This window comes from Sphingomonas sp. SORGH_AS_0870 (genome assembly GCF_031453175.1).
Classification (GTDB): domain Bacteria; phylum Pseudomonadota; class Alphaproteobacteria; order Sphingomonadales; family Sphingomonadaceae; genus Sphingomonas.
Map to the genome: position 1 here is coordinate 2,448,667 of NZ_JAVIYW010000002.1, position 57,671 is coordinate 2,506,337.

Annotated in this window: 42 protein-coding genes and 1 pseudogene (2 of these 43 only partly in view); 21 read left to right on the plus strand and 22 right to left on the minus strand. The window is 65.1% G+C overall.

Annotated elements, in window-relative coordinates:
• Positions 1–1,117, minus strand: partial view of a TonB-dependent receptor gene (locus tag QE363_RS11455; protein ID WP_309695321.1) — the 5' end (the start) only. It extends 1,691 nt beyond the left edge of the window; the window shows 1,117 of its 2,808 coding nt (coding positions 1–1,117); it begins with the start codon at positions 1,115–1,117; the stop codon falls past the left edge of the window.
• Positions 1,118–1,516: 399 nt separating this feature from the next.
• Between QE363_RS11455 and QE363_RS11460 the strand changes: the two genes are divergently transcribed.
• Positions 1,517–4,156: a TonB-dependent receptor domain-containing protein gene (locus QE363_RS11460; RefSeq protein WP_309695323.1), complete on the plus strand. Its 2,640-nt coding sequence runs from the start codon at positions 1,517–1,519 to the stop codon at positions 4,154–4,156.
• Positions 4,156–5,235 carry a histidinol-phosphate transaminase gene (locus tag QE363_RS11465; protein WP_309695325.1) on the plus strand — a complete coding sequence of 360 codons (1,080 nt, stop codon included), beginning with the start codon at positions 4,156–4,158 and terminating at the stop codon, positions 5,233–5,235. The genes QE363_RS11460 and QE363_RS11465 overlap by 1 nt, the downstream gene beginning before the upstream one ends.
• Before the next feature lie 69 nt (positions 5,236–5,304).
• Here QE363_RS11465 and QE363_RS11470 read toward each other — a convergent pair whose 3' ends face one another.
• On the minus strand, positions 5,305–6,198 hold the full coding sequence (locus tag QE363_RS11470; RefSeq protein ID WP_309695326.1) for a LysR family transcriptional regulator: 894 nt from the start codon (positions 6,196–6,198) through the stop codon (positions 5,305–5,307).
• A gap of 93 nt (positions 6,199–6,291) precedes the next feature.
• Here QE363_RS11470 and QE363_RS11475 point away from each other — a divergent pair, with 93 nt between their 5' ends.
• Positions 6,292–7,296: a quinone oxidoreductase gene (locus QE363_RS11475; protein WP_309695328.1), complete on the plus strand. Its 1,005-nt coding sequence runs from the start codon at positions 6,292–6,294 to the stop codon at positions 7,294–7,296.
• On the opposite strand, the gene QE363_RS11480 is transcribed toward QE363_RS11475, so the two are convergent.
• The 9 genes and pseudogenes from QE363_RS11480 to QE363_RS11520 all read right to left on the minus strand — a co-directional run bounded on the left by QE363_RS11480 (position 7,196) and on the right by QE363_RS11520 (position 20,324).
• A complete protein-coding gene (locus QE363_RS11480; RefSeq protein WP_309695330.1) occupies positions 7,196–7,723 on the minus strand; it encodes a hypothetical protein in 528 nt (175 codons plus the stop codon). The two genes, QE363_RS11475 and QE363_RS11480, sit on opposite strands and share 101 nt — an antisense overlap.
• Positions 7,723–7,998 carry a hypothetical protein gene (locus QE363_RS19730; protein ID WP_405053179.1) on the minus strand — a complete coding sequence of 92 codons (276 nt, stop codon included), beginning with the start codon at positions 7,996–7,998 and terminating at the stop codon, positions 7,723–7,725. The genes QE363_RS11480 and QE363_RS19730 overlap by 1 nt, the downstream gene beginning before the upstream one ends.
• Positions 7,998–10,094, minus strand: a complete 2,097-nt coding sequence (locus QE363_RS11490; RefSeq protein WP_405053180.1) for a TonB-dependent receptor plug domain-containing protein — start codon at positions 10,092–10,094, stop codon at positions 7,998–8,000. Before QE363_RS11490 ends, QE363_RS19730 begins: the two co-directional genes overlap by 1 nt.
• A gap of 470 nt (positions 10,095–10,564) precedes the next feature.
• Positions 10,565–11,572, minus strand: a pseudogene (locus tag QE363_RS11495) (IS630 family transposase).
• A 180-nt stretch (positions 11,573–11,752) separates the two neighbouring features.
• Positions 11,753–13,750 (minus strand): acetyl/propionyl/methylcrotonyl-CoA carboxylase subunit alpha, encoded by a 1,998-nt coding sequence (locus QE363_RS11500; protein ID WP_309695332.1) that lies wholly within the window; start codon positions 13,748–13,750, stop codon positions 11,753–11,755.
• Positions 13,751–13,934: 184 nt separating this feature from the next.
• Positions 13,935–14,963, minus strand: coding sequence for a biotin synthase BioB (gene bioB / locus QE363_RS11505; protein WP_261269035.1), 1,029 nt, complete (start codon positions 14,961–14,963; stop codon positions 13,935–13,937).
• Between the two features lie 14 nt (positions 14,964–14,977).
• Positions 14,978–17,224 carry a methylmalonyl-CoA mutase gene (gene scpA, locus QE363_RS11510; RefSeq protein WP_309695335.1) on the minus strand — a complete coding sequence of 749 codons (2,247 nt, stop codon included), beginning with the start codon at positions 17,222–17,224 and terminating at the stop codon, positions 14,978–14,980.
• A 156-nt stretch (positions 17,225–17,380) separates the two neighbouring features.
• Positions 17,381–18,907, minus strand: a complete 1,527-nt coding sequence (locus QE363_RS11515) for an acyl-CoA carboxylase subunit beta (RefSeq protein WP_309695337.1) — start codon at positions 18,905–18,907, stop codon at positions 17,381–17,383.
• 1 nt (position 18,908) lies between these two features.
• Positions 18,909–20,324 carry an aldehyde dehydrogenase family protein gene (locus QE363_RS11520; protein ID WP_309695339.1) on the minus strand — a complete coding sequence of 472 codons (1,416 nt, stop codon included), beginning with the start codon at positions 20,322–20,324 and terminating at the stop codon, positions 18,909–18,911.
• Positions 20,325–20,531: 207 nt separating this feature from the next.
• On the opposite strand from QE363_RS11520, the gene QE363_RS11525 reads away from it, so the two are divergent.
• The 5 genes from QE363_RS11525 to QE363_RS11545 are packed head-to-tail and all read left to right on the plus strand — an operon-like array spanning position 20,532 to position 27,273.
• Entirely contained in the window at positions 20,532–22,820 is a 2,289-nt protein-coding gene (locus QE363_RS11525; RefSeq protein ID WP_309695341.1) for a TonB-dependent receptor, read from the plus strand.
• 1 nt (position 22,821) lies between these two features.
• Complete coding sequence (locus QE363_RS11530; protein ID WP_309695343.1) at positions 22,822–24,051, plus strand: cytochrome P450; 1,230 nt, start codon at positions 22,822–22,824, stop codon at positions 24,049–24,051.
• A 12-nt stretch (positions 24,052–24,063) separates the two neighbouring features.
• Complete coding sequence (locus QE363_RS11535; protein ID WP_309695345.1) at positions 24,064–24,924, plus strand: AraC family transcriptional regulator; 861 nt, start codon at positions 24,064–24,066, stop codon at positions 24,922–24,924.
• Positions 24,925–24,937: 13 nt separating this feature from the next.
• Positions 24,938–26,044, plus strand: coding sequence for an NAD(P)-dependent alcohol dehydrogenase (locus QE363_RS11540; RefSeq protein ID WP_309695347.1), 1,107 nt, complete (start codon positions 24,938–24,940; stop codon positions 26,042–26,044).
• A complete protein-coding gene (locus QE363_RS11545; RefSeq protein ID WP_309695348.1) occupies positions 26,041–27,273 on the plus strand; it encodes an FAD-dependent oxidoreductase in 1,233 nt (410 codons plus the stop codon). The genes QE363_RS11540 and QE363_RS11545 overlap by 4 nt, the downstream gene beginning before the upstream one ends.
• Here QE363_RS11545 and QE363_RS11550 read toward each other — a convergent pair.
• Positions 27,265–28,788 (minus strand): acyl-CoA synthetase, encoded by a 1,524-nt coding sequence (locus tag QE363_RS11550; protein ID WP_309695350.1) that lies wholly within the window; start codon positions 28,786–28,788, stop codon positions 27,265–27,267. The genes QE363_RS11545 and QE363_RS11550 overlap by 9 nt on opposite strands.
• Before the next feature lie 175 nt (positions 28,789–28,963).
• Between QE363_RS11550 and QE363_RS11555 the strand changes: the two genes are divergently transcribed.
• Genes QE363_RS11555 through QE363_RS11600 form a run of 10 tightly spaced genes read left to right on the plus strand, consistent with a single transcriptional unit; the run spans position 28,964 to position 38,325 of the window.
• Positions 28,964–30,106: an acyl-CoA dehydrogenase family protein gene (locus tag QE363_RS11555; RefSeq protein WP_309695352.1), complete on the plus strand. Its 1,143-nt coding sequence runs from the start codon at positions 28,964–28,966 to the stop codon at positions 30,104–30,106.
• Entirely contained in the window at positions 30,096–31,280 is a 1,185-nt protein-coding gene (locus QE363_RS11560; RefSeq protein WP_309698189.1) for an acetyl-CoA C-acyltransferase, read from the plus strand. The genes QE363_RS11555 and QE363_RS11560 overlap by 11 nt, the downstream gene beginning before the upstream one ends.
• A gap of 18 nt (positions 31,281–31,298) precedes the next feature.
• On the plus strand, positions 31,299–32,060 hold the full coding sequence (locus QE363_RS11565; RefSeq protein ID WP_309695354.1) for an SDR family NAD(P)-dependent oxidoreductase: 762 nt from the start codon (positions 31,299–31,301) through the stop codon (positions 32,058–32,060).
• On the plus strand, positions 32,057–33,235 hold the full coding sequence (locus QE363_RS11570) for an acyl-CoA dehydrogenase family protein (RefSeq protein ID WP_309695356.1): 1,179 nt from the start codon (positions 32,057–32,059) through the stop codon (positions 33,233–33,235). The genes QE363_RS11565 and QE363_RS11570 overlap by 4 nt, the downstream gene beginning before the upstream one ends.
• Positions 33,232–34,008, plus strand: coding sequence for an enoyl-CoA hydratase-related protein (locus QE363_RS11575; protein ID WP_309695358.1), 777 nt, complete (start codon positions 33,232–33,234; stop codon positions 34,006–34,008). The genes QE363_RS11570 and QE363_RS11575 overlap by 4 nt, the downstream gene beginning before the upstream one ends.
• 2 nt (positions 34,009–34,010) lie before the next feature.
• The gene (locus QE363_RS11580; protein WP_309695360.1) at positions 34,011–35,081 is read left to right on the plus strand and encodes a phosphotransferase family protein; all 1,071 of its coding nucleotides are present in this window, start codon (positions 34,011–34,013) and stop codon (positions 35,079–35,081) included.
• A complete protein-coding gene (locus QE363_RS11585; RefSeq protein WP_309695362.1) occupies positions 35,078–35,860 on the plus strand; it encodes an enoyl-CoA hydratase-related protein in 783 nt (260 codons plus the stop codon). Before QE363_RS11580 ends, QE363_RS11585 begins: the two co-directional genes overlap by 4 nt.
• A gap of 1 nt (position 35,861) precedes the next feature.
• On the plus strand, positions 35,862–37,022 hold the full coding sequence (locus QE363_RS11590; protein ID WP_309695365.1) for an acetyl-CoA C-acetyltransferase: 1,161 nt from the start codon (positions 35,862–35,864) through the stop codon (positions 37,020–37,022).
• On the plus strand, positions 37,022–38,011 hold the full coding sequence (locus QE363_RS11595) for a nitronate monooxygenase family protein (protein ID WP_309695367.1): 990 nt from the start codon (positions 37,022–37,024) through the stop codon (positions 38,009–38,011). Before QE363_RS11590 ends, QE363_RS11595 begins: the two co-directional genes overlap by 1 nt.
• The gene (locus tag QE363_RS11600; RefSeq protein WP_309695369.1) at positions 38,011–38,325 is read left to right on the plus strand and encodes a 2Fe-2S iron-sulfur cluster-binding protein; all 315 of its coding nucleotides are present in this window, start codon (positions 38,011–38,013) and stop codon (positions 38,323–38,325) included. The genes QE363_RS11595 and QE363_RS11600 overlap by 1 nt, the downstream gene beginning before the upstream one ends.
• A 206-nt stretch (positions 38,326–38,531) precedes the next feature.
• Here QE363_RS11600 and QE363_RS11605 read toward each other — a convergent pair whose 3' ends face one another.
• Complete coding sequence (locus tag QE363_RS11605) at positions 38,532–40,988, minus strand: TonB-dependent receptor (RefSeq protein ID WP_309695370.1); 2,457 nt, start codon at positions 40,986–40,988, stop codon at positions 38,532–38,534.
• 210 nt (positions 40,989–41,198) lie between these two features.
• On the opposite strand from QE363_RS11605, the gene QE363_RS11610 reads away from it, so the two are divergent.
• Positions 41,199–42,773: an alkaline phosphatase D family protein gene (locus tag QE363_RS11610; RefSeq protein ID WP_309695371.1), complete on the plus strand. Its 1,575-nt coding sequence runs from the start codon at positions 41,199–41,201 to the stop codon at positions 42,771–42,773.
• Between the two features lie 106 nt (positions 42,774–42,879).
• On the opposite strand, the gene QE363_RS11615 is transcribed toward QE363_RS11610, so the two are convergent.
• The 5 genes from QE363_RS11615 to QE363_RS11635 all read right to left on the minus strand — a co-directional run bounded on the left by QE363_RS11615 (position 42,880) and on the right by QE363_RS11635 (position 50,244).
• Complete coding sequence (locus QE363_RS11615) at positions 42,880–43,992, minus strand: S-(hydroxymethyl)glutathione dehydrogenase/class III alcohol dehydrogenase (protein WP_309695373.1); 1,113 nt, start codon at positions 43,990–43,992, stop codon at positions 42,880–42,882.
• A gap of 73 nt (positions 43,993–44,065) precedes the next feature.
• Positions 44,066–46,648 (minus strand): TonB-dependent receptor domain-containing protein, encoded by a 2,583-nt coding sequence (locus tag QE363_RS11620; protein WP_309695376.1) that lies wholly within the window; start codon positions 46,646–46,648, stop codon positions 44,066–44,068.
• A gap of 189 nt (positions 46,649–46,837) precedes the next feature.
• Complete coding sequence (locus tag QE363_RS11625; protein WP_309695378.1) at positions 46,838–48,496, minus strand: AMP-binding protein; 1,659 nt, start codon at positions 48,494–48,496, stop codon at positions 46,838–46,840.
• Between the two features lie 200 nt (positions 48,497–48,696).
• Positions 48,697–49,563, minus strand: a complete 867-nt coding sequence (locus QE363_RS11630) for a cupin domain-containing protein (protein ID WP_309695381.1) — start codon at positions 49,561–49,563, stop codon at positions 48,697–48,699.
• 174 nt (positions 49,564–49,737) lie between these two features.
• Positions 49,738–50,244: an antibiotic biosynthesis monooxygenase gene (locus tag QE363_RS11635; RefSeq protein ID WP_307098714.1), complete on the minus strand. Its 507-nt coding sequence runs from the start codon at positions 50,242–50,244 to the stop codon at positions 49,738–49,740.
• 179 nt (positions 50,245–50,423) lie between these two features.
• On the opposite strand from QE363_RS11635, the gene QE363_RS11640 reads away from it, so the two are divergent.
• Positions 50,424–51,917: a PLP-dependent aminotransferase family protein gene (locus tag QE363_RS11640; RefSeq protein ID WP_309695385.1), complete on the plus strand. Its 1,494-nt coding sequence runs from the start codon at positions 50,424–50,426 to the stop codon at positions 51,915–51,917.
• A 138-nt stretch (positions 51,918–52,055) separates the two neighbouring features.
• Positions 52,056–53,462 (plus strand): aldehyde dehydrogenase family protein, encoded by a 1,407-nt coding sequence (locus tag QE363_RS11645; RefSeq protein ID WP_309695386.1) that lies wholly within the window; start codon positions 52,056–52,058, stop codon positions 53,460–53,462.
• Positions 53,463–53,893: 431 nt separating this feature from the next.
• Here the strand turns inward: QE363_RS11645 and QE363_RS11650 are convergent, their stop codons facing one another.
• The 4 genes from QE363_RS11650 to QE363_RS11665 all read right to left on the minus strand — a co-directional run.
• Positions 53,894–54,616: an NTP transferase domain-containing protein gene (locus QE363_RS11650; protein WP_309695388.1), complete on the minus strand. Its 723-nt coding sequence runs from the start codon at positions 54,614–54,616 to the stop codon at positions 53,894–53,896.
• Entirely contained in the window at positions 54,613–55,710 is a 1,098-nt protein-coding gene (locus QE363_RS11655; protein WP_309695390.1) for an inositol-3-phosphate synthase, read from the minus strand. The genes QE363_RS11650 and QE363_RS11655 overlap by 4 nt, the downstream gene beginning before the upstream one ends.
• Positions 55,711–55,716: 6 nt before the next feature.
• Positions 55,717–56,565, minus strand: coding sequence for a CDP-alcohol phosphatidyltransferase family protein (locus QE363_RS11660; protein ID WP_309695392.1), 849 nt, complete (start codon positions 56,563–56,565; stop codon positions 55,717–55,719).
• A 199-nt stretch (positions 56,566–56,764) separates the two neighbouring features.
• Positions 56,765–57,671: the end of an FdhF/YdeP family oxidoreductase gene (locus tag QE363_RS11665; protein ID WP_309695394.1), read on the minus strand. The gene runs 1,424 nt beyond the window's last position; the window shows 907 of its 2,331 coding nt (coding positions 1,425–2,331); its start codon lies off the right edge, out of view; it ends in the stop codon at positions 56,765–56,767.

The following is a 57,671-nucleotide window of genomic DNA, read 5'->3' on the forward strand; positions in this document are numbered from 1 at the left end:
GCGCGTCCAGGTTATAGCGCGTCAGGTCCAGGGTCCTGCCGGTCCCGCTGCTCAGATTGACGGTGTAGTTGGTGTCGCGCATCCGTTGGTTGCGCCAGTTGAGCTGCGCCTGGGTCCAGATCGTGAAGTTATCGGCGACGCGATATTGCAACTGCCCGTCGAACGAGGTCCGGGCGTCGAATCGGTCCAGCACCCGGTATCGTGCGGAGTTGGGAGCCCAGTCGAAGAACTGGGTCTCGCACGCCAGCCGTGCGGCGGTGGCCTTGGCGGCGGATCCGCCCGTCGTGCCCGCGCAGCTTTCATAGGTCGAATAGGCTGCATAGTCCGGGTCGGCGACGGTCTTTTCACTCGACCGATCGAGATCGAAATACCGCCGCCAGTCGGTATTCGCGATGGAGTCGCCGCGCGTATCGACCTGACTGTGCGTCACGTTGAGCAACACGCCCAGTCGACCATCCAGCAGGTCGGCGCGGCCCGCGGTAAGATTGACGCGCGGGCGCCATTTCTGCGCCAGGTTCAGCCGCTGCGCTTCGCCCTTGATGCTGAAGATGGGCTTGAGCAGTTCGAGCGGACGACGGGTCTCGACGCGCACCGTCCCGCCGATACCCCCCTCGGTCAGATCGACCGTATAGCCCTTATAGACATCGATCGACTTGACCAGTTCGACCGCCAGTTCGCGAAAGTCGCCGCTCCGCTCGCCGCCGGCGCTCTGCTGGCTGACGCCGTTGATCTCGATGCGGTTCAGATCGGGCTCGACGCCGCGGATCGACACTTTGCTGCCCTCGCCGAAGTCGCGCTGCAACTGCACGCCGGTGATCCGGGCCAGCGCCTCGCCGACATTCTTGTCGGGAAAGCTGGCTATGTCGTCGGCGACGATCGAATCGACCACCGTATCCGCCTGCTTCTTGCGCGCAATCGCCGAACGTAGCGAGGCCCGCGTCCCGACGACCGTGATGTCGGCTGCGGTGGCCAGGGGATCGGTCGGAGAAATCTGATCATCGGCGGGGGCCGCCAAACGCCCTTTTTGCTGTGCGAGCCCCGGTTGCGCCATCGCGATCAGCGCCGCACCGGACATGGCGAATTGCACCGCTCGACGGCGGCCGATGACCAACGACATTATGATACCCCCTTATTCAGATGGGAGTTAGGTAGAAAAGCAGTCAGCGGTCCCGCGACAAAGTTTTTCCTGCGTCCGAGCAGCTAATAGTTGGGACGGGGGAGGGGGCATGGTCTGACACGGCACTCAGCCGAATGCGTGCAAGCCTCCGCTGAAGATCGGCTTCCATCCTCGTGCATGCCAGCCAAGTCCCGTTTGGGCGCGGATGCTCGCATGGGCTGGAAGCAGCCTGAGCGCCTGGCGGAATGGACATTCCAAGGCGGCGGCGCGGCAGGAGCGAAAGGTGGGCCTGAGCTTGCCTGTACACAATCATTTCTATCAAAAACCTATCGAACCGATAGGATATTATGTCGATGCAAATGCCAAAAGGCGTCGCAGGGTCGGCAAGGGGGTTGATGGATGAAGATCGTCGTGATGAGTCTGTTGGTCGGCGCATCGCCCATGGCGACCGCAGCGGCACAAGACGCGGCCCCTCGAGCGAGTATAGAAGAGTCGAAGACGGGCGACGAGATCGTGGTCACCGGGACGCGCACTGGCGAACGTACCGTCACGACTTCACCGGTGCCGATCGACGTACTGCGCGGCGACGAATTGCGCGCTTCGGGTTATCAGGAGACGAGCGAGCTGCTCCGCCAGCTTGCGCCGTCCTTCGCCTTCGCCAATCCGACGACGCCGGACGGCAACACCCACATCCACTCCGCTTCGCTACGCGGGCTGTCGCCGGATGAGACGCTGGTGCTGGTCAACGGCAAGCGCCTCCATGGCGCGGCCTGGGTGAACACCGGTGGCACGATCGGGAAGGGCGCGACGCCGACCGACCTCAACCAGATTCCGGCGGCAGGGATCGGCCGCATCGAAATCCTGCGCGACGGTGCCTCGGCGCAATATGGCTCCGACGCGATCGCAGGCGTCATCAACATCCTGCTTCGGACCGATACCGCGCTGCACGCCACGGCCAGCGCGGGCACGACCTATGACGGCGGTGGTGACACCTATGAGGTCTCGCTGGGCGGCGCGCTGAAGCTGGGGGAGGACGGCTTCGTCAACGTCACCGGCTATTATCGCGATCATCAGGCGGCGAACCGTGCGCAGCCGGACACGCGGCAATTCTATTTCGGCCTTTCACCCACAGGCGCGCCTCAGCCATTGTCGTCGCGCTATGGGGCGGGGATCGGGCTCAATCCGCCGGGTGGTGTGACGGGAACACGGCTCGACCCGCGCGAGGCCAGCGTCGACCGCAACGTCTGGCGCTTCGCCGATCAGGGCGACATCAAGGACGGCTCCGTCCTGGTCAATCTCAGCAAGCCGCTCGGCGCGGTAGAGCTCTATGGCTTTGGCGGCTATCGCTTGAGCAAGGCGAAGAGCAACGCCTCCTTCCGCCGCCCGGGACAGGACGAGAATGTCCGTGCGATCTACCCGAACGGCTTCCTGCCTTTCGTCGATACCGAAAGTACAGACTATACCGGCGCGCTCGGCCTGCGCGGCGATCTGGCCGGTTGGAAGTGGGACCTGTCCAGCGTCTATGGCGGCAACCGCATCGCATATCGGACCCGCAATACGCTCAACGCCACGCTGGGGACCGCCAGTCCGACGCGCTTCTACAACGGCCGCTACGGGAATTCGCAGTGGACGACCGACCTGACCCTGTCGAACAGTGTCGAGGCGGGGCTGGCCGCGCCGATCGACGTCGCGATCGGGGCCGAATATCGCCGTGACGGGTACAAGATCGGCGCCGGTGAACTGGCCAGCTATCAATATGGGCCCGCACGCGTACTCGACGGCCCCAATGCCGGCGCGATCCCGACGATCGGGTCGCAGGGTTTCGCAGGGATCCAGCCGAGCGACACGGTCGATGTCCACCGCGACGCGATCAGCGCCTTTGCGGAAGCCGGACTGGAACCGCTGCGCGGCTGGACGGTCGATCTCGCCGGACGCTATGAGCATTATTCCGACTTCGGCGACACCTGGAACGGGCAGGCGTCGACGCGCCTCGCGCTGCCGGCGGGGTTCGCCCTGCGCGGGTCGATCGGCACCGGCTTCCACGCGCCCAGCCTCGCCCAGCAATATTTCAGTTCGACCAGCAGCCGGACGATCGTCAACAACACGACCGGTTTCCCCGAATTCGTCCTCGTCCGCACCGCGCCGGTCGGCTCGGCCCTCGCCAAGGCCCTCGGCGCCCAGGCCTTGAAACCCGAGACGTCGACCAACTTCGGCGGTGGCCTGACGTACGCGGCTGGCCGTCTGACGGCGTCGGTCGACTATTATCATATCGACATCGACGACCGGATCATGCTGTCGTCCAACTATGTCGATGCGTCGGGCAGCCGCCGTCTGCGCGACTATCTCGCCGGTATCGGCATTCCGGGCGTGACCAGCGTCCGCTACTTCACCAACGCGGTCGACACCCGGACGCAAGGTGTCGACGTGACCGCAGCCTATGCGACCCCGCTGGGCGGATGGGGCGACCTGAAGCTGACGGCAGCGTATAATCATAACCGGACACGGCTACGCCGTATCGCGGCAACACCCCCGCAAATCACGGCGCTGGGTATCACCACGCCGCTGTTCGACGTCGTCGAACGGACGCGCGTCGAGCGTGGCCAGCCGCGCGACAAGGTGGCGCTGGGAACGACCCTCCGGACCGGTCCGATCACCTTCGATGTGCGCACCACCCGCTATGGCCGGGTCGAGCAAGTGGCGCTGACCAACCAGACGCCTGCCGCCGTCGCCCTGATCGCGCAAGGATCGACGCCTTATCGCACATTGCCGACCGAATCCGGGACGCGGGGCAATGTCGATGTGATCCAGCAGCTGGAGCCCAAATGGGTGACCGATTTCAGCTTCACCGGGCAGGTCAACCGCAACCTGGCGGTGACGGTGGGCGCCAACAATCTGTTCAACGTCTATCCGACCGAGAACATCCGGTCGACCGCAGCGCTGACCGGCGCCGATACGTTCGGCGTCTTTCCGTACAGCGAATTCTCACCCTTCGGGTTCAGCGGTGCCTTCTATTATGTTCGCGCCGGAGTGAGCTTCTGATGGCGGCGCTGCTCAACCGGCGCGAGTGGATCGCGATGGGAGCGGCGGTGGCCGCGACACCGGCGATCGGTACTGGTCATGCCGCACGGACCCGGCTGTCACTCAACGAGAATGCTTGGGGGCCGTCGCCAAACGTCGCGCCCGCCATCCGTGCGGCAGCGGTCGGCGTGGAGCGCTATGTCGAGCAGGACGAGGTGGACGCGCTCGCCCGGCAGATCGCCCGCCTCGAAGGCGTCGCGCCCGAGCAGGTCGTGATCGGCGAAGTGCTCGAAGCACTCGGGCTGTTCCTGGCGCGCAGGCGGGCAGGGGGCGGCGAGATCGTCTTCTCGGCGCCCGGCTATACGGCGCTGGTCGATGCGGCGGCCCCGCTTGGTGGTCGGGGCAGGCCGGTGCCGCTCAATGTGCGTTTGGAGAACGACCTGCCGGCACTGTCTCGCGCGGTCGGCGAGAACACGCTGGCCGTGTCGCTGGTGAACCCTCACAATCCTTCCGGCACGGTGAGCGAGGCGGGGGCGTGGCACAGCTTTCTTGCTGATGTGTCCCGCCGGACGCTGGCTGTGGTGGATGAGGCGTATCTCGAATATGATGACCTCGCCGGGCTGTCGGCAATCCGGCATGTGCGGGCGGGGCGCAACGTGCTCGTCTTCCGTACCCTCGCCAAGATCTATGGGCTGGCGGGGCTGTCGATCGGTTATGCCGTTTCGCAGGCACCACTGGCGACCGCCTTGCGTCAGGAGGGGATCGGCGCACCGCATTCCTTGTCTCGACCTGCGCTTGTGGCGGCCGGCGCGGCGCTGGCGGACCAAGGCCATGTCGCCATGGTGCGCGACCGGACGGCGGGGGAGCGGCGGCGGCTTCACACGGCGCTCGACGCGCTGTCGCTCCGCCACACCGATGCGCGCGGAAACTTCGTCTTCTTCCGCACGCCGGCTGCAGGCCGCCTTCGCGCTGCGGCCGCCACCGCAGGCATCGAGATTGCCAAGCCGTTCCCCCCGCTTGATGACTGGGTACGCGTGACGGTCGGACGACCGGTGGAGAACGACCGCTTTCTTGCCGTGCTGCGGCCGGTGGCCGGATGACCGGTGCACCGGCTTTGGCGGCGATCGCCGATGGCTTCCCGTCGCGGCTGGGAACCTCGCAGCATAACCCTATGCATCGTCGCTGAACGCCGAGACCGCCATGTCGACAAAGGCGCGCAGGCCTGCAGTCATGCGACGATCGGGCAGGCGGACGAGCGTCAGCGGACGAGGTTCGGGCGCGTAATCCGCCAGGACGTGGATCAGGCGCCCCGAAGTCAGATCACCGTCCAGCGTGACGCGGGATTGCAGGATGATGCCATAGCCCGCGACCGCCGCTTGCCGCAGGGCGGCTGCGTGATTGATGCGCAGGCGGGGCGGGGGCAGCGGTACGACATGCTCGCCATCGGGCCCGACCAGCGTCCAGCGGTCGTCCGCACCGAATTGCGCGAAGCCGATCAGCCGATGTTCGCGCAAGTCGTCGGGCGTCCCCGGATGACCGTGGCGTTCGAGATAGCCCGGCGCGGCGGCGAGCATCAGGCGATAAGGGGCAAGCGGATGGGCGACCAGCCAGTCGTCCTCCAGCGCGCCGATCCGAAAGGCCAGGTCGAAGCCTTCCTCGATCAGATCGACCTTGCGGTCACCCAGCACCAGGTCCGCCTGCATGTCCGGGAAGCGGTCGAGATAGGCGGCCAACAGGGGCGCGACCCGTTCGGTGCCGAAGGCGACCGGTGCGGCGATGCGAAGCCGACCGATCGGCGTCTGCGCTACCTCGGCACCCACCGCCTCGGCGATCGTGACATCCGCCAGCACGCGACGGCAGGATTCGGTGAATCGTCGACCGGCCTCGGTCGGCGACAACCGCCGGGTCGTCCGGTGCAGCAGGCGGGTGTCGAGCCGCGCTTCCAGTGCATTGACGTGCTTGGCCACCATCGTTGCCGAGATGTCGTGCGCCTTGGCCGCGGCGGTGAAGCTGCCGAGGTCGACCACCGATACGAAGATCGCCATGCTGGTCAATCGGTCCATTGCAAACCCCTGGTTCGAAGACGTCGCATCCTATGCGTCTGTTTCCATCACTGTCCAGCAGGCATCCTCCGGTCATTAGCAACCAGAAGAAGGATGATCGGCGATGGGTGTGTCGAGGATAGTGCGGTGAAGGCGTTGTTTTTCGATCGGTTCGGGGGCCCCGAGGTCCTGCGCTATGGCGATCTTCCGGACCAGGCACTGGACGCCGGTTCGGTGGTGGTGGAGACCAGCGCGGTCGGTCTGAACTTCGCCGACATCTACCGCCGCCAGGGCGTCTATGTGCTCGACGGCAAGGCGCCATGGATCGGCGGCTATGAGGGTGCCGGGCGCATCGTTGCGGTCGGGACCGGCGTCGACCGCTGGCGGATCGGGCAGCGGGTCGGGTTTCTCGACGTGCCGCGCGCTCATGCCGAGCGGGTCTGCGCGCCTGCCGATCGTCTGGTCGCGCTGCCGGACGATGTTGACGACCGCACGGCCGCCGCGCTGTTGCTGCAAGGCGTGACGGCGCAATATCTGGTCGAGGATAGCGGCAGGCTGGCGGCAGGCAACCGCGTGCTGGTCCAGGCCGCGTCGGGCGGCGTCGGGCGGCTGCTGACCCAGATGGCGGTGGCGCTGGGCGCGGAGGTCCATGCGCTGGCCTCGACCCCGTCCAAGCGCGAACAGGCGCGGTCGAACGGCGCGAATGCGGTCTATGGCTATGACGATTGGGTGGCGCAGGTGCGGCGGGCGACCGGGGACGGCGTCGATGTGGTCTATGATTCGATCGGCACGACACTCCACGACAGCCTCGCCGCCTTGCGTCCCGGTGGCCGCGTGGTGATCTTCGGCAAGGCGGGTGGTACGCCGCCCGCGATCGATCCGCTGTCGCTGATGGAGCATTCCAAGGGAGTCGTCGGCGGCGATCTCTGGACCTATCTGAACCGCGCGGAAAGCCGACAGAGCCGCGCCGACAGGCTGTTCGCGGCCTTGCGGGCCAGCACGATTATTGCGCCCGTCATCACCACCTTCCCGTTGAGCGAGGGGGCCGCTGCCCATCGACTGCTGGAGGATCGCAGCTTCGCGGGCAAGATCGTCCTGATCCCCGACGGTCCACGGTAACGGTGATCGTCGCCAAGCCCAAAGTGTCGGCCGAACTCTCGAAATAGAGGAGGTTCTTCACGCTCGACAACTCGCGCTCGACGAGTGAAAAGACGCTGTCGTTCAGCGTCTGCGGCGTGTCACCGGAACAATTGGCGAAGGTACGGGCCGCAGCGAGATCGGCAAGCATGCCGCGGCGCGCATAATAGCTGGTATCGCGGTTCACGCGCGCGACGGCCTCTTCGTAGGCGCTGCGAACGGGGCGGGGCATCGCACCCCAATTGCCGTTTTCGAGCTGGATGACGTCCCGTGGCACGTCATACTCCGCCGCAACGGTCGCCCAGAACGCCTCGTCGTCCGGGGCGGGATGCGCGGGCGCACCGGCGCGCGCAGGCAGGGGAAGGGTAGCGGCCATCCCGCCAGCCAGAAGCGCGCGCCGATCGATCATCAGAAGTTCAACCCGAGCCGGACATAATACCGGCCGCCGTCGGTGTCATAGGGTGAATTTCGCGAATAGATCAGGCCACGGTTCGCCTGATTGGTCGCTTCCGCCGGATAGGTATTGAAGACGTTTTCGGTGCCGCCACGGATCGAGATGTTCGGCGTCATGCGATAGGTGAGCGAGGCATCGAATAGCGCGAGGCCGCCGAAGCGCTGGAACAGCTCGCCGGTCGCATTGCCCGTCACGTCGGTCCAGGGCCCATAATAACGACCGCGCAGCATCACACCGACCGGACCGATATCGTAGCCGAGCGTGCCGGTCGCATTGTGCTGGGGCAGCCGTTCTTGGAAGATGCGGCGTTGCGTGTCGTTGGCGATCGCCGCGCTCGTTCCGCTACGGACGGTGGTGCGGTTGTAGTTATAGGCCAGCGTCGCGCTGACCCGACCGCCGCCCAGAGTACGAGCATAGCTGACGACGACATCGACACCCCGGGTCCGGGTGTTGAAGTCGTTGGTGAAATAGCTGATCGAGGTAAAGCGGTTGGGATTGGCGAAGCCTGCCGGGATGGGAATCGTCGCCGATTGGCTAAAGCGGTCGTCGACATCGATCTGGTAGAGATCGACCGTCGCGCCCAGCCCGATATGCGTCTGCGCGACGTTTCGGGCCGCAGCGGCTTGGCACCCAGCGCGACCGCGAGCGGGTCCGTGGGAGCCAGGCGCCCCTGGTTGAAGACCTGCAGCGTCCGGGTGTCCAGGCCTTGGCTCACCACCCGCGAGTTGAGCTGGGCCGGCGTCGGCGCCCGGAAGCCGGTGGAATAGGTGCCGCGCAGCGCAAGCCATTCGACCGGCTCGACCCGGCCGGAGAATTTATAGGTGAACTTGTCCCCGAAGCTCGAGAAACCCTCGTAGCGGCCCGCCGCACCGAGGGCGAGCATCGTAACCGGATGCCATGTGAGATCGACGTAGCCCGCGTTGCTCGTCTGCTTGAAGTTGCCCGCCTGTTGCGGCCCGAAGCCGGGAAATCCTTTGGCGTTCGGGGCAAGGCCGGTGGCCGCGCCAGCCCCGATCGCATAGGAAGCCGGATCGCCGACGCCGACCGCGTAGCGCTCGATCCGCCGTTCGCCGCCGAACGCGATGTTGAGCGGTTCGATACCACCGATGGGCAAACGATAGACGAAGTCGGCGTTGAGGTTCGTCTCACGCTGCGTCAGGCGACCGAGGTAGAAGCTGGTCGGGCTGGCTGGCCCCAGGGATGCGTTGAGCGTTTCGGCGATCATATAGTCGATGCGGCTGCGGCCGGCCGAGGCGCTAAGGTCGTAGCTCAGCGCGTCCGACAGATTGCCGCGCAGGCCGCTGACGAGTTGCAGGTCGGCGAACTGCGTGCCGAAGCGCGGCGTGAAGCCGGCCGGATAGATGCTGCGGAAGCTGAAACCGGGAAAGGCGCTGCTGGCGTTGTATACGCTCCCGGTATTGCTTGGGGTTCGCCAGTTGAAATCGGTGATCCCTTCGCCCTGCTGCACCGTGCCGAAGGCGTAGACGGTCGCGGCGTCGGCGAGGTCGTAATGCATGTCGACTGCGCCGCGGACGCGCTCCTCGTCGGGCTGTCCCCAGCGCTGCACCGGGTTCGGGACCGCGAGCGTCAGGTTCGCGGCCTGGAAGGCGGCGGCGTCGGGACGCTGACGGGTGCGCGAGGTAGCCTCTCCGTGCTCGAACTGACCGGTGAAGACGATCGCGCCCTTGTCTCCGAGCGCGACGCCACCGCGAGCGCCGGACTGGTAGTTGTTGCCGTCACCGGCATAATATTGGCTGAACTGGCCATATGCCTCCATTCCCGGCTGGTCGTCGAGAATGATGTTGATGACGCCGGCGATCGCGTCGGAGCCATATTGGGCCGACGCGCCGTCGCGAAGCACTTCGATGCGCTTGATCGCGAGGGTGGGGATGCTGGCGAGATCGGGCGCCTGCGCGCCGCGCGTTCCCAGTAGTGCCGAGCGATGATAGCGCTTGCCGTTGACGAGGACGAGCGTCTGATCGGCAGACAGGCCGCGCAGCGTCGCCGGGCGCACGAACGCCTGCCCATCGGCCGCGGGCAGACGCTGCACGTTGAACGACGGCAGCAATTGCGCCAGCACGCTGGTGAGATCGCTCGATACGCTGGACTGCACAAGTGCTTCCGACAGCACGTCGATCGGCGCCAGCGTATCGAATTGCGTGCGGCCACGCTCCCGCGTGCCGGTCACGACGACGTCTTCACCAGCAGCATCCGCCGCGGCCTGGCTGATCTCCGAACCGGCTTGGGATGCAGCGGTCTGCGCCGAAACGGCAGGCGCGAACAGAACGTGCAGTGCCGCAACGGCACTGGCGGTAGCGAATTTCATGATGACACATTCCCTGAAGGGCGGCTCTCTCGGCGCCCATGGGCTGCGCGCTAAAGCACCTTTGTTGCAGTGCCGTTGAGTTTCGAATGCACGGGCACGTCAGGCCGATGACGGTTTTGTGTCACGTCCAACCGGCAGCCTATAGGCTGTTATAGACTTGCAGAGGGACTGATCGATCCGTGATGGGATGCGCACGGGCCGCAAGCCCTATCCGTCTGACGTGAGCGACGAGGAATGATCGCTGATCGCATCCTATTTGCCACTACAACGCGACAATGGATGCGAACGCATCCATTGTCGTCGCCTCCAGCCCTAATCCTGTCCTGCCGGTACGCCGACCGAGCCAACGCTGAACATCAGCTTATGACGAGAGCCGCTGTGCGACATGGCGCATGCGAACAGCGGAAACCGCCATACCCATGTCTGTACAGCGACCCAAGCCTAGCCGGTTGCGCTAGAGCGGTTTTCGATCAGTCTGCATCGTATCCGGCTTTGGCGAAGTAGTTGGCACACTCCTGTGGCGAGTACAGGCCGAGGATGCGGCCGATGGCGTCCCACAGGCCGTTGGTAGTGCGCTCGGCGGCCTTTCGCAGGTGTGCCTTGAGCTTGGAGAATGCCTGCTCGATCGGGTTGAAATTGGGGCTGTAGAGCCTGCCCCGGCGGAGGCCGGGGGCGGAAGGAAGAGCAGCTTGGCGCCAGCCGCTTCGATGGCATCGCGCGCGGCGGGCGCCTTGTGGCTCGATAGGTTATCCATGATGACGATGTCGCCGGGCGAGAGGCCGGGCACCAGCACTTGGTGGATATAGGCAACGAACGCGTCGCGGTTGATCGGGCCGTCGAGCACCATCGGCGCCACCATGCCGGTGCGGCGCAGACTGGCGACGAGGGTGGTCTTCCAGTGTCCGTGGGGTACGCCCGAGCGCAGTCGCTCGCCGCGCCGGCAGCGACCGTGGCGACGCGCCATGTTGGTAGACGCCCCCTCGCTACCGATCATCCCCCGGATGATCGGCTTCACGCTCGGCTCTCGTCGATGAAGACCAGGCGTTCGGGATCGAGATCGAGCTGGCCATCGAACCACTCTTCCCGGCGCTTCAGGATGTCGGGGCGGTCCTGCTCGGTGCCGTGCGCTGTCTTTTTTTGCGCGTGATCCGGTGCCGGTCGAAGAACCGCCACAGCGTCCCGATCCCGACCGACGTGCCTCGCTCGGCGAGCAGCGCTTGCAACTCGACCAGCGTGATGTCGTCCTTCGCCTCGATCGCGGCGAGGATGAAGGCTGCGTGCCCATCGATCCTGGCCGCACGACGGTCGCCGCCTTGCGGCTTGGCTGCCGGCGTGCCGTGCTGAATGACCAGTTGCCGCCAGCGGATCGCGCTTGCCGCGCTGACACCGAACCGTGCTGCCGCAGCACGGCATGACATCCCGCCACCAATCGCGGCGACCACTCGCTCCCGAAGATCCTGGGACAGCACTCGCGGCATCTGTGCCTGCCTCCTGACCCGGCTCAGAGCCTGAATCAGAAAACCGCGCTCGTGTGAATCCTCAGCGATTCAAAAAGGCCGGAAACCGCTCTAATGCGTTTTCAATGGCTTAGGACAGATGTAAGTTTGTCATGCATCCCGTCTTCTTCGATTTCATTTTTTAGAAACTTGCCCAAACACTTATTGTAATTCGAGGATGACCGCATCCACGGCGAGGCTGTCGCCGGTCCTGGCGGTGATGGTCTTGACGGTGCCGGTCTTGGCGGCGCGCAGGATGTTTTCCATCTTCATCGCCTCGACGACCGCCAGCGGCTGCCCCGCCTCGACCTTGTCGCCCTCGGCCACGTCGAGGCGGACGAGCAGGCCCGGCATCGGCGCGATCAGGAACTTCGACAGGTCGGGCGGGACCTTCTCGATCAGGTGCCGGGCGTAAGGCGCCGCGCGGGCGGGCAGGACGCGGATAATGTGGCTGGCCCCGCGCGTGGTCAGGCGAAAGCCGGTGCGGGTCTTTGCGATGCGGACGTGGAGGGTTTCGCCCGCTTCGTCCTCGACCGCGATCATCCGGTCGCCCGGCGTATAGGCGATGGCGAGGTCCAGCTCCGCGCCGTCCACGCTGATCCCATCGGTCGCGACATGGACCGCATGGTCCTTGCCCCCGATCCGCACCGTCCAGTCGGCGGGCGGTTGCAGCCGGTGGCCGAGCTGGCCGTCGATCCGTCGCGCCCGGTCGGCCTCGGCGGTGGCGGCGAAGGCGGCGATGGCGGCGAGGGTGCGGATCAGCTCCACACTTGCGGGTGCGCCGTGGAAGCCCTCGGGATATTCCTCGGCGATGAAGCCGGTCGTGAGCGCGCCCGCGCGGAAACGCGGATGCTGCATCAGCGCGGAGACGAAGTCGATGTTCGTCCCCGGCCCGACGATCTCGAACGCGTCGAGCGCGGCGATCTGCGCATCGATCGCGGCCTCGCGGGTGGGGGCCCAGGTGACGAGCTTGGCGATCATCGGATCGTAGAACATGCTGACCTCGCCGCCCTCGGCGACGCCGTCATCGACGCGCACCCGGACGTCGTCATCGGCATGTTCGGCGGGCGGATTGTAGCGCACCAGCCGCCCGGTCGAGGGCAGGAAGCCGCGATACGGGTCCTCGGCATAGACGCGGTTCTCGATCGCCCAGCCGGTCAGCGTCACATCGTCCTGGCCGAACGCCAGCGGCTCGCCTGCCGCAACGCGGATCATCTGCTCGACCAGATCGAACCCGGTGATCTCCTCGGTGACAGGATGCTCGACCTGGAGCCGGGTGTTCATCTCGAGGAAGTAGAAGCTCTCGCCCGTCGGATCGGCGCCCGAGACGATCAGCTCGACGGTGCCTGCCGAATAATAGCCCACCGCCCGGGCCAGCGCGACTGCCTGCTCGCCCATGGCGCGGCGCATTGCGGGGGTGACGAAGGGCGAGGGCGCTTCCTCGACCACCTTCTGGTGGCGGCGCTGGACCGAGCATTCGCGCTCGCCGAGATAGACGATGTTGCCATGTTGGTCGCCCAGCACCTGAATCTCGATATGGCGGGGGGACTCGATGAACTTCTCGATGAAGACGCGGTCGTCGCCGAAGCTGGCCAGCCCCTCGCGCTTGGTCGCCTCGAAGCCTTCGCGCACGTCCGCCTCGGACCAGGCGAGCCGCATGCCCTTGCCGCCGCCACCGGCCGACGCCTTCATCATGACGGGGAAGCCGATGTCGGTTGCGATGCGCACGGCTTCCTCGGTATCGGCGATCTCGCCCAGATAGCCGGGGACGACATTGACGCCTGCCGCCTTGGCCAGCTTCTTCGACTCGATCTTGTCGCCCATCGCGGCAATGGCGTTCGGCGGCGGGCCGATGAAGGCGACGCCCGCCTCGGCACAGGCGCGCGCGAAGCTCTCGCGCTCGGACAGGAAGCCGTAACCGGGATGGATCGCATCCGCCCCCGTCGCCTTGGCGGCAGCGAAGATCAGTTCGGCCTTGAGATAGCTTTCGGCGGCGGGGGCGGGGCCGAGGCGCACCGCTTCATCGGCCAGCCGGACATGCGGGGCCCCCGCATCGGCATCCGAATAGACCGCGACCGTGGCGATGCCCATGGCCCTCGCGGTACGGATCACCCGGCACGCGATTTCCCCGCGATTGGCGATCAGGATTTTCTGGAACACGGGGTTACCTCTCCTTTTGTGTCGTTGGTCCGTGTCGCCTGTTCCCCGGCAAAGGCCGGGGTCCAGTTTCCAAGACGCTGATGGCGCGCCCGTGCCGCCTCGGGGGGAGGCCTCTGCCACGCGCCATCGATGGTTCACCGCCACTGGGTCCCGGCCTGCGCCGGGGAACAGGGCGGTGGAAGCCTCACTCCGCCGCTTCCAATTCCACCTTGCACTCCGCCGCCATGGGGGTGAGCCCCAGCCGGGCGAAGAGTGCGGCGTCCTTGTCGTCGCCCGCATTGCCCGCGGTCAGCAGCTTGTCGCCGGTGAAGATCGAATTGGCCCCCGCCAGGAAGCACAAGGCCTGGGTCGCATCCGACATGCTTTCGCGCCCCGCCGACAGGCGGACCATCGAATGCGGCATGGTGATGCGCGCGACCGCAACGGTGCGGACGAATTCGATATCGTCGATCTTGGCGAGCGGCGTGTCGGCCAGCATATCGCCCAGCACCGTGCCCTTGACCGGCACCAGCGCGTTCACCGGCACGCTGCCCGGATGCACCGGCAGGGTGGCGAGCGCATGGATGAAGCCGACCCGGTCGCCGCGCGTCTCGCCCATGCCGACGATGCCGCCGCAACACACGTTGATGCCGGCATCGCGGACATGCTCCAGCGTCTCCAACCGCTCGCCGAAGCTGCGCGTGGTGATGACGTCGCCGTAACGCTCGGGCGAGGTGTCGATATTGTGGTTGTAATAGTCCAGCCCCGCCTCGGCCAGCGTCTGCGCCTGCGCATCGGTGAGCATGCCCAGCGTCATGCAGGTTTCCATTCCCATGGCGCGCACGCCCTTCACCATCTCGACGATGGCGGGCATGTCGCGGTCCTTGGGATTGCGCCAGGCCGCGCCCATGCAGAAGCGCGTCGAGCCGTGATCCTTGGCCTGCGCCGCTGCCTGCAGCACGGCGCGCGGGTCCATCAGCTTGGTCGCCTTCAGCCCGGTATCGGCATGCGCCGACTGGCTGCAATAGCCGCAATCCTCGGGGCAGCCGCCGGTCTTGATCGACAGCAGCGTCGACAACTGAACCTGATCGGCGGCATGATGCGCGCGGTGCACCTCGGCGGCGCGGAACAGCAGCTCGGTGAAGGGCAGGTCGAACAGCGCGGCGATCTCGGCGCGGGTCCAGTCGGTGCGCGGGGTTGCCGTCTCGGCGCTCAGCGCGGTGGTCGTCGTCATCACGTGTCGTCCTGTCATTCGCCCGTTTCCGGCGGCATGTTATGGCCGAGCAGCCTCAGCACATCCTCGGCCGCCTTCACAAGATTGGTGCCGGGGCCGAATATCGCCTGCACCCCGGCATCGTAGAGCGCCTGATAATCCTGCGCGGGAATAACGCCACCCGCGATGACCTTGATATCGGCGCGGCCCGCGTCGCGGAGGTGGCCGATCAGTTCGGGGATCAGCGTCTTGTGCCCGGCCGCCAGGCTGGACGCGCCGACGACATCGACATCGCGGGTGAGCGCGACCTGCGCGGCTTCTTGCGGTGTCTGGAACAGCGCGCCGGGCACGACCTCGAAACCCAGGTCACCGAACATCGAGGAGACGAGGTTCGCGCCCCGGTCATGGCCGTCCTGGCCCATCTTGGCGACGAACAGCCGGGGCTTGCGGCCGAGGCGGCGCTCGACCGCCTCGACGCCCCGGATCAGGCGGGCCCAGCGTTCGTCCTCGGCGTAGGCGCCGCCATAGACGCCCGACACCGGGGTCGGCTGCGTGCCATAGCGGCCGAACGCATCCTCCAGCGCGGCGGAAATCTCGCCCAGCGTGGCGCGGGCGCGGGCGGCCTCGACAGCGAGCGCGAGGAGGTTCGACCCCATTCCTCTCCCGGCGGGGGAGGTGGCAGCGGCGCCAGCCGCTGACGGAGGGGTGTTCCCCCTCTCGAGCGTCGACACCCCTCCGTCATCGCTGCGCGATGCCACCTCCCCTTGCAGGGGAGGATTTTGGGCGGCGTTGCGCAGGGCATCGAGTGCCGCTTGGACCGCCGCCTCGTCGCGCGCGGCCTTCACCGCTGCGATCCGTGCCACCTGGGCCCCGCGCACCGCGTGATTGTCGATGTCGAGGATCTCGACCGGCGCCTCGTCGGCCAGCCGGTATGTGTTCACCCCGACGATCACATCCTCGCCCCGGTCGACCCTGGCGGCGCGGGCGGCGGACGCCTCCTCGATCATCGCCTTGGGCCAGCCCGCCGCGACCGCTTTCGCCATGCCGCCCTCGGCCTCGATCCGCTCGATGAGGTTCCACGCACCGTCGACCAGGCTCTGGGTCAGGCTCTCGACATAGTAACTGCCACCCAAGGGATCGACGACCTTCGTCATCCCCGTCTCTTCCTGCAACACGATCTGCGTGTTGCGCGCGATCCGGGCGGAGAAGTCGGTGGGCAGCGCGATCGCCTCGTCCAGCGCGTTGGTGTGGAGGCTCTGCGTTCCCCCCAGCATCGCCGCCATCGCCTCGATCGTGGTGCGGATGACGTTGTTATACGGGTCCTGCTCGGTCAGCGACACGCCCGACGTCTGGCAATGGGTGCGCAGCATCTTGGAGCGCTCGTCCCTCGCGCCCAGCTGCGTCATCGCCCGGTGCCACAGCACGCGCGCGGCGCGCAGCTTGGCGACCTCCATGAAGAAATTCATGCCGATCGCGAAGAAGAAGGACAGGCGCCCGGCGAACTTGTCGATATCGAGGCCGCTGGCCACGCCATATTTCACATATTCCATGCCGTCGGCGATGGTGAAGGCCAGCTCCTGGAGCTGCGTCGCCCCTGCCTCCTGCATGTGATAGCCCGAGATCGAGATGCTGTTGAACTTGGGCATCTCGGCGGACGTGTAGGCGAAGATGTCCGAGATGATCCGCATGCTCGGCTCAGGGGGGTAGATATAGGTGTTGCGGACCATGAACTCCTTGAGGATGTCGTTCTGGATGGTCCCTTCCAGCTTCGAGCGGTGAACCCCCTGTTCCTCGGCCGCAACGATGAAGAAGGCCAGCACCGGGATCACCGCGCCGTTCATCGTCATGCTGACCGACATGGCATCCAGGGGGATGCCGTCGAACAGGATCTTCATATCCTCGACCGTGTCGATCGCGACGCCTGCCTTGCCGACATCGCCGGTCACGCGGGGGTGATCGCTGTCATAGCCCCGGTGGGTGGCGAGATCGAACGCCACCGACAGCCCCTTCTGCCCCGCCGCCAGGTTGCGGCGATAGAAGGCGTTCGACTCCTCGGCGGTCGAGAAACCCGCATATTGCCGGATCGTCCAGGGGCGGCCCGCATACATGCTCGCCCGCACCCCACGCGTGAACGGCGCGAAGCCCGGCAGGCCGGGGTCGGCCTTCACGTCCTCGGCGGTATAGAGCGGCTTGACCGTGATCCCCTCCGGCGTCTGCCACTCGAGGTCGCGCCCCTTCACCTCGCGCGCGGCAAGGGCTTCCCAGTCTGATAGGGTGGTCATGCGCGCCTTCCGCCGGTTTGCAACTGGACAGCGCCAGCCCTCCCCCGGCCCCTCCCGCCTGCGGGAGGGGAGAGGCTGTGGGCGAGCGCTGACCCCAGGCACGCCCCTCCCGCAAGCGGGAGGGGATGGGGGAGGGCTCCCCCCCTCGCGACCATCTCAGAGCGGCAGATTGTCATGCTTCTTCCACGGGTTGGCCAGATCCTTGTTGCGCAGCTTGCGCAGGCCAAGCGCAATGCGGCGGCGAGTGGAATGCGGCTGGATGACCTCATCGACAAAGCCTTTGCTGGCCGCCACGAACGGATTGGCGAAGCGCGCCTCGTATTCCGCCGTGCGCTCGGCGATTTCCTCGGGCGTGCGCCCCCGGAAGATGATCTCGACCGCGCCCTTGGCCCCCATCACCGCGATCTCGGCGGTCGGCCAGGCATAGTTGAGGTCGCCGCGCAAATGCTTGGAGGCCATCACGTCATAGGCGCCGCCATAGGCTTTCCGTGTGATGACGGTGATCTTCGGGACGGTCGCCTCGGCATAGGCGAAGAGCAGCTTGGCGCCATGCTTGATGATGCCGTTATGCTCCTGCGCGGTGCCGGGCAGGAAGCCGGGCACGTCGACAAAGGTCACGATCGGAATCTCGAACGCATCACAGAAGCGCACGAAGCGCGCCGCCTTGCGGCTGGCATTGATGTCGAGCACCCCCGCCAGCACCATCGGCTGGTTGGCGACGAAGCCGACCGTGCGCCCCTCGATCCGGCCGAAGCCGGTGATGATGTTGGCGCCATGCGCGGGCTGCACCTCGAAGAAATCGCCTTCGTCCACGACCTTGGCGATCAGCTCGTGCATGTCATAGGGCTGGTTGGCGCTGGCGGGGATCAGCGTGTCGAGGCTTTCCTCGATGCGGTCCCACGCGTCCGCCGTCGGCCGCTCGGGCACGCCCTCGCGGTTGTTGGCGGGCAGGAAGTCGATGAAGTCGCGCGCCGCCAGCAGCGCCTCGATATCGTCCTCGAACGCGACGTCGGCGACGCCGGTCTTGGTCGTGTGCGTCACCGCACCGCCCAGCGCTTCCTGCGTCACCACCTCGTTGGTCACTGTCTTCACCACATCGGGGCCGGTGACGAACATGTAGCTCGAATCCTTCACCATGAAGATGAAGTCGGTCATCGCCGGCGAGTATACCGCGCCGCCCGCGCACGGGCCCATGATGAGCGAAAGCTGCGGCACCACGCCGCTGGCCAGCACATTGCGCTGGAACACCTCGGCATAGCCGCCCAGCGACGCCACACCCTCCTGGATGCGCGCACCGCCGCTATCGTTCAGGCCGATGACGGGCGCACCGACCTTCATTGCCATGTCCATGATCTTGCAGATCTTCTGGGCGTGGCGTTCGGACAGCGAGCCGCCGAAGACGGTGAAGTCCTGGCTGAAGACGAAGACCAGCCGCCCGTTGATCGTGCCGCTGCCGGTCACGACGCCGTCGCCGGGCACGATCTGTTCGGTCATGCCGAAATCGGTGCTGTTATGCTCGACGAACATGTCGAGCTCCTCGAAGCTGTCCTCGTCCAGCAGCACGTCGAGCCGCTCGCGCGCGGTCAGCTTGCCCTTGGCGTGCTGCGCGGCGACGCGCTTCTCGCCACCACCGGCCCGCGCGGCCGCGCGGCGGCGTTCCAGTTCGATCGACGGGGATCCCATCTCAGCGCCGCCGGGTGATCGTCTGGGCGTTGGTATACTCCATCAGGCCCTCGGCACCGCCTTCGACACCCAGCCCGGACTGCTTCATGCCACCAAAGGCTGCGAGGGGGGTGAGATGCTGGGTTTCGTTAATCCAGACGGTGCCGCTGGCGATCCGGGCGGCGAGCTCCATCGCCGCGTCGGGGTCGCCGGTCCAGATCGAGGCACCGAGGCCATATTCGCTGGCATTCACCCGCTCGATCACCTCGTCCACGTCATCGAAGCGGAGGAGGGGAAGGATGGGACCGAACTGCTCCTCCTGAACGATGCGGCTATCCTCGGGTGGGTTGTCGAGGATGGTGATGGGGACGAAATAGCCGGACGTGTCGGCCGCCTCGCCACCGAGCAGGAAGCGATAGCCCTTGTCGCGCGCGTCTCGGATCAGGTCCAGGACGCGCTTATATTGCAGGATGTTATTGATAGGTCCGAGCCGTACGCCCTGTTGCGCTCCGTCGCCGATCTGCACGGTCCGGGCATAGGCGACCAGCGCGTCTTTCAGGGTGTCATAGACGTCGCGGTGGACATACATGCGCTTCGTCGCGATGCAGATCTGGCCGTTGTTCGTGAACGCCGCCCAGAACAGCTGTTCCGCCAGTGCCTCGACATCCGCATCGGGCAACACGATCGCCGCGTCGTTGCCGCCCAGTTCCAAAGTCACCCGCTTCAGCGTGGCGGAAGCGCTCTGCATCACCCGCCGTCCGGTCGCGGTCGAGCCGGTGAAGCTGACCTTGTCAATGCCGGGATGCTCGGTCAGCCAGGGGCCGAGGCGGTCCCCGCCGGTCACGACGTTCAGCACGCCGGGGGGCAGAATGGTCGCCGCCAGCTCGCCGAATTTCAGCGTAGTCAAAGGGGTGAAGGGGGAGGGCTTCAAGACCATCGTGTTGCCCGCCAGCAGCGCAGGCCCCACCTTGAACATGGCCAGCACCATGGGGAAATTCCATGGCGCGATGGCGCCGACCACGCCGATCGGAACGCGGCGCGTTTCGCTGTAGCGGTCTGCGGAGTCCTCGTTGACCGTCACCGGCAGGTCGAGCGTGGCCGCGCCCTTCAGCCACAGCCCGGCGCCCATCACCTCATTAAAGGCATCGGCATGGGGCTTGCCCTGTTCGGCGGTGAGAAGGCGCTTGAAGTCCTCGGCATGGGCGATCACCGCGTCACCGAGCTTGTCGATCAGCGCGCGGCGCTCGGCGATGGGCGTGGCGGCCCAGCCGGGAAAGGCGGCACGGGCGGCGGCCACGGCGGAGTCGAGATGGTCACGGGTGGCGTCCGGGGCCTGGGCCAGCACCTGCTCGGTCGCGGGGTTGAGCACATCGAACAGACTATCCGAGAACACCGGCTTGCCGCCGATCGTCATGTGGAACGACGTATCGAAGTCCATCTCGCTCTCCATATCCGGCGGTGCCATCCATTGCGGCCCGCTCTGTCGTGAAACGGGCGCTATCAGATCGTGCGCAAGGAACGCATGGCCTCCGCAAGAAATGTCAAAAAGCGCGACAGGTCCATGCAAAGCCGCCCGACCGGACCTGATCTACACATAATCCAGCAAGAGGCCATCACAGAGTCTCTGCGGCAAAAGGAGAGGTCTATGAGGGCCAGGATCAGCGCGGCGCTGCTTGTCGGCGCGGCATGCGTGTTTCCGTTCGCGGCACAGGCGCAAAGCGCCGACGCGGGGCAGGGCACGCCCCCCACCACCGATGCAACGCCCCAGGCGGATGCCGCCGCGCCCATACAGGACGGCGTATCGTCGGGGGACATCATCGTGACCGCGCAACGGCGCGCCCAGTCAATACTCACCGTTCCAATCGCCATTTCCGCGATCGGCGGCGATGCGCTGGTGACGAAGGGCATTACCAATTCGGCCAATCTGGCGGTCGCGGTGCCCAACCTGCAGGTCAGCAGCCCTTACGGCCAGACCCAGCCGAATTTCTCGCTGCGTGGGATCAGCGTCGCGAACGAGTACAATTCCAACCAGGCGTCGCCGATCGGCGTCTATATCGATGACGTCTATCTCGCCAGTCGCACGGCGCATGGCATGGGTCTGTTCGATCTCGACCGGGTGGAGGTGCTTCGCGGGCCGCAGGGTACGCTTTTCGGCCGAAACACGACGGGCGGCGCGATCAACTTCATCACCAAAGGGCCCAGCCTGCACGGCAATGAAGGCTATGCCGAAGCGGGCTACGGCAATTTCAACACCTTCACCGCGCAAGCAGCGGTCGAGGCGACGATGGTCGAGGACCAGCTGGGGGTCCGCATCGCCGGAAACTATGCCAAGGGCGATGGGCAGATTCGCAATGTCTATCCTGGTGGCCGCGACGGCAATTCGCAGGATACGTTGCAGGGGCGGGTGTCGCTGCGGCTGCGGCCCGGCAATGGCCCGCTCGATATCAAGCTGAAAGTCTATGGCGGGCGTGACCAGGGCACGCAGGCGGCGATCCATGGCCTAGGCGCGTTTCGTACCGGCCTGGGCTTCTTCGAAACCAATGAGAATCGGATCGGGCTGAACCGGACCGAAGCCTATGGAGGGTCAGCGACGATCGCCTATGAAGTATCGCCGACCGTCGTTTTCACTTCGATCACCTCGCGCGATGGGGGCAAGCAGAATCTACAGCAAGCAGCGGACGGATCGCCGCTCGACATTCTCGACATCAACTGGCGGTCGAGCTTCCAGCAGTTCAGCGAGGAGGCGAGGTTCAATTATAACGGAACCCGGCTTAAACTGGTGGGCGGCGGCTTTTACGGCTGGGACGAGGTGATCACCGACAACCGGTTCAACATCGGCCAGGCGATCGCCCCGACGGTCAATGGCGGCTTCTTCCAGCATTACCGCCAGGTTCGCCGCTCCTATGCCGTCTTCGCCCAAGGCGACTACGACCTGACCGAGCGGCTGAGCCTGACGCTGGGTGCGCGCTACACCTGGGATCGCAGCCAGTATCGTGACGGCTATGCCTATCTGTTTGCAGGCGACATTGGCAGCCCGGAGACGCCACTGGCGACCACCGTGCCCTGTGCGGGGGCGCCCGGTACCTGCCCGTACAATCCCAATGCTCGCTTTGTGCTGGACGGCCGCAACAATGCGCTGACCGGGCGGGTGTCCCTGAACTACACCTTCAAGGGCGGTACGCTGGTCTATGCCAGCTATAATCGTGGCTATCGCTCGGGCGCGTTCAATGGCGGGGGTTACACCTCGTCGGCCGGGATCAACTATATCGCGCCGGAGCGGGTCAACGCCTATGAAGTCGGCCTGAAGGGACGCTATTTCAACAATGCCCTGACCCTCACCATGTCGGGCTTCTATTACGACTATATCAACCAGCAAGTGCAGGATACCCGGCCCGGCCCCGTATCCTTCCTGGTCAACGCGCCGAAGGCCGAGGTGTACGGCGTCGAGGGGGAGGCACGGTGGCGGCTGACCCCGGCGGTGACGATCAACGCGTCGGCGGGCTATCTCCATGCGACCTACAAGGAACTGACGCTCCAGAATACCCGGCTGGACGGCAACGACCTGCCTTTCGCGCCGCGCTTTACCGCGCAGGGCGGGGTGGACCTGACCTTGTTCAAGGTCGGCAATAACGGGCTGACCGTATCACCCAGCGTCGCCTATTTCTCGCGCCAGTATTTCTCGCCGTTCAACGACATCAACGCGGTCGGCACCGGCCAGCAGAACAGCGAGTTGCAGCAAAAGGGCTTCGCCAAGGTCAACCTGACCGCCGCGCTGACCACCGGCCGCTTCACCATCAAGGCGTTCGCCACCAACCTGCTGAACGCCAAGACCTATGCCTATGGGCTCGACCTGCGCGGGGCGGGCTTTCCCTACAACTTCCTTGTTCCCGCCGCACCGCGCACCTTCGGCGGCTCTGTCCGGGTGGCATTCTGACATGGCGACGATCACGACCCCTGACCTGAAGGACCCCGGCCTTTATGAGGCGGGGGTTCCCTGGGACCTGTTCGCGGCGTTGCGCCACGACGATCCGGTGCACTGGAACCCGGAGACGGATGGCGCGGGCTTCTGGTCCGTCATGCGTCATGCCGATATCGTGGAGGTGTCACGCCAGCCGCTGCTATTCTCCTCGGCGCATGAGAATGGCGGGCACCGCATCTTCAACGAGAATGAAGTCGGGCTGACCGGTGCGGGCGAGTCCGCCATCGGCATCCCCTTCATCTCGCGCGATCCGCCGATCCACACCCGCTATCGCAAGTTCATCATGCCCGCGCTGTCGCCGGGCCGGCTGGGCGATATCGAAACGCGCATCCGCGAGCGGGCGACGAAGCTGATCGACGCGATCCCGCTGAACGAAGCGGTGAACGTCGTGCCGCTATTGTCGGCTCCACTGCCACTGATGACGCTGGCCGAACTGCTTGGCGTGTCGATCGACCTCTGGCCCAAGCTCTACGACTGGACCAATGCGTTTGTCGGCGAGGACGATCCAGAGTTCCGCCAGAGTCCCGAGGCGATGGCGGCTACGCTGGGCGAGTTCTTCGCCTTCGGGCAGGAACTGTTCGAGGCGCGGCGTGCGGAGCCGACCTCCGACATTGCCTCGCTGCTCGCCAATGCGGAGATCGACGGGCAACCGGTGCCGTTCCGCGACTTCATCGGCAACCTGATCCTGGTGCTGGTCGGTGGCAACGAGACGACGCGCAACTCGCTGAGCCATAGCATCGTCGCCCTGTCGCAGAACCCGGACCAGTGGGAGGCCATCCGCGAGAACCGGGACGTGCTGAAGACCGCGACGCCGGAGATGGTGCGCTATGCCAGCCCGGTCATGCATATGCGCCGTACCGCGATGGACGATACAGTCATCGGTGGCCAGCGTATCGCCAAGGGCGACAAGGTGGTCCTCTGGTATATCTCCGCCAATCGCGACGAGGGCGTGTTTCCCGAGGCCGACCGTTTCCTCGTCACCCGCAAGGGCGCGCAGCATGTCGGTTTCGGGTCGGGACAGCATGTCTGCGTCGGCTCGCGGCTGGCGGAAATGCAGTTGCGCGTCGCGTTCGACTTGCTGGCGGATCGTGTTACATCTTTCGAGGTGCAAGCACCGCCGCGACGGTTCCGGTCGAACTTCATCAACGGCCTCAAGAACCTCGACGTCATTTTGCGGGCTGTATGAGGAGAGATGGACGTGGCAGAGCTTTCGCCCAGCAACGAGAAGATCATCGCCAACACGCTCGGCCGTGCGCCGGACCGCAGCGTCAACCTGGGCTCCTGGCAGTTCGCGCGGTGGCGGCAGTTCATCGGCAGCTATGAACTGCCCGCCCTTGTCGATCCCGTCTTCGTCGTCCATGTCGGCGGCAAGCCCGACACGCGGCTGTGGGAAGCCGACCAGTGGAGCCAGTCGCGCTCCATTCCGGGCTGTGCGACCATTGTCCCCGCCGGGTGTAGCACGGGATGGCGGATCGACGGGGAACTGGACGTCGTCACCGTCTCGATCCCGATGGACCAGTTGCAGGACCAGCGCGCGGTGGCGCGGTTTCGGGAAATGCGCTTCGCCTTTGCGGATCCGCTGGGCATCGCGCTGACGCGGCAGATCCTCAGCGAGCTCTATGCGGCGCAGACGGTCGAGCGGACCGCCTATATCGGCACACTGCTCGATGCGCTGAAGATGCACACGCTGCGCAGCTCGCCACCGAGCAGCGAGGGCGCGTTCCCCAGCGCGGACTTCTCCGCCTATCGCATCCACCAGATCATGAACGACATTCTCGGGCGCCCCGAGGAGGATCACAGCCTGGAGGCTCTGGCGGCCCAGGCGGGGCTGACGCCCTCGCATTTCTGTCGCGTGTTCAAGCGGGCGACGGGCGTGACGCCGCATCAATATGTGATGAAGGCCAGGCTGAATCGCGCCCGCGACCTGCTGGGCCAGTCCGACCTTTCCATCGCGCAGGTGGCGGAGATGACCGGCTTCACCAGCCAGAGCCACTTCACCCGCGCCTTTCGCCAATATGCCGGGGACACGCCCAGCGGTTGGCGGCACACCCTTCAGTAGATCGAGGCCATATATGCAAACCATTGCCGCCGTCGCGCGCGAACCCAAGGGCGATTTCACCCTGGAGACGGTCGAAGTCGAGGCGCCCCGTGCGGGCGAGGTACGGGTCAGGATCGCGGGGGTCGGCCTTTGTCACACCGACCTGATCTTTCGCGACCAGTTCGTACCCTATCCGCTGCCCGCCGTACTGGGCCATGAGGGCGCGGGGGTAATCGAAGCGCTGGGGCCGGACGTTGAGGGGCTGGCGGTCGGCGATGCGGTGGTGCTGGGCTTTTCAAGCTGCGGGCATTGCGCGCGGTGCGACGAGCATCTGCCCAGCTATTGCCGCGACTTTCCGCCGCTCAACTATGCGGGAATGCGGCTGGAGGACGGGTCGAAGGCCTATTCCAAGGACGGCGAGGCGATCTCCTCGCACTTTTTCGGCCAGTCGAGCTTTGCCGCCCATGCCATCGTCCGGGCGCGCAATGTGGTGAAGGTCGATGATCCAGACGCACCGCTGGCGATCCTGGGGCCGCTTGGCTGCGGGTTCCAGACCGGGGCGGGGGGCGTGATGCGCTCGATGGCGTGCCATGTGGGATCGTCGATCGTGATCGTCGGCGGCGGACCGGTCGGGCTGGCGGCTGTGATGGGGGCGAATATCCGGGGCTGCGCGACGATCATCCTGGTCGAGCCGGTCAAGAAGCGCAGCGAACTGGGACGCGAACTGGGCGCGACCCATGTGATCGACCCGATGGCGGGCGACGTGCCCGCCGCCATCCGCGAGATCGTGGCCGAGGGCGTGGATTACGCCTTCGACACCAGCGGCCGTGTCGAGATGATGGAGGCGGTGCTGGCCGCGCTGACCCCGCGCGGGATGCTGGGGCTGGTCGGCGTGCCGGGCAAGGCCGATGCAGCGCTGACCATCAATATCGCGGGCATGATCACCTATGGCCAGCGAGTCGTCGGCATCATGGAAGGCGACAGCGATCCGCAGAGCTTCATCCCCGAACTGATCGCGGCGCATCGCGACGGCCAATTCCCCTTCGACAGGCTGGTCAAGACCTTCCCGCTGACCGAGATCAACGCGGCGATCGAGGCGCAGAAGCGCGGCGATTGCGTCAAGGTGGTGCTGATCCCGTGAGCGCGACCCATTATGATGTATTGATCGTTGGCGGCGGTCACGCGGGGGCGCAGGCGGCGGTCGCGTTGCGGCAGGAGAAGTTCGAAGGCTCCATCGCAATTCTCGGGGCCGAGCCGCACCCACCCTATGAACGACCCCCGTTGTCCAAGGAATATCTCTCCGGATCAAAGCCTTTCGAGCGTATTCTCATTCGTCCCGAGACGTTCTGGGCCGAACGCGGCATCTCGCTGGTGCTGGGCGAGACGGTGGAATCGGTCGATCCCGTCGCCCGGTCGGTTCGGACCAGGAGCGGCCGGTCCATCGATTACGGCGAGCTGATCTGGGCGACCGGCGGTGAGCCGCGACGTCTGACCTGTGCCGGGCATGATCTGGCGGGGATCCACGCCGTCCGCACGCGGGCCGATGTCGACCGGATGCTGGGCGAACTGGCCGAAGCGGAGCGGATCGTCGTGATCGGCGGGGGCTATATCGGGCTGGAGGCTTCGGCCGCGCTTACGAAGTTCGGCAAGAGCGTGACGCTGATCGAGGCGCAGGACCGGGTGCTGGCGCGGGTCGCGGGCGAGCCGTTGTCCCGCTTTTACGAGGCGGAGCACCGGGCGCATGGCGTCACGCTGATGCTGGGCGTCGGCATATCCTGTATCGAGGGCGAGGACCGGGTGACCGGCGTCCGCCTAAACGACAGCGCGCTGCTGCCCGCGGACATGGTGATCGTCGGCATCGGCATCATCCCCGCCGTCGAACCGTTGGTGCTGGCGGGGGCGGAGGCGGGCAATGGCGTGGTCGTCGATGGCTATTGCCGGACGAGTTTGCCACATATTCGCGCCATTGGTGACTGTGCCGCACATGCCAACCGCTATGCCGACGGCGCGATGATCCGGTTGGAATCGGTCCAGAACGCCAATGACCAGGCCGTGACGGCAGCGCGCGATATTGTCGGGCGGCCGGTCCCCTATGACGCGGTGCCCTGGTTCTGGTCCAATCAGTATGATCTGAAGCTGCAGACCGTGGGCCTGTCGACCGGGCATGACGCGGCGGTGCTGCGGGGATATCCGGCGGCGCGCAACTTTTCGGTCGTCTATCTGCGGCAGGGAAAGGTGATCGCGATCGACGCGGTGAATGCGGTGAAGGACTATGTCCAAGGCCGAGCACTGGTACAGGCCGGGGCGACGATCGCGCCGGAAATTCTGGCCGACGCTGGAAGGCCGCTGAAAGACCTCCTCTCAGCCTGACGCAGCATAGCGGTCGCGCAGCAGCCGCTTGAACAGCTTGCCGGTCGGTTCGCGGGGCAGTTCGTCCAGGAATGCGAACCGGCGCGGCGTCTTTACCCCGCCCAGTTCGCGTCGGGCGAAGGCCTGGAGATCGTCGGCCAGCGTCTCGTCGCCGGTGATCCCGGCGGCGGGCTGGACGATGGCCATGACCAATTCGCCCATCTCTTCGCACGGCACGCCGATCACCGCCGCGTCCGCGACCTTCGGGTGGGTGACGAGCAAATTCTCGATCTCCTGCGGATATATATTTACGCCGCCCGAGATGATCATGAAGCTCTTGCGGTCCGACAGGTACAGATAGCCATCGTCATCGACCCGCCCGATATCGCCCAGCGTCGCCCAGCCTTGTGCGTTATGGGCCTCGGCGGTCTTGGCCGGGTCGTTGAGGTAGGAAAAGGTCGGGCCGTCACTGAAAAAGACATTCCCCGTCTCTCCGGCCGCCAACTCCCGGCCGTGATCGTCCAGAATGTGCAGCTTTCCCAGAACGGCCCGCCCGACCGATCCTGGCCGCTGCAGCCATTCCTGGCTGCTGAGTGCGGTGATCCCGCAGCATTCGGTGCCTGAGTAATATTCGTGCACGATCGGACCCAGCCAGTCGATCATCGCCTGCTTGACGGGCACGGGACAGGGCGCGGCGGCATGGACCACCGCGCGCAGCGAGGACAGGTCATGGCCCAGCCGTTCGGCATCGGGAAGCTTGAGCATCCGCACGAAATGCGTGGGCACGAATGTCGCATGGGTGACCCGGTAACGCTCGATCAGGACCAGCGCCGCCTGCGGCTCGAACCGCTCCATGACGACGACCGTGCCGCCCAGTTGTTGCGCCGCCATCGCCCAGCGCAGGGGCGCGGCATGGTAGAGCGGCGAGCTGGAGAGATAGATCATATCCGGGCCCATGCCGTAGAGCGTCTGCCCCATCCGCATCAGCGGCGTCGGCGCATCGATCGGCCCGGTCGGCAATGGCGGCATCACGCCCTTGGGCCGCCCGGTCGTCCCCGACGAGTAGAGCAGATCGGTCCCCGCGCTTTCGTCCGCGATTCGCGTTGCCGGATAGCCGCTGGCAGCAAGGCTCCAATCGGCGAACCGAGTATCCGATGCCGTCCAGCGATAGGTCAGCAGGGTCGGTATCTCCGCCGCAGCCTCTCGCGCCAGATCGGCATAAGCGGGTGACACGACCAGCAATTTGGCCCCGGAGTCCCGCAGGATATAAGCCATGTCACGCGCACTCAGCTTGCAAGAGATCGCGGTCTGGTAGAGCCCCGATCGCTGCGCCGCCCAGCCGAGGATGAAGGCCTCGGGCGCATTGGCGAAGACCGTGGCGACGACATCGCCGCGTTTCAGCCCCAGCGCCCTGAGCAGGTGCGCGCTCCGGTTGGAGGCGGCGTCGAGCTCGGCGAAACTGATCGATTCGCCGCTCCCTCCCATGATGATGGCAGGCTTGTCGGGATGGCGTGCGGCATGGTTCGCCGGGTGCATCGGGCCTCTCCTTATATCTTATGGTACCTTGCGAACCACGGTCGCCGCCCGCTCGGCAACGGGTGCGCAAGAAATGTGAAAAAGCGCGCCGATGCCGGGCAAAGCCTGTCGCGGCTTTGTCGGCTATCCATGGGGCAACAGGCATCCCGGCGAACGGGAGCATGGGAGAGGCCCTTTGGTTCTGACCGACGATCAGATCGCGATCCGCGACACCGTCCGTGACTTCGCGCAAGAACGTATCCGCCCCAATTCGGCGGCGTTCGAGGCGGCGGGCGGCTATCCTCCCGAGCTATTCCGCGCGTTGGGCGAGATGGGCCTCATGGGCATGACCGCACCCGCCGAACTGGGCGGGGCGGGGGCCGATTATGTTTCCTATGCGCTGGCGCTGATCGAGGTCGCGGCGGCGGACGGCGCACTCTCGACCATCGTATCGATCCAGAATTCGATCATGGTCAACGGCCTGATCGCCTTCGGTTCACCCGCACAGCGCGAACGCTGGCTGCCGGGGCTGGTCAATGGTTCGGCCATCGGCGCCTTCGCCTTGACGGAGGCCGATGCCGGGTCCGACGCGGCTGCCATCCGCACGCGGGCACAGCGGACGCAGGATGGCTGGCGTATCGACGGGGCGAAGCAGTTCATCACCTCGGGCAGGATCGCCTCGGTGGCGATGGTGATCGCGGCCACCGACCCGGCGGCGGGACGCAAGGGCATGTCCGCTTTCCTCGTGCCCACCGACGCGCCCGGCTATGGCGTGGACAAGGTCGAACACAAGCTGGGGCAGGGGGCGTCCGACACCTGCGGTCTGCGCTTCGAGGATTGCCGGGTCGGTGCCGATGCCCTGTTCGGCGAGGAGGGGCGCGGCTATGCGATAGCGCTCGCCAATCTGGAATCCGGGCGGATCGGCATCGCGGCCCAGTCGGTCGGCATGGCGAAGGGCGCGCTGGACATCGCCATTGCCTATGCCCGTGACCGCAAGAGCTTCGGTAAGCCGATCATCGAGCATCAGGCGGTCGGCTTCCGTCTGGCCGACCTCGCCACCCGGCTGGAGGCCGCGCGCCAGATGGTCCTGCATGCCGCCGCACTGAAGGACGCGGGGCTCCCCGCTTTGCAGGCCGCATCCATGGCGAAGCTCTTCGCGTCCGAGACTGCCGAGGCGGTGGTGTCGGGTGCGATCCAGACGCTGGGTGGCTATGGCTATCTGGAGGAATTCGGGCTCGCCAAGATCTACCGCGATGTCCGCGTATGCCAGATTTACGAGGGCACGTCTGACATACAGCGGATGGTGATTGCCCGTGGTCTGGGAGAGCATCATGGTTGATCCGATCGTCATCCTGGGCAGCGCCCGGACGCCGATGGGCGGGTTCCAGGGCGCCTTCGCCACGCTGACCGCGGTGGAGCTTGGTGCGGTCGCGGTGGCCGCGGCGGTGGAACGCGCGGGTGTCTCGCCGGACCGGATCGAGCGCATCACAATGGGCTGCGTCCTGCCCGCCGGATTGGGCCAGGCACCCGCGCGGCAGGCGGCGCTCAAGGCGGGCCTGCCGCCATCGGTCGAGGCGACCACGATCAACAAGATGTGCGGATCGGGGATGCAGGCCGTCATCATGGCGGCCGAGGCGCTGACCGCTGGGGCGGCGCGGATTGTCGTCGCGGGCGGCATGGAAAGCATGACCGGCGCGCCCTTCCTGCTGCCCAAGCATCGCGGTGGTGCGCGGATCGGCCATGACCGGGTGATCGACTCGATGATGATGGACGGGCTGGAGGATGCCTATGATCGCGGCAAACCGATGGGGGCTTTCGCCGAAGACTCCGCGAGGGACTATGGCCTGACCCGCGAGGCACAGGACGCCTATGCCTTGGAAAGCCTGGCACGGGCACAGACGGCGATCGAACAGGGCGCGTTCGCCGGGGAGATCGCCGCGGTTTCGGTGCCCGGCCGTGGCGGCACGGTGCTGGTCGACCGCGACGAACAGCCGGGCAAGGCGCGTCCCGACAAGATAGCTGGCCTGCGCCCCGCCTTCGCGGTCGATGGAACCATTACGGCGGCCAGTTCCGCTTCGATCTCGGACGGTGCCGCCGCGCTGGTTCTGGCGCCGCTCAGTATCGCCGAGGGTTACGGGTCGATCCCGCAGGCCCGGATCGTCGCCACCGCCGCTCACGCCCACGCGCCCGCCCTGTTCACCACCGCGCCGGTCTTCGCGATCCGCAAGGTGCTGGAGCGGGCAGGCTGGAGCGTCGCCGATGTCGATCTGTTCGAGGTCAACGAGGCTTTTGCCGCTGTCGCCATGATCGCGATGCAGGACCTGGGCATCCCCCGCGACCGGATGAACGTGAACGGCGGCGCGACCGCACTGGGCCATCCAATCGGGGCGAGCGGCGCGCGGATCATCGTCACGCTGATGGCCGCGCTGAGGGCGCGCGGGCTCAGGCGCGGCGTGGCGGCGCTGTGCATCGGCGGCGGCGAGGCGACCGCCATTGCCATCGAACTCATCTGATATCGAAAGGACAGGATCATGGATATTCGGGGCGTCGCGGCGATCGTGACGGGGGGCGCATCGGGGCTGGGCGGCGGCACGGCCGAGCGGCTGGCGCGCGCGGGGGCGAAGGTTACCATCTTCGACCTGAACGCCGATCTGGGCACGGCACTGGCCGGGCGGATCGGCGGGCACTTCATCCGGGTCGACGTGACCGACGAAGATGCCGTCGCCGCCGCCATCCAGGAGGCGGAAGGGCTGCACGGCAAGGCACGGATCCTGGTCAATTGCGCCGGGATCGGCCCGCCCGCCAAGGTCATCGACCGCGAGGGACAGCCGCTGCCTCTAGCCGCCTTCTCGAAGATCGTGACGATCAACCTGATCGGCAGTTTCAACGTCCTGTCCAAATTCGCCGCCGCGCTGCACGCCGCCGATCCGCTGGGTGAGGAACGCGGCGTTGTCATCAACACCGCCTCGGTCGCGGCCTATGACGGGCAGATCGGGCAGGCGGCCTATTCGGCGTCCAAGGGCGGCGTTGTCGGTATGACCCTGCCCATCGCGCGTGAATTGGCGCGTTACGGCATCCGGGTGATGACGATCGCGCCGGGCATCTTCATGACCCCATTGCTGGCGACGTTGCCGCAGGAGGCGCAGGACTCGCTTGGCGCGCAGGTACCGTTCCCATCGCGCCTCGGCCAACCCGACGAGTATGCCCAGCTGGTCGAGGCGATCGTCACCAACCCCATGCTGAACGGCGAGACGATCCGCATCGATGGTGCCATTCGGATGGCACCGCGATGAGCCTGACCGGACCTGCGCCCTCCGAACGCGCCGGGGCAATCGGCGCGGCGGTAGCGGCGTTCGTGCGCGAGGTGGTCGTGCCCTATGAGCGCGATCCCCGCCGCGACGCGCACGGCCCCACCGATGCGCTGGTGGATGAAATGCGGGTCAAGGCGCGCGCGGCGGGTGTGCTGACCCCACATATCCTGGAGGGGGGCGAACATCTCAACCAGCGCGAGACGGCCTATGTCCTGCGCCAGTCGGGCCTGTCGCCGCTGGGACCGCTGGCCGTCAACACTGCCGCACCCGACGAAGGCAATATGTACCTGCTCGGCAAGGTCGGCAGTGCCGAGCAAAAGCAGCGTTTCCTCGAACCGCTGATTCGCGGCGACGCGCGCTCGGCCTTCTTCATGACCGAACCGGCGGAGGAGGGCGGGGCGGGTTCCGATCCTTCGATGATGAAGACCAGCGCGGCCCTCGACGGCAATCACTGGGTCGTGAACGGGCGCAAGGCATTCATTACCGGCGCGCAAGGGGCGCAGGTCGGCATCGTCATGGCGAAGTCCGATGACGGTGCCTGCATGTTTCTGGTCGACCTGCCCGACCCGGCCATCACCGTCGAGCGTGTGCTGGACACGATCGACACCTCCATGCCCGGCGGCCATGCGGTCGTGCGCATCGAGAATTTGCGCATCCCCGCCAACCAGATGCTGGGTCAAAGTGGCGAGGGCTTCAAATACGCCCAGATCCGGCTCGCCCCCGCTCGCCTGTCGCACTGCATGCGCTGGCTGGGCGCCTGCCTGCGCGCGAACGAGATTGCGACCGACTATGCCTGCCGCCGCGAAGCCTTCGGCAAACCGATCATCGATCATGAGGGCGTCGGTTTCATGCTGGCGGAAAACCGGATCGACCTGAAACAGGCCGAACTGATGATCGACTGGTGCGCGGGCGTGCTCGACGCAGGCGAGAGCGGCGGCGTGGAAAGCTCGATGACCAAGGTCGCGGTGTCGGAGGCGCTGATGCGCGTCGCCGATCGATGCGTCCAGGTGATGGGGGGCACCGGCGTCACCGGCGACACCATCGTCGAGCAGGTGTTCCGCGAAGTGCGGGCCTTCCGAATCTATGACGGCCCGACCGAGGTCCACAAATGGAGCCTCGCCAAGACAATCAAGCGGGATTGGAGAGCCGCACAGTGACCTATCATTATATCACCGTCGCGCGGGAAGATCGGCTGACGATCGTGACGATCAACCGGGCCGAGGCGCATAACGCCTTGAATGCGGCCGCGCATGAGGAGTTGGCGGCAGCTTTCGACGTCTTCGCCGCCGATCCCGACCAGTGGGTCGCGATCATCACCGGCGCGGGCGAAAAGGCATTCTGCGCGGGTCATGACTTGAAGCAGCAGGCGTCGGGTGGCGGCATGGCCACCCCTCCCAGCGGGTTCGGCGGACTGACCGCGCGGTTCGACATGGCCAAGCCGGTGATCGCCGCCGTCAACGGCGTCGCGATGGGCGGTGGGTTCGAGATCGTCCTCGCTTGCGACATCGTCGTCGCGAGCGATCGCGCCGTCTTTGCACTGCCGGAATCGAAGGTCGGGCTGGCGGCGCTGGCGGGCGGGTTGCAACGACTGCCCCGCACGATCGGACTGAAGCCTGCGATGGGCATGATGCTGACCGGGCGGCGGGTGAGCGCCCAGGAAGGGCAACGGCTCGGCTTCGTCAACGAGGTGGCGGAGGGCAACGTGCTATCCGCCGCGCGGCGCTGGGCCGACGAGATATTGGCGTGCAGCCCGATGTCGATCCGCGCGACCAAGGAAGCGGTGCTGCGCGGGCTGGACACAGCCCCCGATCGCTTCCTGCGCGAGCAATGGGATTATCCCGCCGTCGCGACGATGATGGCCTCACAGGACGCCATCGAGGGGCCCGCCGCCTTCGCCGAGAAGCGGCCGCCACAGTGGAAGGGCTGCTGACTATGGCCAGTGCCCTCGATCACGTCGCCAATGCCGGAACCACGCCTGTCCGGGAAGTGCATCGCTTCGATGAAACGGCGCTGACGGCCTGGATGGACGAAGCCATAACCGGTTTCGATGGTCCGTTGACGGTCGAACAGTTCAAGGGCGGCCAGTCCAACCCGACCTATCGCCTGTCTACGCCAAACGCCCGCTATGTCCTGCGCCGCAAGCCGCCGGGGCCGCTGGCAAAAGGCGCGCATGACGTGCTGCGCGAAGCGCGTATCTTGACCGCGTTGGCCGATACCCCGGTACCGGTCGCGCGGGTGCACGGCATGTGCTCCGACGAAAGGGTGATCGGCACGCCCTTTTTCGTGATGGAGATGGTCGAAGGCCGGATATTCTGGGACGCAAGCTTCGCCGAGATCGAACAGGCCGGGCGCGCCGCCTATTTCGACGCGATGAACGCCACGATCGCGGCGCTGCACGGCATTGATCCGATCGCGGTCGGGCTGGGCGATTATGGGCGGCCGGGCAATTATTTCGCGCGGCAAATCGCGCGCTGGTCCGGCCAGTATCTGAACGACGCCGATGCCGGGCGAAATGTGGATATGGATGCTCTGGTTGCGTGGTTGCCCGATCACATACCGGCGGGGGAGGAGAGCAGGATCGTGCATGGCGACTTCCGCTGCGACAACCTGATCTTCCATCCCAGTGAGCCACGTATCCTGGCGGTGCTGGACTGGGAACTGTCGACCCTGGGCCATCCGCTGGCCGACTTTGCCTATCACGCCATGATGTACCGGATGCCGCCCGACATCGTCGCGGGGTTGGGCGGGGCGGATGTCGCGGCGCTGGGGCTGCCCGGCGAGGCCGATTATGTCGCCGCCTATTGCGCGCGGACCGGGCGCGACGGGATCGCCGATTACGAATTCTACATCGCGTTCAACTTCTTCCGGCTCGCCGCGATCTTCCACGGGATCAAGGGGCGGGTGATCCGGGGCAATGCCTCGTCCGCCCATGCCCGAGAGCGTGCGGAGAGCTTTCCCCGGCTGGCGCGGCTGGCACGGGAAGCCATGGAGGCGTGCCGATGAGTTCCGTTCTGGTCCGCAAGGAAGGTGGGGCCGCCTGGTTGACGCTGAGCCGGCCCGAGGCGGGCAATGCCGTCAACCCGGCCATGGCGTATGAACTGGCCGAAGCCGCACGGGACGTGGCAGCCGATCCAGCGATACGCTGCGTCGTGCTGACCGGGGCGGGACGACTATTCTGCGTCGGCGGCGATGTCCCCGCGATGGCGGCGGCGGGGCAAGAGGCGGGGCCTTTCCTCCGCGACCTGGCCGATACGCTGCACGGTGCGATCGTCACGCTGACGGACATGGTCAAGCCCCTGGTCGTGCTTGTTAACGGCCCGGCCGCGGGCGCGGGGCTGAGCCTGGGAATCATGGGCGATGTCGTGCTCGCCGTGCGCTCGGCGCATTTCACCGCCGCCTATACGGGGGTCGGCCTCAGTCCCGATGGCGGCATGAGCTGGCTGCTGCCCCGGCTCGTCGGGCTTCGCCGGGCGCAGGCGGTCATCCTCACCAATCAGCGGATCGGGGCGGAAGAAGCCGAGCGGATCGGCATGGTGACGCGCACGGTCGATGATGCCGACCTGATCCCGGAAGCCCAGGCGGTGGTCGCCCGCCTGATCGCGTCGCCGACGGCTGCGCTGGGGGCTGCCCGTCGCCTGCTGATCGATGGCGCAACCGCGACCCTTCCCGATCATCTCGACCGCGAGGCACAGACCATCGCCCGCGCCGGGGCCCATGCCGAAGCGCGCGAGGGGATCGCTGCTTTCATGGAACGCCGCAAATCCGATTTTCAAGGAACCTGACATGGCCGATGCCTATATCATAGATGCCGTTCGCACCGCCGGGGGCCGCCGTAACGGGCGCCTGTCCGGCATCCATCCGGCAGACCTGGCCGCCTATATCCTGAACGCGCTGGTCGACCGGAACGACCTGGACCCGGCGGCGATCGATGATGTCATCATGGGCTGCGTCACCCAGGCGGGTGAGCAGGCCTTTGCTTTCGCGCGCAACGCCGTCCTCGCCTCCAGGCTGCCCGATAGTGTGCCCGCCGTCACCATCGACCGCCAATGCGGGTCGTCGCAGCAGGCGGTACAGTTCGCCGCGCAGGCGGTCATGTCCGGCACGCAGGATGTGGTGATTGCGGCGGGCACCGAGAGCATGAGCCGCGTGCCGATGTTCTCCAATCTCAGCTTCCACCAGCGCGAGGGGATCGGGATCGGCCCGGTCAGCCCCAGCATCGCCGAACGGTTCGGCGTCAAGGAATTCAGCCAGTTCGCCGGCGCCGAAATGCTGGCGCGCAAACATGGCTTCGATCGCGAGACTCTCGACCGTTTCGCGCTGGAGAGCCATCGTCGCGCCGCCGCCGCCACGGAAGCTGGCGCCTTTGCCGACGAGATCGTGCCCGTGCTGGTCGATGGCGAGCCGCATGTCCGCGACGAGGGCATCCGCTATGACGCTACGCTGGAAAGTATCGGCGCGGTCAAGCTGTTGCAGGAGGGCGGCATGATCTCCGCCGCGAACGCCAGCCAGATTTGCGACGGGGCAAGCGGGGTGCTGGTGGTCAGCGAGCGGGCGCTAAAAGCGCATGGGCTGACCCCGATCGCGCGGATCGTCGACATGACGGTGACCGCGGGTGACCCGATCATCATGCTGGAGGAACCGCTGTTCGCGACGGATAAGGCACTGACGAAGAGCGGTCTGTCGATCGCCGATATTGACCTGTACGAAGTCAACGAGGCTTTCGCGCCCGTGCCGCTCGCGTGGCTCGAACATGTCGGCGGCGATCCCGCCAGGCTGAACGTCAATGGCGGCGCGATCGCGCTCGGCCATCCGCTGGGCGCAAGCGGCACCAAGCTGATGGCGACCCTGGTTCATGCCCTGCGCGCAAGGGGCAAGCGCTATGGTCTCCAAACCATGTGCGAAGGGGGCGGTATCGCGAACGTCACCATCGTCGAGGCATTGTGATGGGACTCGTCACGCGCGTTACCCGATTGCTCGGGATCGAACATCCCATCGTCCAGGGCGGCATGATGTGGGTCGGCCGCGCCGAGCTGGCTTCGGCGGTGTCCAATGCGGGTGGGCTGGGGATGCTGACCGCGCTGACCCAGCCGACGCCCGACGATCTGCGGCGTGAGATCGACCGCTGCCGGACTATGACCGACAAGCCGTTCGGGGTGAACCTGACGATCCTGCCGTCTGTCTCCCCGCCGCCCTATGCCGAATATCGCCGGGCGATCATCGACAGCGGCGTGACGATCGTCGAGACGGCAGGCCATCGTCCCCAGGAGCATGTCGACGACTTCAAGGCGCACGGCATCACCGTCATCCATAAATGTACCGCCGTACGCCATGCCGTGTCGGCCGAGCGGATGGGCGTCGACATCGTGTCGATCGACGGGTTCGAATGTGCGGGCCATCCGGGCGAGGATGATATTCCGGGGCTGGTCCTGATCCCCGCGGCGGCCGACAAGGTAAGGATTCCGATGCTGGCGAGCGGCGGTTTCGCCGATGGCCGGGGGCTGGTCGCTGCGCTGGCCTTGGGGGCGGAGGGGATCAACATGGGCACCCGCTTCTGTGCCACGGTCGAGGCCCCGATCCATGATGCGGTCAAACAGCTGATCGTCGCCAATGACGAACGCGCGACCAACCTGATCTTCCGCCGCTTCCACAACACCGGGCGGGTGGCCAAGACCAGCGTATCGGACCAAGTCGTCGAAATCTCCGCGCGGCCAGACGCCGTGTTCGAGGATATTCGGCCGCTGGTGTCCGGCGCCAAGGGACGGACGGCCCTGGAAACCGGCGATCTCGATGCGGGGCTGGTATGGGCCGGGCAGGTGCAGGGGCTGATCCATGACGTGCCGACCTGTCGCCAGCTGATCGAGCGGATCGTCGGTGACGCGCAAGATCTGATCGCCGGTCGCCTGTCCGGCTTCGTCACCCAGGGAGCGGCATAATGGCGACGATCGAGGTCATTACCCGTGACGGTGCCCGTTTCGAGGTCGAAGGCACTGACGATGTCAGCGTCATGCAAGCGATCCGGGATGCCGGTATCGACGAACTGCTGGCGATGTGCGGCGGATGCTGTTCCTGCGCGACCTGTCACGTCTATATCGAGGCGGGGGGAGGGGACTTGCCGCCGCCCGGCCCCGACGAAGACGACCTGCTCGACAGCAGCGCCTATCGCACCGACCGATCCCGCCTGGCCTGCCAACTGACCATGCGGGATATGGGCACGGGCTACCGGATACGCATCGCGCCCGAGGATTGAGGTGGGCGCGATCTCATCCGCCGCGCCCCCTGGCCCGACTGCGGGACGTCGTGGCCGTCGGCATCGGACCTCAATGAGAAAGGCTTGAGGGACGGTTCGACGTGTTCTTTAGTTAAAAGATACTTACGGCTCGCCTTTGCCCGTTTCACGTCAAATCCGCGCCACCATCCTCCGAGATCAAACACCCAGAGCGCGCATCCTGCGGATCAGAGGCGACCGCGCACCGTGATCCCGAAAGTTCGCGGTGCGCCCGGATACCCCTGTACGATCCCGGTCGACTTGGTCACCCCCAGCAGGTTCACGTAATAGGCCTTGTCGAACAGATTCTCTACCCAGAGCTGAACCTCCAGCCGCCTGTCATCCATCAACAGGCCGACCCGCGCCGAGGTCAGTGCATAGCCCGCAATCTCCGCCGCCGGATCGAGCGTGATCGTCGTGTTCTGCCGGGTCCGCCAGTTGACGTCGACCAGACCATAGACCGCGCTATGGTCCGACACCGGCCGGGTATAGTCGGCGGTGATGTCGGCGGTCCATTTCGGCGCCCAGGCCACCTGCCGCCCGGTCAGGTCGCAGGTCGGCGCGCTGATCTGCACTGGGCAGACCGAGTTGCGGAACGAGGCATAGATCGCCCGATTATAGGCCAGGAACCCCTTCAGGTGCAGCGGGCCCAGAAACGCCTCGCCTTCGCTCTCCACGCCCTCGGACACCAGCGCGCCGACATTGGCCAGGAACTTGGTGGCGGTGTTGCCGACGCCGATCGACTGGTTGGCCTGATAATTCTTCACATAGGTATGGAAGGCGGTCAGGTTGAAGACCAGCCTGCGGTCGAACCATTCGGTCTTGATCCCCGCCTCGATATTATCCGCCTGTTCGCCGTCGATGTGCTGGCCCGCGCCCAGTGCGATCGCCGTGGCGATGCCCTTGTCCGGATTGCTACTATTATAGGGCAGCAGGTTGAACCCCTTGGATTTATAGCCTCGCGCGCCGGTGACATAGACCATGACCGTATCGACCGGTTTCCAATTCACGCCGACCTCGCCCGACAGTGAATTGTCGGTGACATGGTCGGCCGCCGAGCCGAGCTGTGCATTCGCGCCGCTGGACGACAAGGCGAGGAGTTGCGCGGTGCTCAGGCCACCGCGATTGGCGATGACACCGTCATAGCGCATCCGCTTTTCCTCCCAGGTCTGACGAAGCCCCAGGTCGAAGGCGAGGCGACGGCCTTCGTCCGGATGCCATGTGGCATGGCCGAATACCGCGCTGGTCCGGGTGTTGAACACCGCATGGCTGTCGAAGCCCGCGCCGGTCAGCGCCGAGGCCCAGCCGCCCTTGCCCCACATCAGGCCATTGGCCGGATTGGTGCCGAACAGCGTCGCGTTCGGATTGCCCGCCCAGAGATGATATTGCGACCCGAAGCGGATGCGCGAGTCGACATCGAGCTGCTGCCGCGAGAAGAAGGCACCAACCAGTCCCTCCAAGGGATGGCCGGTGATCGAGGCCCAGCGCACCTCCTGCGACCATTGCTGGACCCGGTTGCACGAACCGTAATCGCGGATCGCATCCAGCTGGGTATAATCGTTGTCATTGTTCGTGAAGCAGGACCAGCGGCTCCACGCGCCGATCGAGGTGATGGTGCCGAGCGCGTGCAGATCGATATCCTGTTGCAGGCTCAGCGCATCGGTCTTGGTCTGCGCGTTCAGCGGGGAGTCTATGTTCATCTCCCGCTTTTCCTTGGAGCTGACGAGCAGCGTGTAACCGGCCGCCGCCATTCGCGCCTGCAGAGCGCTCGGGTTGTACACGCCCAGCGTGATCGGCCCCATGGAGGGGAAAGCCTGGGTCGCATGCGTGCCGATCACGCGGATCGTCCAGTCTTCCGTCGGATTGGCCAGCAATTGCGCACGCACGCCCTCGCCCTGCCGGGCATTCTGCCAGCGACCATTATAGACGTTGCGGTAATAGCCGTCGGTGCTGCTGGAAAAGGCCGAGAGCCGCAGCGCCAGCTTGCCGTCGATCAGCGGGCCGGTGACGGTCCCCTTGATCTGGCGGAACCCCTGATTGCCGATGGTGAACTCAGTCGCGGCGCCCAAGGTATAGCTGGGCTTCAGCGTGTTGATCAGGACCGCGCCCGCCGTCGTGTTCTTGCCGAACAATGTGCCCTGCGGCCCGCGCAACAGCTCGACGTCGGCGATGTCGTTGAAGTCGTTAGACACCATGCCGAGCCGCGCATTATACACCCCGTCGACGAACACACCGACCGAGGCGTCGATGCCGTCGGTGTTGAAGCCGTTATTGCCGATGCCTCGAATGCCCAGGTTCAATTGCTTGGGGTTCGTCAGATAGACCGAGAAGGACGGAAATTTGGTCTGGAAATTGGTGAAGTTGACCAGGTTCTGTCGCGCCAGTTCCTGCGAGGTGATGACGGTAACGGGGATCGGCACCGACTGGATATGCTCGTCCCGCCGACGTGCGACGACGACCAGGTCGCCCTGATCGGGGGCGGCGGCGTCCGAACCGGTATTGGCGGCGGCGGCGGGCGAAGCCGGGGCTTGCGCCGTCTGCGCCTGAAGCGGCATGGCCCAGAGCGCCGCACCTGCCAGCGATAGGGACGCGACACTATAGCCCGTGCGGCCCCCGCCGCGCGAAGTCTTGACCACCATCTTCATTGCTCCCCCAAGGACTCATGTCCGCATTTCGGGGGCGGATAGGCACGGTCAGGGTCAGTTTCATGACAGATTTGCGGACACTATGATGACAATGTTGTCGTAATGGCAACATTTTCTTCATCTCCCTATCGCTGTTGGCCGGATACTCTGGCGAGCGGAAGAAATGGGGCGTAAGGCGCAGCCATATCTTCCTTCAGGAACCGTGATCCCATGACCTTTCGTCCCTCGCGTCGGCAGATCATCGGCGCCCCCATGGCGATGGCTCCGTTCGTCATCGCATCGGGGGGCATGGCGCTGGTGCGCGGCCCTGCTGCTCCCCTTTTCTCACTCGGCGTCGCATCGGGCGAGCCAAGCGCCGATGGCGTCGTGCTTTGGACACGGCTCGCCCCCGAACCGCTGGCGCCCGGCGGCGGCCTGGGCGACGCCCGCGTGCCCGTCCGTTGGGAAGTCGCGGAGGACGAACAGTTCCGCCGCATCGTCCGTCGCGGTGAGGTACGCGCGACGCCCGAGGACGGGCACAGCCTGCATGTAGAGGTCGGCGGCCTGCGCCCCGCCCATGTCTATCATTACCGTTTTCTCAGCCTGGGGCAGGTCAGTCCGGTCGGCCGCACCCGGACCGCGCCCGCCGCCGACGCGACGGTCGATCGGCTGCGCATCTGCTATGGTTCGTGCCAGAAATATGAGGTCGGCCATTATGCCGCCTGGACCCATGCGATCGCGGAAGACCCCGACCTGATCCTGTTCCTGGGCGACTATATCTACGAAGGCGCACCCAATCCCAAGGCGCTGCGCCCCCATCTGAACCCCGAGCCGTTCGACTTGCCCGGCTATCGGCTGCGTTATGCCAGCTACAAGCTCGATCCGCTGCTTCAGGCCGCCCATGCGGCGGCACCCTGGATGACGATCTGGGACGATCACGAGGTCGCCAACGACTATGCCGGACAGTGGGATCAGCATTATGGCGATCCTGCCCGCTTCCTCGCGCGAAGGGCGGCTGCCTATCAGGCCTATTGGGAGCATATGCCGCTGCGCCGGGCGTCGCATCCCGCCGGGCCGTGGGCGCGCCTCTATCGTCGGCTGGACTGGGGGCGGCTGGCGCGGATCGTCATGCTCGACGACCGGCAATATCGCGACGATCGCCCGTGCCAGCCCGCCCCCGATGCGAACGGCCAGCGCCGTTACGATTATCTGGTGGCCGATTGTGGGGCCCGGCACGCCCCCAATCTCTCCATGCTCGGCGCGCGGCAGGAAGGCTGGCTGAACGAGGAACTGGGCGGGCGACAGGCGCGCTGGAACCTGCTCGCACAGCAGACCCTGATGACGCCCTTTCCGACCATCGATCCCAAACAGCCGGACAAGGGCGCAATGTTCCACTCGGTCGACCGCTGGGAAGGCTTCCCGGCAGCGCGGGACCGCATCTTCCGACGTTGGGTCGCGGCGGGGACGGCCAATCCCATCGTGTTGAGCGGCGACATCCATGCCTTTGCCGCGACCGATCTGCGCGATCCCGACCGGCCGGACGGCGCGCCCATCGCGTCGGAATTCGTCGGCGGGTCGATCACCTCGCTCAACCCCGATCCGCTGTTCAAATCGACGGCCGCGGCGACGACCGGCTTCCACTATGCCGAAAATCTGGTGCGCGGCTATGGCCGAATAGACTTATCGGGCGGCCATTGCGACGTGACCTTTCGTGGCCTGGCCGACGCACGTGATCCGCGATCACCCATCGCCGACCTGGCGCGGTTCACCGTAGAGGCTGGGAGGCCGGGGCTTCAGATGGCCTGACGCCATGATTGGAGCAGCCGGCATCGGACAGCGGCATGGCTACTCCGCCCAGAGGTTCCCCGCAACAATCGCCGCCCGTGCGGTGCGCCGCGGGGCCGCTACAATGCTAAAACAGTACGACCGAGCGGATGCTTTCGCCCTTGTGCATCAGGTCGAAGCCCTTGTTGATCTCTTCCAGCGTCAGCCGGTGGGTGATCATCGGATCGATCTCGATCTTGCCGTTCATATACCAGTCGACGATCTTGGGCGTATCGGTCCGCCCGCGGGCGCCACCGAACGCGGTGCCGCGCCAGTTGCGGCCCGTCACCAGCTGGAACGGCCGGGTGCTGATCTCCTTGCCCGCCTCGGCCACGCCGATGATGATCGAGGTGCCCCAGCCGCGATGGCACGCCTCCAGCGCGGTGCGCATCACCTCGGTATTGCCGGTCGCGTCGAAGCTGTAATCCGCGCCGCCATCGGTCAGCTCCAGGATCTTCGCGATCGTCTCCTCGCGCGACAGGCCCTTGGAATTGAGGAAGTGGGTCATGCCGAAGCGACGGCCCCATTCCTCACGGTCGGGATTGAGGTCGACGCCGATGATCCGGCCCGCGCCCGCCAGCTTGGCCCCCTGAATGACGTTCAGGCCGATGCCGCCCAGACCGAAGACGACGATATTCTCGCCCGGCTGGACCTTGGCGGTGTTGACCACCGCGCCCACGCCCGTCGTCACGCCGCACCCGATATAGCAGCTGGTGTCGAACGGCGCGTCCTCGCGGATCTTGGCGACCGCGATTTCGGGCAGGACGGTGAAGTTCGAGAAGGTCGAGCAGCCCATATAATGGAAGATCGGCTGGCCCTTATAGCTGAACCGGGTCGTGCCGTCGGGCATCAGCCCCTTGCCTTGCGTCGCGCGGATCGCGGTGCACAGGTTGGTCTTGCCCGACAGGCACGACTTACACTGGCGGCATTCGGGGGTGTAGAGCGGGATGACATGGTCGCCCGGCACGACGCTGGTCACGCCCGCGCCGATCTCGCGCACGATGCCGCAGCCCTCATGGCCCAGCACGCTGGGGAAGATGCCCTCGCTGTCCAGGCCGTCCAGCGTATAGGCGTCGGTGTGGCAGATGCCGGTCGCCATGATCTCGACCAGGACCTCTCCGGCCTTGGGGCCTTCCAGATCGAGTTCGACGATTTCGAGCGGCTTCTTCGCTTCGAAGGCGACGGCGGCGCGGGTCTTCACGACAAGAATACTCCAGTGACAGAATAGGAAGGTCGTTGGGGAAGGGGGGATCGCGGTGCGATCCCCCCTGTCGTCAGAAGCGAACAGTGGCTTCCACGCCGAAGGTCCTGGGCAGGGCCCGAACCAGATAGCCCGCCCCGGTGATGCCCTCATTGGGATAGCCGCCCGGAAAATAGAGCCTGTTCGACAGGTTCTTGCCCCACACCGAAAGGGTGTAGCGATCCGTCACATAGCTGATACGGCTGTTGAACACCCAGTAATCGCCCTCGCCATTTGTATAGAGGCCCGTCGCAAGGTTCTTCAGGACGCCGCGACTATAGTCCTTGAACGAGTCGTAATAGAAGCGGCCCGAATAGGCGGTGTCGCCATGTACCTTGATCGTGCCAGCCCCGACATCCGCCGCATCCCAGTCGAAGCCCAGGTTGATCGACGACTTCGGTGCATAGGGGAAGGGGTTGCCGCCGACGCTGACACTACCCGCGCCCGATTGTACGCAAGACCCTTTCTGTGCCGGATACAGGCCGCTGAGGTTCAGGGCCGCGCAGCTTGCCTGATCGAAATCCTTATACTTGCTGTCGAGCAGGCCGAGCGATGCGCTGAGCGTCAGGCGATTGGTGGCGGCGAATTCGACATCCAGTTCCAGCCCCTTCATCGTACCGTCGAGCGTGATGACGTTCGCCGTCACGCTCTGGTCGACGACCTGGCTCTGCTGGTTCTTGTAGTCATAATAGAAGAAGCTGCCGTTGACCTGAAGCCGGTTGTCAAGGAACCGGGTCTTGAACCCCACCTCATAGGCGTTCACTTCTTCCGGTTTGACGAAATAGACCTGCGGCGAGCTGATATAGGCCAGGCCGTTGAAGGTTCCGGCGCGATAGCCGCGGCTGTAGCTGGCATACAGCATGACGCCGTCCACCGGCTTCCAGTCCAGTATGGCGCGGCCCGAGATGCGGCTGGTCTTGCCGTCCTTGTTGATGCCGCCGGGCACGCTTCCCCCGGTTGCCGGGATCACCACGGCCCCGGCCTCGTTATAGACCGGCGACAGGAAATAGGGCGCGCCATAGGCGGAAACGGCGAGCATTCGCGCATTGCCCGCGTCGTCGTAATAGGTGGTGATGCCATCGCGATATCGGGTGATGTCGGTCGTGTAGCGCAGACCCGCCGTGAACTTCACCGTCGGGGTGATTTCATAGCTGCCTTCGCCATAGACGGCCCAGCTTTCGCGCTCCTGCCGGAAATGCTGCTTGCCCAGAATGCCGGTCGGCACCGAACCGGCGGACAGCACCTTTCCGTTGAAGCCGCCCGCCGGGTTGAACCATGTCGCGGGCAGGCCGACCGCCGCACGCACGTCGCTCAGCAGGTTGAAGATGTCGATGGCGTTGTTCGACGTGACTGAATCCCAGCCATAATAGGCGCCTGCGATCATCTTGAACGGGCCGCTGCTGTAATCGAGCCGCATATCCTGATTGAAGGCCTTGAAATCGGACCGATAGCCGTTCGAACAGAGGCGCAGCGGGCCGCTGTCGCAATCCGTCTGTGTCTGGAGATAGAGACCAGAATCATAGCCGGTGATCGAGGTGAGGCTGAGCCGGTCGGCAAGGTCGGCCTTCACCGTCAACACCGCCCCCTCGGTGCGGGTAACGGCGCGGCCGACGGTATCCTGTTCGATCTCGGTATCCGACAGCCCCGCCCGGCTGTAGCTGCTCGGCAGAAGACCGGCGCCCTTGGAGCCAAGCGCGCGGAACAGCGGCGAAAGGATGAAATTGGGGTTTTCATAGTCGAACAGGCCCGGATTGGACTTGTACGGGCCAGCACCGAGAGAGGCCGCCGCGCCTCCGGTCGATTTGGACGCATAACCCTTCAGCGTGATGTCGAGCGCGTCGGCCGGCTTGAACCGCATCGTGCCGCGAAACGCATAGCTCTCATCGCCACCCGGATCGCGACCCGTCGCGAAATTCCGCCCGGATGCGCCGCCTGCCGCCGTCTTGTTCAGACCGGCGGGCATCAGATTATGGATATAGGGATCCATTTTGACATAGGTGCCCGCGATGCGGATGCCGAACCGGTCTTCGACAGGGGTCAGTTCGACCGCGCCTTCGAAATTCCAGCGGTCGTAATTGGCATAGCCCACCGTCAGATACCCATTGTCGCCCTTCAGCGCGGGCTTGCGGGTGATGAAGTTGATCGCGCCGCCGGTGGTATTGCGGCCATAGAGCGTCCCCTGGGGCCCGCGGACCACTTCGACCTGGTTCAGATCATAGAGTTGCTGGCCCTGGCTCGCGCGGAAGGTCTGATAGACCTCGTCGACATAGACGCCGACTGGCGATGCCGCGCTTGCGCTGAGTTCGGTGCCGACACCGATACCGCGCAGGGTGAAGTTGGGCTGCTGCGAACCATAAGCCGACGACACCTGCAGATTGGGCATCGAACCGTTCAGGTCCGACGTGTCGAACACGCCCTGGGCGGCGAGTTCCGACGACGAAATGGCCGACACGGCAACCGGAACGTCCTGGAGGTTCTCCGACCGCTTGGTGGCGGTTACGACGATCTCCTCCAGTCCTCCGGCCTGCGTCTGCGCCTTGCTCGCATCCTGCGCGGATGCCGGCATCGCCGTGCATGTCGCGATGGCGAGAATGCTGATGCCCCCGACCCTTTTCATGTGAAGCTCCCTGATAAGGTCACTGCATCTGAGTGCATTGGTGACCCGTTGCGCCTGGGCATCAGCAGTCAGGGATAAAGGGGTGCGTGGATCCTGTCGCACAGCCCCGAACGCTGGTGCCAGGGCTCAAGGTGCCGGATATCTGCCCCTCTTCTTAGGACCTGTTCGCCGCTTTTTGATGGGGCCAGTTCAGCTTTGGTCCTGTTCCATGGCGCGCAGCATGAAGCGTTGTATCTTGCCGCTGGGGGTTTTCGGCAGTTCCGACAGGAACGCAATCAGCCGGGGATAGGCATGCGCGGACAGTCGGGTTTTGACATGCGCTTTCAGGGCATCGGCCAGCGCTGGCGTCGGCGCAAATCCCGCGTTCAGGACGATGAAGGCCTTGACCAGCTCGGTGCGGTCCGGGTCCGGCACGCCGATGACCGCGGCCTCCATCACGGCGGGATGTTCGATCAATGCGCTTTCGACATCGAAGGGGCCGATCCGATAGCCCGATGAGGTGATGACGTCGTCGGCACGCGCGATGAAGCTGACGCTGCCGTCGGGGCCCAGCTCCACCGTATCCCCCGTCCGGTAATAGCCGCCACGGATGGCGGGCGTGGGTTGTCGCCAATAGCCGTCAAACCAGAAGAGGGGAGACCGGGCGATGTCGATCGCCAGTTCGCCCGGTTCGCCCAGGCCCCGTTCGCGGCCGTCCTCACCCAGCACCGCGACCCGGTAGCCGGGCATCGCAACCCCGGCCGAGCCGATGCGGACGGCGTGCGACAGGCCGTGATGGTTGTTCACGAGCATGCCCGTTTCCGTCTGGCCGTAATGATCGTGCACTGGCACGCCGAGCTGGGCATCGAACCACCGGATGACTTCGGGATTCAGCGGCTCGCCCGCACTGCTGACGACGCGCAGCATGCCCTTTACCCTGGCAGCGGCCGCGCCGCCCCCCGCCATCAGCAGGCGATACGCGGTGGGCGAACCGGCGAGATTGGTGACGCCGAGCCGGGCGATAAGATCGATGGCGGCCTCGGCGGAGAAGACGCCATCATGCAGGATCGTCGCCCGGCCGAGCAGCAACGGCCCGGTGATCCCGTAATAGAGACCATAGGCCCAGCCGGGATCCGCGATATTCCAGAAAAGGTCCTCCGCTCGCAGGTCTATCGCCCATCGCATATAGGCGCCGATCGCGATCAGCGCCTTCAGGGGCACACCCACGCCTTTGGGAAGGCCCGTGGACCCCGATGTCGACATCATGAGGAAAAGATCGTTGCCTGTGCGCAGGAAGGGCTCGAAAGCGGTCGACATCCCAGCCACCTCGGCCCGGAAGTCGATGTCGCCCGCCACGAGCGGCTCTTCCGGGGTGCGGACGACCGCGATCGGTGGACATTGCGCAATGTCCGTCAGCTTCGGGCGATTGGCGCTGTCCGTCACGACCAGCACGGCGTTACCGATGCCCAGCCGGTGCGCGATCGCCTTGGGGCCGAAGGCGGTGAACAGCGGTTGATAGGTCGCCCCAATCCGCCAGACGCCCAAGATCGTCGCGACCAGTTCCAGCCTTCGCGGCAACAGGCCCGCTACGACGTCGCCGGGCCGGACGCCGTGCGCCACCAGCATATGCGCCACCTGGGCCGACAGGTCGCGCAACGCGGCGAAGCCATGATCACGGCGCGTGCCATCCGCCGCGATCGTGATGAGCGCCACATCGTCGCTATCGGCATAGCGGTCGCAGCATTCGACACAGGCGTTGATACCGGCCGACGGACGTCCCGAAAGCCGCGCTCGCTCCCGCTCAATGCAAAATTCCTCGACCGCCTTCCTGTAATCAGGGACGGCGACCGATGCCGATAGGCCGGTCATGCGTTCGATCCTCTCCACGATCACGCCGCATCGATGCGGTCTCTCGGGCTTCCCACCTTGATTATTGAATTGCCGCTGCGCCTGGCGGGAGGAGGCGTCGGCCTGGATCCATGATGATGCGTTCGCCCCTGCGGACGGCGTCTGCCGGACCGGAGTGGCGGCCCCCAGAGGTCCCGCCACCCGTGACCGCGATCCCGGCGCTATTCAGGCAGTACGTCCCGCGTGATGACCCACAGCTTCTTCGAGAAGGGGCCCTTCGACGTCCATGTGATGTGCATGCCGGAAGACAGGCCGATCGTATCGCCCGCCTTGAAATTACGGACCTTGCCGGTGTCGGTTTCCACCACCTCGACCTCGCCTTCGAGCAGCAGGATCGTCTCGTCGCCCAGCACGCCGGTATAGGGGGTCTTGAGTGCGCCCTTTTCATCGACATCGCTGCCCGCAATGCCCTTGCCCGACCGCCAGACGCCGCTCATCATCGTGCCCGTCGAACCGCCGGAGCGCAGGAAATAGAGTTCGCCCGCGACCAGGGGGCCTTCGGCGGGTTCGTCGAAATGATATTCCAGCCAATCGGCGGGATTGTCGCTGGTGTGCGAGATCAGCAGATCCTGCGGCGCATTGCTCGTCGGTTCGCTGCCGTTCCAGATGCACCACCATTTCTTGAACGATGGCCCCTCGATCTCCCACTGCACTTCCAGCCCCTTGGGCGAGTTGATGATGGAACCGGGGCCGACCTTGTAGCGCTTGCCGGTGGAAAGGACGGTGAGCACGGCGGTGCCGTCGATCACGCAAGCCACCTCGTCGCCCAGGGGCGAGGAATAGACGATGGTATGCGACCCGTCCGCCGTCGCGCCCGGCGCGGTGGGGCCAGTGCGCCAGAAACCGGCCGACAGCGATCCCGACGTGCCTTCGGTCCGGGCCACCACATATTCGCCGTGCACCTGCATGCCGAAACGGGGCTCGACCCATTCGAACGGCAGCCATTTCTCATTGGGTTCGTTCTGCACGCCGCCATGAACCGCGAAACGCGGCAATTCCTGCACTTGCGCCGCCAACTGCGTTGCCATGCCAAATCTCCCTTGAACGAGATTGAACCGTAACCGGCCGATCGGGAAAACCATTCGGTTCCCCCCGAACGTCGACCAGGCTTGACTATCAGAGCATCACGACCGACAGCCTAGCGCCATCCCTGGCCTTTTTGATGGGGCCAGATGGCCACATTCGACCGCCTGCTCCGCCGTTCACGCCTCCATCGACGGGGCGGTCAGCGAGATGGTCTCCGCGAGGAGCGGCACATCCTTGAACACGGCGAAGCTGCTGGGCGTGTTCGGCATGACGGGGAAGTTGAAATTGCACTGGGGGCAGGGTTCGGCGAGAACCTTCTGCTCTTCCTGCAGCTCGAACGCCTTGTCCTCGACCAGCCCGCAATTGGGGCATACGCGGAGAAGCCGCGTGTTGGTCAGTTCGAAATTGGTGATGATGTCTTCCATGATCGCACCACGCGCCGCCCATGCCTTGGCGTGCTTGTGGTAGGTCGCCTGGTGCCAGTCCTTGAGCGCCGCGCGGTTCACCCAGAAGCTGACCTCGTTGAACCAGGTCGGGTCTTCGGGATGGACCCACCACGTCAGATGGAGGAAGCCGGGCAGCTTCATCAGGTGATTGCGCGTATCGGCGAAAATGACCTTGAACTTCTCGTATCCGTCCGGGCTGGAAAAGCGCACACGCTGCATACTGAGATAGATGGACATGGGATTCTCCGCTCAATGAGTCCAGCCCGATAAGCTGTGCGGTGAGGATGAAGAGCGACTTGGCCAGTCGGTAGGGCCAGTATAGCGGAAGATGATGGTGCCAGATGCCGACGGCTCTATCATTGGCGCGACCGTGCGATAGGATCGGTGCAGCTGGGGTAGCGAAGGCACGCCTGACGATGACGATGAACCTGATCATTCGTATCGACCGCGAAGACGAGCGATCGCTGCAGGTGCAGATTTACGAGGCGGTGCGCGACCAGATCCTGCAAGGCACATTGGCCGCGGGCAAGCGACTGCCCTCGACGCGCAGCATGTCGGACCAGTTGGGCATCGCCCGCAACACCGTGACGCTGGCCTATGAACGCCTCGCCGCAGAGGATTATATCACCTCGCGGGCCAAGGCGGGCATCTTCGTCAACGACCGGCTGCCCGACGCGACGGTCCTGCTGCGCAATGGCCATTCGTCGGTTCAGCCCAGCCGCAAGCGGCTCCGGTTGGGCAAGAATCCCAGTTTTTCCGGGCGGGCGCCTCGATTGTGGCACGAGAGGCGATCACGGCCGCAGTTCGATTTCTTCGTCGGGCGGCCGCGCCCCGACAGCTTCCCGACCAGCTTCTGGCAACGCACGATCGCGCGGCATCTCGCTTATGCCCATGGCATCCAGACCGAATATAGCGATCCGCGTGGACTGGCCGCGCTGCGCGAAGCGATTGCGGCGCATCTGGGCGAAACGCGCGGGATGGAAGCCAGCGCCGATCAGATCATGGTCACCTCCGGCATCCAGGGGGCGCTCAACCTGCTCGCCCGCATCTTCATCACCGATCGTACGAAGGCGAGCGTGGCGGTCGAGAATCCCTGTTACCAGGGTGCGGCCTTTCTCTTCGGCAGCTATGGTGCCAGCATCCGTCCGATCGACGTCGACGAACAGGGTATCGTCGTCTCGCAACTCGAAAGCTTCATGGGCAATCTCGTCTATGTGACGCCGTCCCACCAGTTTCCGACCGGCTGCACGCTCAGCCTCGACCGGCGGCTGCACCTTCTCGACTGGGCCTACCAGACGGGCAGCTATGTCATCGAGGATGATTATGACAGCGACTTCCGCTATGATGGACCACCGCTGACCGCACTCGCCGGATTGGATCGCCGGGGCCACGTCATCTATCTCGGCACCTTCTCCAAATCGATCGGCGCGGGACTGAGAGTGGGTTATGCGGTCATGCCGCGTCATCTTCTCGATCAGGCGCGGTTGGTGAAGACATTGACCGACCATGGCGCACCATGGCTGGAACAGGCGGTGATCGCGGACTTCCTGAAGGAAGGCGCGTTTCTCCGCCATCTGCGCCGGATCCGCCGGTCCTATATGGGCGCGCGAGACCAAGTGATCCGGTCGATCGAAGAGCATTTCCCCGGCGGCGTGCTGATGGGGCGCGAATGCGGGATGCACATGATGTGGACGCTGCCACCCGATCTCCCCGCCGCGAATGACATGCAGCGTATCGCGCTGAACTGCGGCGTCGGCCTGTATCCGTTCGCGGGCGCCGCGACGCAGGAATATGGCAATCCCGGCCGCTTTCGCGAACGCTCGCTTGTACTCGGTTATACCGGGTTGTCGGAGGAGGCGATCCGCGAAGCCTTTACCCGTGTCGCCACCGTCGTCGGCCAGCGGTGCTAGGCCGCCCCAACTGGTACCACTCTTAAGGCCGGATTTGGCTCTAGGGGATGGACCGAAAGCTTCTTAGGCTTCCTGAAATTCCTCGACGTTCCCTTCGCCCAGGTGGCCGACGTCGACGACAATGCAGGAGGATGGGATATGCCCGGTTACCGGCTTCTGATCGACGGTCATTTGGTCGATGGCGCGGATAGGATGGAGGTCATCAACCCCGCGACCGAGGAAGTGCTGGCCTTATGCCCGCGCGCCTCGGCCGGGCAGTTGGATGAAGCGGTTGGGGCGGCGAAGCGGGCCTTTCCGGCCTGGGCGAAGACCCCGATTGCGGAGCGACGCGCGCTGATCCTCGATCTTGCCGATTGCATGGAGGTGCATGCGGAAAGCCTGGCGCGTCTGCTCACTCAGGAACAGGGCAAGCCATTGAGCGAAGCCACCGCCGAGATCGCCTACAGCATCGCCTTCATTCGCCAGCTCGCGACCCATGACCTGCCGGTCGGGGTGCTGGAGGACAATGACAGCCGCCGGGTCGAACGGCATCGTCGCCCGCTGGGGGGGGTGGGGGCTATCATTCCGTGGAACTTCCCGGTGCTGATCGTCGCCTTCAAACTGCCTTTGGCGCTGCTGGCGGGCAACACGCTGGTCATCAAACCGGCACCCACCACGCCCTTGTCCACGCTGCGCCTGGGCGAGATGATGGCCGGGATCTTCCCGCCCGGCGTGGTTAACGTCATCACCGACCAGAACGACCTGGGCACCCGTCTGACGTCGCATCCCGATATCGCGAAGATCAGCTTCACCGGATCGACCGCGACCGGTCGGAAGGTGATGGAGAGCGCAGCGGCGTCGATCAAGCGCCTCACGCTGGAACTGGGCGGCAATGACGCGGCGATCGTCCTGCCCGATGCCGACCCGGTGAAGGCGGCGACGGGCATTTTCGGCGGCGCATTCCTGAACGCCGGACAGGTCTGCATCGCCATCAAGCGCGTCTATGCCCATGCCGACATCTATGATGCGCTCTGCGCGGAACTGGCCAAGCTCGCTGAAGAAGCCGTGGTCGATGATGGGCTGAAGCAGGGCGCACAGATCGGGCCGCTCCAGAACCGGGCGCAATATGACAAGGTGAAGGCGATCATCGAAGCGGCGCGATCGGATGGCACGATCATCGCCGGGGGCGAAGTGCTGGACCGGCCGGGCTATTTCATCCGCCCGACCATCGTGCGCGACATCGAAGACGGTGCGCGGCTGGTGGACGAGGAACAGTTCGGCCCCGTGCTTCCCGTCATCCGCTATGACGATCCCGAAGACGCGCTGGCACGCGCCAATGCGTCCGATATGGGGCTGGGCGGCTCGATCTGGTCGTCCGACCGCGATGCGGCGCGTGATCTCGCCATGCGCATGGAGGCGGGCACGGTCTGGATCAACAAACATCTCGATTTCGGCCCGACCATTCCGTTCGGCGGCGCGAAACAATCGGGTCTGGGCGTCGAATTCGCGGAGGAGGGATTCCACGAATTCACGCAGGTTCATGTCATCAACGAGGCGAAGGCCTGACCGGCCATGGCATAGGCCGCAAACAGGATCGATACCGGCGGTCACGACCTTCATGGCCGCCTATAACTCAAGAGGCTCAGCGGCCTCCTACCCTACGAATACAACCTAGGGCCGATAATGCCTTTCCCTCCCTCGCCCCTCGCAGAGGGGAGAGGGTTGCGCAGACTTGGTCTTTGCGAAAGCAAAGGCCTAGTTGGAAATGGGTGAGGGGTGGGCGCTCGCTTGGCGAGCGCGCGAGCCTTTGGGCTCGCTCAACCCCTCACCCAAGCTACGCTAGCCAGCAGGCTGGCAAGCTTCGCTAACCCTCTCCCCTGTCCAGGGGAGAGGGGAAGAAGAAGCAATCCTGAATGTCGATCGGCCTTAAAAGTCTGTACGTCAGAGCAAGACCGGTTCATCGTCGATCCGATCCATCAGATGCCGGGACGGAACACTTAAGCGTCGACTACGCCAAGACGACTTGATGCCATCCGCGTTTCTGCGATGCGCCATGCCCGCTCATCGTCCACATCGATCCATCCCAGATCGCTGCAATCCGTGATGCCAGCGGCCCGGTCGATTGCCAGGCACCGCATTCCCTCGGTGAGCGAGGGCCTGTCCAATCCGCGGAGCGCGTCGAAAAGGCCCTTGCCGACCTTGAACACCCCCGTATCGAAGCAATCATAGAGGGCGAGACCCTTGCCGATGCCGACCAAGCGGTCGCCCTCCGTCTGAACGCACGTCACGTCGTCAAGATCGATCCAATCGCTATCGATCCGACGGTCGATCCCGAGCGACGCGCCACCGCCCGTATCGGCGGCGGCCATTCGCCGATAAAATGCTGGCTCGACCAGATGGTCGCACATCGCCAGGATCGCCTCCTCACCGCCCAGCAGCGGTTCGGCCGCCAGCAATGATGAGCCATTGGGATGCCGATGATCCTTCACCCGTACTGTTTCGACCTCGATCGGCCAGTCCTGCGCCGCGACATAGGCTTCGATCGTCTCTGCCTCATAGCCGACGACCACGACCGTTCGCGCCAGCCCTGCCTGCGCCATACCGCGCACGGCATGGGCAAGCAGTGTCCGCCCGTCGACCAGGCAAAGGGGCTTGAGCGGGGCGACAGCGCGAAGGCGGGAGCCTTCGCCTGCCGCGAGAACAATACCGGTCTCGATCATTCCGCCGCTTCGGCAATGAACTCATCGACCGCCTGGGCCGCAAGGTCATCGGTCATCTGGAAACGCGGATGCTTGCAGAAATATGCCGATGCCGCGTCGATCGGCCCCGCCAGACCGCGATCCTTCGCCAGCTTGGCGCACCGGATCATATCGATGGCGACACCGGCACTGTTCGGGCTGTCCTCGACGGACAGTCGCAACTCCAGGTTCATCGGCACGCCACCGAACATCGTCCCTTCCATCCGCAGGAAGCAGATCTTGTTGTCGTTCTGCCAGGGCACATAGTCGGACGGGCCGATATGAACATTGTCGTCATGCAGCCGCTCCGCAGCGACCGACTGCACCGCCTCGGTCTTCGAGATTTTCTTGGAGGCGAGGCGGCGATGATTGGACATGTTCAGGAAGTCGGTGTTGCCCCCGGTGTTGAGCTGATAGGTCCGCTCCAGCTTGACGCCCCGCTTGGCAAACAGATCGGTCAGCACGCGATGAACGATGGTGGCACCAAGCTGCGCCTTGATGTCGTCGCCAATGATCGGCACGCCAGCCTGGGTGAAGCGTTCCGCCCATATGGGATCACTCGCGATGAACACGGGAATATTGTTCACGAACGCCACACCCGCCTCGAGCGCGCATTCGGCGTAGAACTCGCTGGCGGCCTGCGAACCCACCGGCAGATAGTTCATCAGCACATCGGTCTTGGTCTCGCGCAGGGCGGCGACCACTTCTGCTTTGGACGCCTCCTTTTCATGCGCGAGCAGGAATGTCCGGTTGTCGTCATAATCCGACATATGTTCGGCGACGCCGTCAAGCACATGCCCCATCCGTACCTTGGTCCCGGTGGCAGGCACGGTTTCGCAAAAGACGGTGGTGCAATTGGGCTTGGCGAAAATCGCCTCCGATACGTCCTTGCCGACTTTTCGTTGATCGACGTCCCAAGCCGCGACGACGCGGATATCGCTCGGCTTATACCCGCCAAGGTCCCAATGCATGAGCCCGACGGTCTCATTTGCGCCCTCGCGATAATAGGAAAGCCCCTGCACGAGAGAACTGGCGCAGTTTCCTATTCCAACGATAGCAATATTAATGGCCGACATTATGTCTTATTCCCTCTTATTTGCCAGAAAAGGATCTGCCGGTACTGCACTCAGACGATTTTCGACGATGCGGTGCTGGAAAAGTCCGAAGATGAGGATGACGTTCAGTGGGATGAGTTCAAACCACCAGAACAGGCGGGGATTGGCGAAAAGGCAGGCAAGGAAAATCGCGTAGACCCGCACATTGGCGGACAACAGGCTCATCAGCCGCATAGGCCCAACGGCCTGGGCGGCATATCTTGCCGCAAACTCCGAGGGCGCATGGTGCTGCCCCAGCACATGATCGAACCGCGCGGCGACGCGATCCAATAGTCCCCAGCAAAGGTCATAAAGTCGAACCAGCTGATTGCGGCTCGGGGCAGGAGGGACGATCATCGCCACCGCATTGCGGCGACGGTGAAAGCGGGCTCGCTCGCTCTCGTACATGTTGGATTGGACCATGTGCGCAATGCCTGCCGCCACGGCCAGCGCCCAACCTTCAAATGTGCCAATCGACAAGGCCAGAGAAACATAGATCAGGATGAAGACGCCATGATCGCACAACCCGTCCAGCACGCGCCCCAGCGGACTGGCGGTGCCCGTGGCCCGAGCGATCATCCCGTCCAGGCCGTCGGCGACAAGCCAGCCGACCGACAGCAGCAAGCCGACCAAGGCAAAAGGCCACATTTCCCACTGCGTATAGGCCAGCGCCGCCAACGTGCCCAAAGCCAGCCCGGCCAGCGAAACGGCATTGGCCGAAATTCCGCGCGCAATGAACCAGGGCAAAAGAAAGCGCGCCGCTGGATGAATAATCCAGAGATTTGTCGGATCTTCTATCCGGCGGTCCCGTGACATGTCGGGGATGGTGAGCGTCATCAAATCGTAATGTATGGACTAAGGCCTACGAATAGCAAGCGATTTGCAAAGGGCCTGCCACGCGTCCATTCAGGCCGGTGGGCGTGACGGGCTTGCATCCGCCGAAATGCGCAAAATCAACGTGCTAGGCTCGAAATTCCTTGCTGTGAGCGAGGACCGCATGCCTGGGCTCGGCTTCCCAAAAGACCGGTTATGCCGGTCATGCCGTCGAACGATCCTCCATGCCCGGCTCGACTATCGCATCCCCGTCGCTCTCGACCGTCACGGGAATGGATTTGGCGGCGGGCGTCTTGCTGCCCACGGCATAATGCCACACCGGCATCAGGACGTTGCACTCGGGATAATAGCCGCCGATGCATCCGACCGGAATGTCATAGGCGACGACGATCATCCCCGACAAATGCCGGTCGACCCCGTCATCGGCGACGGTGCGCAACGTCACCGCCTGTCCGACCTTCAGGCCCCGGCGTTCGATGTCGGAGCGGTTCATCAGCACGATGTTGCGGATGCCGTCGATCCCCCGGAAACGATCGCTATAGCCATAGACGGTGGTGTTGAACTGGTCGTTGCTTCGGAGTGTCATCAACCGCAGCACGTCATGGCCGACGTCCGGCATATCGAGGTCTTCGTCGAGTGCCTCAGGCGTGACGAAATTGGCGCGGCCGGTATCGGTCTGCCATTCGCGCCGCTTGGCCGGCAGGTCGCGCTGGAAGCCGCCGGGCTCCCACATGCGTGTTTCATAGTCATGGAAATTGTCGGGGAGCGTATGGGCAATCTCCCGCCGGATCTCGGCATAGTCGGTCATATAATCGTCCCACCGCACCTTGGGGTTGGGCTCGAACACCTGTTTGGCGAGTTCGCATAGCAGCCGGATCTCGCTGATGAGATGCGGAGAGGCCGGCGTGCGGATTCCGCGATTGCCGTGTACGCAGCCAGACGTGTCTTCCATCGACAGCGCCTGCTGCCCGGCCGCCGTCTCGTCTATCTCCAGTCGCCCGATCACCGGCAGGATATAGCTGATCTCGCCGGGAAGCAGGGCGGTACGGTTGAGCTTGGTCAGGACGTTGACGGTCAGCCGCATCCGCCGCCAGGCAGGCTCCATCCGA

Coding starts and splice junctions, on each gene's coding strand:
- scpA (WP_309695335.1), bottom strand. CDS start 17,224: ATGACCACCCTATCAGACTGGGAAGCCCTTGCCGCGCGCGAGGTGAAG.
- QE363_RS11610 (WP_309695371.1), top strand. CDS start 41,199: ATGACCTTTCGTCCCTCGCGTCGGCAGATCATCGGCGCCCCCATGGCG.
- QE363_RS11605 (WP_309695370.1), bottom strand. CDS start 40,988: ATGAAGATGGTGGTCAAGACTTCGCGCGGCGGGGGCCGCACGGGCTAT.
- QE363_RS11490 (WP_405053180.1), bottom strand. CDS start 10,094: ATGAAATTCGCTACCGCCAGTGCCGTTGCGGCACTGCACGTTCTGTTC.
- QE363_RS11580 (WP_309695360.1), top strand. CDS start 34,011: ATGGCCAGTGCCCTCGATCACGTCGCCAATGCCGGAACCACGCCTGTC.
- QE363_RS11660 (WP_309695392.1), bottom strand. CDS start 56,565: ATGACGCTCACCATCCCCGACATGTCACGGGACCGCCGGATAGAAGAT.
- QE363_RS11565 (WP_309695354.1), top strand. CDS start 31,299: ATGGATATTCGGGGCGTCGCGGCGATCGTGACGGGGGGCGCATCGGGG.
- QE363_RS11480 (WP_309695330.1), bottom strand. CDS start 7,723: ATGATCGATCGGCGCGCGCTTCTGGCTGGCGGGATGGCCGCTACCCTT.
- QE363_RS11520 (WP_309695339.1), bottom strand. CDS start 20,324: ATGGACTTCGATACGTCGTTCCACATGACGATCGGCGGCAAGCCGGTG.
- QE363_RS11655 (WP_309695390.1), bottom strand. CDS start 55,710: ATGTCGGCCATTAATATTGCTATCGTTGGAATAGGAAACTGCGCCAGT.
- QE363_RS11540 (WP_309695347.1), top strand. CDS start 24,938: ATGCAAACCATTGCCGCCGTCGCGCGCGAACCCAAGGGCGATTTCACC.
- QE363_RS11645 (WP_309695386.1), top strand. CDS start 52,056: ATGCCCGGTTACCGGCTTCTGATCGACGGTCATTTGGTCGATGGCGCG.
- QE363_RS11550 (WP_309695350.1), bottom strand. CDS start 28,788: ATGCACCCGGCGAACCATGCCGCACGCCATCCCGACAAGCCTGCCATC.
- QE363_RS11585 (WP_309695362.1), top strand. CDS start 35,078: ATGAGTTCCGTTCTGGTCCGCAAGGAAGGTGGGGCCGCCTGGTTGACG.
- QE363_RS11620 (WP_309695376.1), bottom strand. CDS start 46,648: ATGAAAAGGGTCGGGGGCATCAGCATTCTCGCCATCGCGACATGCACG.
- QE363_RS11465 (WP_309695325.1), top strand. CDS start 4,156: ATGGCGGCGCTGCTCAACCGGCGCGAGTGGATCGCGATGGGAGCGGCG.
- bioB (WP_261269035.1), bottom strand. CDS start 14,963: ATGACGACGACCACCGCGCTGAGCGCCGAGACGGCAACCCCGCGCACC.
- QE363_RS11475 (WP_309695328.1), top strand. CDS start 6,292: ATGATCGGCGATGGGTGTGTCGAGGATAGTGCGGTGAAGGCGTTGTTT.
- QE363_RS11650 (WP_309695388.1), bottom strand. CDS start 54,616: ATGATCGAGACCGGTATTGTTCTCGCGGCAGGCGAAGGCTCCCGCCTT.
- QE363_RS11595 (WP_309695367.1), top strand. CDS start 37,022: ATGGGACTCGTCACGCGCGTTACCCGATTGCTCGGGATCGAACATCCC.
- QE363_RS11600 (WP_309695369.1), top strand. CDS start 38,011: ATGGCGACGATCGAGGTCATTACCCGTGACGGTGCCCGTTTCGAGGTC.
- QE363_RS11625 (WP_309695378.1), bottom strand. CDS start 48,496: ATGACCGGCCTATCGGCATCGGTCGCCGTCCCTGATTACAGGAAGGCG.
- QE363_RS11525 (WP_309695341.1), top strand. CDS start 20,532: ATGAGGGCCAGGATCAGCGCGGCGCTGCTTGTCGGCGCGGCATGCGTG.
- QE363_RS11570 (WP_309695356.1), top strand. CDS start 32,057: ATGAGCCTGACCGGACCTGCGCCCTCCGAACGCGCCGGGGCAATCGGC.
- QE363_RS11590 (WP_309695365.1), top strand. CDS start 35,862: ATGGCCGATGCCTATATCATAGATGCCGTTCGCACCGCCGGGGGCCGC.
- QE363_RS11470 (WP_309695326.1), bottom strand. CDS start 6,198: ATGGACCGATTGACCAGCATGGCGATCTTCGTATCGGTGGTCGACCTC.
- QE363_RS11630 (WP_309695381.1), bottom strand. CDS start 49,563: ATGGCAACGCAGTTGGCGGCGCAAGTGCAGGAATTGCCGCGTTTCGCG.
- QE363_RS19730 (WP_405053179.1), bottom strand. CDS start 7,998: ATGCTGCGCGGTCGTTATTATGGGCCCTGGACCGACGTGACGGGCAAT.
- QE363_RS11460 (WP_309695323.1), top strand. CDS start 1,517: ATGAAGATCGTCGTGATGAGTCTGTTGGTCGGCGCATCGCCCATGGCG.
- QE363_RS11640 (WP_309695385.1), top strand. CDS start 50,424: ATGACGATGAACCTGATCATTCGTATCGACCGCGAAGACGAGCGATCG.
- QE363_RS11635 (WP_307098714.1), bottom strand. CDS start 50,244: ATGTCCATCTATCTCAGTATGCAGCGTGTGCGCTTTTCCAGCCCGGAC.
- QE363_RS11530 (WP_309695343.1), top strand. CDS start 22,822: ATGGCGACGATCACGACCCCTGACCTGAAGGACCCCGGCCTTTATGAG.
- QE363_RS11515 (WP_309695337.1), bottom strand. CDS start 18,907: ATGGGATCCCCGTCGATCGAACTGGAACGCCGCCGCGCGGCCGCGCGG.